The 45,764-nt window shown below is 57.0% G+C and carries 31 protein-coding genes and 1 pseudogene; 14 read left to right on the top strand and 18 right to left on the bottom strand.

Annotated features, from left to right (window positions below; translation table 11 throughout):
* On the bottom strand, positions 1–700 hold a 700-nt coding region (locus ACQRAQ_RS06420; protein ID WP_427794303.1), incomplete at its 3' end, for an IS1/IS1595 family N-terminal zinc-binding domain-containing protein.
* Positions 701–1,014: 314 nt separating this feature from the next.
* On the opposite strand from ACQRAQ_RS06420, the gene ACQRAQ_RS06415 reads away from it, so the two are divergent.
* On the top strand, positions 1,015–3,354 hold the full coding sequence (locus ACQRAQ_RS06415) for a hypothetical protein (protein WP_427794302.1): 2,340 nt from the start codon (positions 1,015–1,017) through the stop codon (positions 3,352–3,354).
* 565 nt (positions 3,355–3,919) lie between these two features.
* Here ACQRAQ_RS06415 and ACQRAQ_RS06410 read toward each other — a convergent pair.
* The 4 genes from ACQRAQ_RS06410 to ACQRAQ_RS06395 are packed head-to-tail and all read right to left on the bottom strand — an operon-like array spanning position 3,920 to position 6,152.
* Positions 3,920–4,540, bottom strand: a complete 621-nt coding sequence (locus ACQRAQ_RS06410) for a lipoate--protein ligase family protein (RefSeq protein ID WP_108726747.1) — start codon at positions 4,538–4,540, stop codon at positions 3,920–3,922.
* Positions 4,540–4,743 (bottom strand): acetyl-CoA carboxylase biotin carboxyl carrier protein subunit, encoded by a 204-nt coding sequence (locus tag ACQRAQ_RS06405; RefSeq protein WP_108726748.1) that lies wholly within the window; start codon positions 4,741–4,743, stop codon positions 4,540–4,542. The genes ACQRAQ_RS06410 and ACQRAQ_RS06405 overlap by 1 nt, the downstream gene beginning before the upstream one ends.
* A gap of 8 nt (positions 4,744–4,751) precedes the next feature.
* Entirely contained in the window at positions 4,752–5,087 is a 336-nt protein-coding gene (locus ACQRAQ_RS06400) for a thioredoxin family protein (RefSeq protein ID WP_368019174.1), read from the bottom strand.
* A gap of 48 nt (positions 5,088–5,135) precedes the next feature.
* Entirely contained in the window at positions 5,136–6,152 is a 1,017-nt protein-coding gene (locus tag ACQRAQ_RS06395; protein WP_427794301.1) for a permease, read from the bottom strand.
* Positions 6,153–6,273: 121 nt separating this feature from the next.
* Here ACQRAQ_RS06395 and ACQRAQ_RS06390 point away from each other — a divergent pair, with 121 nt between their 5' ends.
* Positions 6,274–6,537, top strand: a complete 264-nt coding sequence (locus tag ACQRAQ_RS06390) for an ArsR/SmtB family transcription factor (protein ID WP_427794300.1) — start codon at positions 6,274–6,276, stop codon at positions 6,535–6,537.
* Positions 6,538–7,101: 564 nt separating this feature from the next.
* On the opposite strand, the gene ACQRAQ_RS06385 is transcribed toward ACQRAQ_RS06390, so the two are convergent.
* Complete coding sequence (locus ACQRAQ_RS06385) at positions 7,102–8,322, bottom strand: InlB B-repeat-containing protein (protein WP_427794299.1); 1,221 nt, start codon at positions 8,320–8,322, stop codon at positions 7,102–7,104.
* Positions 8,323–8,659: 337 nt separating this feature from the next.
* Here ACQRAQ_RS06385 and ACQRAQ_RS06380 point away from each other — a divergent pair, with 337 nt between their 5' ends.
* The 3 genes and pseudogenes from ACQRAQ_RS06380 to ACQRAQ_RS06370 form a co-directional block, all read left to right on the top strand.
* The gene (locus ACQRAQ_RS06380) at positions 8,660–9,997 is read left to right on the top strand and encodes an LPXTG cell wall anchor domain-containing protein (protein WP_427794298.1); all 1,338 of its coding nucleotides are present in this window, start codon (positions 8,660–8,662) and stop codon (positions 9,995–9,997) included.
* Positions 9,998–10,100: 103 nt separating this feature from the next.
* Positions 10,101–11,174, top strand: a complete 1,074-nt coding sequence (locus tag ACQRAQ_RS06375) for an SDR family NAD(P)-dependent oxidoreductase (RefSeq protein ID WP_427794297.1) — start codon at positions 10,101–10,103, stop codon at positions 11,172–11,174.
* A 437-nt stretch (positions 11,175–11,611) separates the two neighbouring features.
* Positions 11,612–11,847: pseudogene (locus ACQRAQ_RS06370) on the top strand (IS256 family transposase); the annotation flags it as partial.
* Between the two features lie 894 nt (positions 11,848–12,741).
* Here ACQRAQ_RS06370 and ACQRAQ_RS06365 read toward each other — a convergent pair.
* A complete protein-coding gene (locus ACQRAQ_RS06365; protein ID WP_427794296.1) occupies positions 12,742–12,894 on the bottom strand; it encodes a LuxR C-terminal-related transcriptional regulator in 153 nt (50 codons plus the stop codon).
* 389 nt (positions 12,895–13,283) lie between these two features.
* Between ACQRAQ_RS06365 and ptcA the strand changes: the two genes are divergently transcribed.
* From ptcA to tet(W), 4 genes are all read left to right on the top strand, one after another.
* Positions 13,284–14,354, top strand: coding sequence for a putrescine carbamoyltransferase (gene ptcA, locus ACQRAQ_RS06360; RefSeq protein WP_427794295.1), 1,071 nt, complete (start codon positions 13,284–13,286; stop codon positions 14,352–14,354).
* A 266-nt stretch (positions 14,355–14,620) separates the two neighbouring features.
* The gene (locus ACQRAQ_RS06355; protein ID WP_427794294.1) at positions 14,621–16,051 is read left to right on the top strand and encodes an APC family permease; all 1,431 of its coding nucleotides are present in this window, start codon (positions 14,621–14,623) and stop codon (positions 16,049–16,051) included.
* A 300-nt stretch (positions 16,052–16,351) separates the two neighbouring features.
* Positions 16,352–17,557 (top strand): agmatine deiminase family protein, encoded by a 1,206-nt coding sequence (locus tag ACQRAQ_RS06350; protein ID WP_427794293.1) that lies wholly within the window; start codon positions 16,352–16,354, stop codon positions 17,555–17,557.
* 1,695 nt (positions 17,558–19,252) lie between these two features.
* Positions 19,253–21,172 (top strand): tetracycline resistance ribosomal protection protein Tet(W), encoded by a 1,920-nt coding sequence (tet(W), locus tag ACQRAQ_RS06345; protein WP_427794292.1) that lies wholly within the window; start codon positions 19,253–19,255, stop codon positions 21,170–21,172.
* 736 nt (positions 21,173–21,908) lie between these two features.
* Here the strand turns inward: tet(W) and ACQRAQ_RS06340 are convergent.
* Both ACQRAQ_RS06340 and ACQRAQ_RS06335 read right to left on the bottom strand, forming a co-directional pair.
* Positions 21,909–22,253 (bottom strand): DUF6508 domain-containing protein, encoded by a 345-nt coding sequence (locus ACQRAQ_RS06340; RefSeq protein WP_427794291.1) that lies wholly within the window; start codon positions 22,251–22,253, stop codon positions 21,909–21,911.
* A gap of 9 nt (positions 22,254–22,262) precedes the next feature.
* On the bottom strand, positions 22,263–23,996 hold the full coding sequence (locus ACQRAQ_RS06335; protein ID WP_427794290.1) for a DUF262 domain-containing protein: 1,734 nt from the start codon (positions 23,994–23,996) through the stop codon (positions 22,263–22,265).
* A gap of 290 nt (positions 23,997–24,286) precedes the next feature.
* On the opposite strand from ACQRAQ_RS06335, the gene ACQRAQ_RS06330 reads away from it, so the two are divergent.
* The gene (locus tag ACQRAQ_RS06330; protein ID WP_427794289.1) at positions 24,287–24,817 is read left to right on the top strand and encodes a flavodoxin family protein; all 531 of its coding nucleotides are present in this window, start codon (positions 24,287–24,289) and stop codon (positions 24,815–24,817) included.
* Between the two features lie 107 nt (positions 24,818–24,924).
* Here the strand turns inward: ACQRAQ_RS06330 and ACQRAQ_RS06325 are convergent, their stop codons facing one another.
* The 5 genes from ACQRAQ_RS06325 to ACQRAQ_RS06305 all read right to left on the bottom strand — a co-directional run bounded on the left by ACQRAQ_RS06325 (position 24,925) and on the right by ACQRAQ_RS06305 (position 36,303).
* Positions 24,925–26,019 carry an ATP-binding protein gene (locus ACQRAQ_RS06325; protein WP_427794288.1) on the bottom strand — a complete coding sequence of 365 codons (1,095 nt, stop codon included), beginning with the start codon at positions 26,017–26,019 and terminating at the stop codon, positions 24,925–24,927.
* 218 nt (positions 26,020–26,237) lie between these two features.
* A complete protein-coding gene (locus ACQRAQ_RS06320; RefSeq protein ID WP_427794287.1) occupies positions 26,238–28,478 on the bottom strand; it encodes a DNA gyrase subunit A in 2,241 nt (746 codons plus the stop codon).
* Positions 28,479–28,523: 45 nt separating this feature from the next.
* Positions 28,524–30,521: a DNA gyrase/topoisomerase IV subunit B gene (locus ACQRAQ_RS06315; RefSeq protein ID WP_427794286.1), complete on the bottom strand. Its 1,998-nt coding sequence runs from the start codon at positions 30,519–30,521 to the stop codon at positions 28,524–28,526.
* A gap of 254 nt (positions 30,522–30,775) precedes the next feature.
* Positions 30,776–35,143, bottom strand: coding sequence for a hypothetical protein (locus ACQRAQ_RS06310; RefSeq protein WP_427794285.1), 4,368 nt, complete (start codon positions 35,141–35,143; stop codon positions 30,776–30,778).
* A gap of 155 nt (positions 35,144–35,298) precedes the next feature.
* A complete protein-coding gene (locus ACQRAQ_RS06305) occupies positions 35,299–36,303 on the bottom strand; it encodes a helix-turn-helix transcriptional regulator (RefSeq protein WP_154516919.1) in 1,005 nt (334 codons plus the stop codon).
* A gap of 297 nt (positions 36,304–36,600) precedes the next feature.
* Here ACQRAQ_RS06305 and guaA point away from each other — a divergent pair, with 297 nt between their 5' ends.
* The 3 genes from guaA to ACQRAQ_RS06290 all read left to right on the top strand — a co-directional run bounded on the left by guaA (position 36,601) and on the right by ACQRAQ_RS06290 (position 41,941).
* Positions 36,601–37,581: a glutamine-hydrolyzing GMP synthase gene (guaA, locus tag ACQRAQ_RS06300; RefSeq protein ID WP_427794284.1), complete on the top strand. Its 981-nt coding sequence runs from the start codon at positions 36,601–36,603 to the stop codon at positions 37,579–37,581.
* A gap of 278 nt (positions 37,582–37,859) precedes the next feature.
* Positions 37,860–38,444 (top strand): DUF5714 domain-containing protein, encoded by a 585-nt coding sequence (locus ACQRAQ_RS06295; protein ID WP_427794283.1) that lies wholly within the window; start codon positions 37,860–37,862, stop codon positions 38,442–38,444.
* A 242-nt stretch (positions 38,445–38,686) separates the two neighbouring features.
* Positions 38,687–41,941 carry an ATP-binding cassette domain-containing protein gene (locus tag ACQRAQ_RS06290; protein WP_427794282.1) on the top strand — a complete coding sequence of 1,085 codons (3,255 nt, stop codon included), beginning with the start codon at positions 38,687–38,689 and terminating at the stop codon, positions 41,939–41,941.
* A gap of 491 nt (positions 41,942–42,432) precedes the next feature.
* Here the strand turns inward: ACQRAQ_RS06290 and ACQRAQ_RS06285 are convergent, their stop codons facing one another.
* Positions 42,433–42,960 (bottom strand): hypothetical protein, encoded by a 528-nt coding sequence (locus tag ACQRAQ_RS06285; protein ID WP_427794281.1) that lies wholly within the window; start codon positions 42,958–42,960, stop codon positions 42,433–42,435.
* A 431-nt stretch (positions 42,961–43,391) separates the two neighbouring features.
* Between ACQRAQ_RS06285 and ACQRAQ_RS06280 the strand changes: the two genes are divergently transcribed.
* The gene (locus ACQRAQ_RS06280) at positions 43,392–44,345 is read left to right on the top strand and encodes a tRNA dihydrouridine synthase (protein ID WP_427794280.1); all 954 of its coding nucleotides are present in this window, start codon (positions 43,392–43,394) and stop codon (positions 44,343–44,345) included.
* 144 nt (positions 44,346–44,489) lie between these two features.
* Here the strand turns inward: ACQRAQ_RS06280 and ACQRAQ_RS06275 are convergent, their stop codons facing one another.
* The 3 genes from ACQRAQ_RS06275 to ACQRAQ_RS06265 form a co-directional block, all read right to left on the bottom strand.
* The gene (locus tag ACQRAQ_RS06275; protein WP_154516940.1) at positions 44,490–44,756 is read right to left on the bottom strand and encodes a ribbon-helix-helix protein, CopG family; all 267 of its coding nucleotides are present in this window, start codon (positions 44,754–44,756) and stop codon (positions 44,490–44,492) included.
* Between the two features lie 8 nt (positions 44,757–44,764).
* Positions 44,765–45,031, bottom strand: a complete 267-nt coding sequence (locus ACQRAQ_RS06270; RefSeq protein WP_154516943.1) for a hypothetical protein — start codon at positions 45,029–45,031, stop codon at positions 44,765–44,767.
* A 57-nt stretch (positions 45,032–45,088) separates the two neighbouring features.
* The coding region (locus ACQRAQ_RS06265; RefSeq protein ID WP_427794279.1) for a hypothetical protein at positions 45,089–45,764 on the bottom strand (676 nt) is incomplete at its 5' end.

The following is a 45,764-nucleotide window of genomic DNA, read 5'->3' as shown; positions in this document are numbered from 1 at the left end:
TTATCGCGCCGACCGCGAGCTTGTCGGCGAGCAGCTCCCTGGCTGCCGCCTCGTCGAGGCCGCCCCTCCCCGCGATCTCGTAGAAGATGTCGCCGGCGTCGTTGATGCCGGTGAGCACGCATATCTTCTCGTGCCCGTCGGTTCCCTGCGACCTTGCGCGGGGCTTCCTGGGCACGCCGGACTCCGACCTGGAGCGGTTTCCCTTGAAGCTCTCCCTGAAGAAGCACTCGTCGAGCTCGGCCCCGCCGCCGGCCTCCACGCGGAAGGCGGGCATGCGCTTGGCCATGGCCTCGAGCAGCCTGTGGCGCATGAAGAACGCCGTCTTGAGGCACACGCCGCACTTTTCCGCCGACTCGCGCAGCGGGAGCATGTCCACGTGGCACTCCGCGAACCTCATCCAGGCCGACCTGTCGAGCTTGGTGGTGGAGAAGATGCGCATGGTGGCGTCGGTGAAGGTCCTGGCGCACCCTCGGCAGAGGAACCGCTGACGGCCGCGCCCGTCTCGCCCCCTCTTCACGTAATGCGGGGAGCCGCACCAGGGGCAGGCTCTGTCGGGATCGTCTTCCGCCCCCTCGCTTGCCGCGAGGTCGAACAACTCCGCGTCTATCAGCGCCTTGAGCGATCTCAGGGCCCTGCTCTTCTCGGCAGCCGTCATCTGCGGGAGGAACTGCCTCGTCAGCTGGGTGAGCACGTCTTCCATTGCAACCTCCATCTTTCCTGATGATGGAATTGTCGCAATTGGGGGTCCTGCTGCGTGTACTGTGCATAGGACACTTATCCAAAGCGGTCTAACACAACGGTCCTAATGGACATGGTGCTTGCAAACGTAAATTTAGAATGTCATCTGTAAGATTCCGTTTAGCAACCAAGCAGCAGTGGGAGGGATTCTAAGGAGATCAGCTGGGACAAATTGTCCCAGAGTTCCTCCATATAGCTGAATGTTCCTAAGGCGGTTATTAAAGGTGGGATAATTGATGAGATGTGTAAAGCGCATCGCTAAGAGAAAGACCGCACATGAGCAATTTTGAAATCATCCCGGTATCGAGTGCCGGCACACTCGACATAAGCCCAGCCTCCAATGAACTTTCGATTCTCGATTCCTTCGAAGCCCTGGAATTCGAATTCGACGACGCGGTAGACAAGGCGAGTAGGCTGGACTATGGGATCGCCGCAGGAAGCGGCTTGTTGACCGGGCTGCTCAGCGTGTTTCTCGGCAAGCCTCTATCTATCGAAGAGGCAGCGAAGATCGGTGGTAAGGAAGCCGACAAGATTGTCATAGACGCAGCGAGGGCCTTCGGCTGCGACCTTCCAAACGATAAGGCCATATTCGACAAGGACGGCAGATGCAGCACCGAAGTCCTGGCCAAGGCAATCAAGTTCTTGGAAGACAAATTCCCAATTCCTCAGGACAAGCTTACCCCTGAGTTCGGAGGAGGGCTTCAGCACCACCTTCGAGATTTCTCACACCATCCTACCGTTCTCGGCCTCTTCTTCTCCATCCTCGGCCAATTTACGGGCACGGGCTACGGCACCGACACGGACGGCAACTTCATCAAGCTGTTGTTCCCCGAAAACGCCCTTGTAGGGAAGAACGTCCCCGAGAAGATCGCCATCGGTACGTTCAATTGGCTGTTCCACCTTGTCAGCGACATAGACGGGTCGAACCAAAAGGCCGGCAAGGGAACCGGCATCCCGGGGCCCATTCTGTCCATGCTAAAAGAGCTTTCTTCCACGCCGCTGTTCAAGAACGTTAAGGTCAACTACAAGGAAAGCGAGATCTCGTTCTCGAAATGGGTCTCCAAGCTGTTCAATGGCACCTACTTCAAGGATTCGGAAGGAAAGCCTGTCCGCTTCGACTTCAGGACGGAGATGGGCTTGGCCACGCAATTGCTGGAGCAGTCCCTTTTCGTTCTCGCAAACGAAGTCGTCGTCCGCGTTTTCTACACCGTCTCGAGACTTGCTTCGGAGATAAAAACGAAGCGCATAGCTTCGTTTGCGGAGCTCGACCGATTGGATCCGAAGGGCTTTCTGCCGATCAACAACAGGGCCCTCACGAGGATGTGCACCGTTTCCAGCGGCACGTTCCTAGCAGTCAATTCCGCTGGCAGCGCTATTAAGGCAGGGATAGCTTCCAAGGGAAACAAGGCCGCATTCGCCAAGGCGTTCTTCCTGAACATCAACTATCCCGGCATCGGAAGGTTCGCCGTCGCTTGCTTCTTTGACGCCAAATACATCAAGGAAGACGTCGCAACCGTGTACAAGAAAGCGATGGCCGAACATGAGAGGCAGAAGCAACTAAGGGAACAGGAGCTTCAGAGGCTTTCCGCAAAATATCGATTCTTGACGCTCAACTCTGACCAAACCAGGCTCCTGTACTCCTTCCAGTCGATGATGGTGGCCTTTGACATCCTGAGCACGAAGAAGGCGGATCTGGCGCTAGTGAAAACAAGATGGAAGGACGAATGGGAGGCCACCGTCTGCGAATCCCTGGATGTGGCCAGAGATGAATTCTTCATCCGCAGCGGCAGGCAAGCATTCGATTTAATGGAAGAGATCTCCAACGATGTCGAAGACCGCTCCTGGATTGACCTGCTGGTTCTCGAGCTATCTAGATTTACGCCTTACTACCAGCTAGGTCTCGAAGAGAACAAGCCTTATAAGAAACTCAAGGTCAAGACCGACTACCTTGGCGACGTTTTCTGCAAGGGGCAGAACTACATTGACAGCACCGATGTGAAGGCAATTCAAAAGGCATACACGCATGCGATCGGAACGATAACCGGCAATCGAAAAAGGGTGGCTGCTGCAGCGGTAGCGACGCTTGCGGTCACCGCGGCGACTGCAGGAGGCGCATTGTTCTTCGCTCCTGAAATTGCAGTGCTCATCGCAGGCGATGCGGTTGTCGGGCTCTCAGGTGCAGCATTGACTAGCGCCAGCCTGGCTTTCGTCGGAGGAGGCTCGCTTGCAGTTGGCGGCATGGGCATGGCTGGCGGAACTGCGATTCTAACAGGCGGAGGCGCGTTGCTTGGCCTCGCGGGATCAGGTGTAACCACGGCGGCGAGCGTTGCCGTGCAATCGTCCGAGTCTTTCGTGCAAAGCGAATGTTCCAAGCTTCTAGCGTTCTGCTCTGAAATCGCCGTCAAGAAATACGGACGCTACGACATCGCCTCTCTAGCGCAACAAGGAATGCAGAACTGCGCAGAGGAGCTACGCGCCGAAATCGAGAAGCTGTCGAATAAGGAAAACGGTCAAGACAAAAAGCTTATCTCCCAAATGAAGAAAAGCTTGAAGTGCATGGAGCGTTGCGAAAAGGCTCTCGAGAAACTGCAAGATTCAAGGAAATTGCTGGATTAGCTCGACCGGGACAAATTGTCCCAATGGGGACATTTGAAACTCATAACCGATTAGCACCAAGCCACTTGCGATTATTCCAAACGAACAATGTCCAAATCATTTTGCAAACGTGCAGGTTGGTGACATCATATGTAAGCCACTTGCGCTAATTGTCCTCCGATGATTGACTGGGGAGATTCTATCAAATGTGTAGCCGCACGGTGCAATGTCGCCTGAAGTCTGCTTAAACGAACATAAGACTGGACCCAAGAACTAGGTGCTATTCGCGACCTCACGTGACCCACGAAAAAGCCTCGGGCACTCCGAAAAACCGTGACCTAAATTTGACCGCATGCCCAAACGTCGATTTTTGAGACTGGGTGTAAATAGGATTCACTAGAACAAACTGCGACAAACTGGGACAAACTGGAGAAAGTTTTCAACTATAGAGTGAAAGTAGCCCGTATAGGCTTTGTGCAATAAGAAAACCCCAGTTTAACTGGGGTTTTCTTATTACGATCGCACCCCCTAGGCTTCTCACGGTCAGGGAGCTGACGGAGGCGCACGTGAAAGAGACCGGCGGAAATCACATCGCACCCAAGGAAACGGAGGCGAGGAGCGCTCTCTCGAGTGCTCCCTGGAACTCGTCAGCTGTCATCTGCGGAACCAAATCCTTGATGTTCCTCACGCGGGCGAAAACAGACCTCATGGCGGTGCCGCAGTACTTCCTCTTGCCGGGGGCAAGCAGGCGATCCATCGCGTCCAGGTCAACATCGAACAACACGCTGCCGTGGAACACGACCAGGTCGCCAGCGTCTTGCCATGCGCATCCGCATACCTTGCGACCGGCGACGTAGACGTCGTTGCGGTCGTTTCGGACGGCCGGCACGCCCAGGGCCATCAGGGCCCGCTCGGGAACCTCCATGGCGCGCGGAAGGAAATCACGCGGCACCGCCATCGAGAATGCCACGCACCCCTCGTCGCGGTAGACCGCCCCGCCGCCGCTTTGCCTCCGGACGATGTCGACACCCAGCTCCTTGGCAAGTGCGGCGTCGACTTCCGCTTCAATGTCTTGGTTGAAGCCCACTGAGACGCAGGGGGCGTCCCGGTGGGTGAAAAGGAAGGGCGTGCCCGTGCGAAGAAGCTCCTGCTCGAAGGCGAGGTTCTCGTAAGCGGTGCGGTAGGGGCTCTTCACGACGTTCAGCATCAGCCCACCGTCGCCAGGAGCTGGCCCTCGGACACCATGCCGCCCTTGCAGGCAATGCCAATCTTTCCAGCGCACGGTGCCACGACCTCCATCGTGCCCTTGCCCTGCTCGAGGGAAGCAACTACTTGCCCGGCCTCCACGGTATCGCCGTCTGCGACCTTCCAGAAAAGTATCGCGTTGCCTCGGGTCGATCTGATCTCCATGGTTCCTCCTACCTCAAGTACGCTGCGACTTCCGCCGGCGTGAGCACCATGCCAGCGGACACGACCTTGCCGTCAACGACCAGCGCAGGCAGGCTCATGGCGCCGTAGCCCATGATGCGGTCCATGTCGGTGATGTACTCAAGCTCCGCCTCGAGCCCCAGCTCGGCGATGGCCGCTTGGGCGTTCTCGTTCAGCTCGTGGCAGCAGCCGGACCCCAGCACCTTCACCTGGCGGGCGCCTCCGCAGCCGCAGGGCTCTGCCTTCATCTGCGGAGCGCCATCATTGCACGCGCAGGGAACGGCGGCCTTCTCTTCCTTCTTCTTTCCGAATCCGAACAATCCCATGACAATTTCTCCTTTCGACGCGCCCGCACCGTGCGGGCTCCTAACCGGTTAGAACAGCGGCTGCAGGAAGTTGAACACGTAGCCGCTTATGCACATGCCGACGATGCACAGCCCCACGAACGTCACCATCAGCTTCGGCTTGATGACGCGGGAGAGCATGGTCAGGCTGGGGATGGACAGCGTGGTGACGCTCATCATGAAGGCCAGCACCGTGCCCAGGCCCGTGCCCTTGTAGTACAGGGCCTCGGCGATGGGGATGGCGCCGAATGTGTCGGCGTAGATAGGCGCGCCGACGAGGGTGGCCAGCACCACGGCGAAGGGGTTGCCGTCGCCCAGGACAAGCTCGATCCACTCGGCGGGGATCCAGTTGTGGATGAAGGCGCCGATTCCCACGCCCAGCAGGATGTACGGGAACACCTTCTTGAACGTGCCCCAGGTCTCCTTGCGGGCATAGGCCAGGCGCTCGGGCACCGTCATGGACAGGAGCTCGGCGTCCGCCGGCGCGTCGCCGCGGACGAAGTCGGCCAGGTGCTCCTCCATGCCCATGCGCTGGATGATGGTGCCGCCGGCGATGGCGATGAGCAGGCCAACCACCGTGTAGGCAACGGCAACGCCCGGGCCGAAGATGCTCATGATCAGCACCAGGCTGCCCAGGTCCACCATGGGCGAGCTGATGAGGAAGCTGAAGGTGACGCCCAGGGGCAGGCCCGCGCGGGTGAACCCGATGAACAGCGGGATCGAGCTGCAGCTGCAGAACGGCGTCACCGTTCCCAGCAGTGCTCCCACCACACTTCCCCAGATTCCCTTGAAGCGGCCCATGATCTTGCGGCTGCGCTCGGGCGGGAAGTGGCTCTGGATGTAGCTGATGGCGAAGACGAGCACGCACAGCAGGATGACGATCTTCACCGTGTCATAGATGAAGAAGTGGAGCGTGCCGCCCCACTGGCCCGCTGCGTCAATGCCTAGCGCGCCCAGCAAGGCGGCGATCAGTTCGCTCAGCCACTGCATCTTCAGCACCTGGTCCAAGATGAACGTTCCGATGGACTCCATTGGGACTCCTTTCATATTGATATATCGATATATATCTATGTTATGACGACAATGACATTATAGGATTCACATAGATATATGTCAATATATGAATTTGCGTGATATACTGAAGCTGCCAGACAGACAGGAGGAAACCATGGACAACGAGAGCCTCGCGGCGGCGTTCAAGGCGCTGGGCAACCCCACGCGCCTGCGCATCTACCAGGCCATCAAGGACAAGGACGATATCTGCGCGTGCAAGATTCTTGAGCAGATGGACATCACCCAGCCCACCCTTTCCCACCATGTGAAGCAACTCTGCGCCGCCGGGCTGGTCAGCTGCCGCAAGGACGGCCGCTGGATGCACTACTCCGCCAATCGCGAGACGGCAGCCGTCCTTTCCGATTGGATATCCGGTTAGGCCGTGACCCAGCGTGACCCCAAAGAATGAGCAAAATTGTATGGATATCCGTGACTCAAATTTGACCACATGGATTTTCGGCAATTTTTGAGACTGGGTATAAATTGGGCGAACTAGAACAAACTGCGACAAGCCGGAGCAAACTGGAGAGAGTTTTTAACTATAGGTTTGCAATTGTCGCTGGTGGCTTGCATGTGATGTCGCTTCAGATCACCTGAAAAGGGGAGGATTTGGCCGCTCTACCCTGCCCTTTTTGCTACTGGGACAAAAATGAAACTCAACACCCTTGAGTTTCATTTGAGTTTCTATTATCAGAGCAGTTTTGTCTCACTTTTGTGCCGTTGAGTATCGCCGTGTATCGCCACGTTCGTTTTCCGTATAAAATACGAGACGACATGGAAATGCCCGCACTTTCGATTCATAGAGTGGGAATAGGAGAAAATTGGGAATAGAATTCCCAATTTTAGTAGGAACAGCGTAATTAGGTACACGAATGGGAAGGGGAGTCCCGCGGGACTCCCCTCTGTTTAGATCGAGAATTAGAACGGTAACGTCACGTATGCTTTATGCGTGCTTGCATTTGCGATACGAGGTTAACGCGATGCCGACTGCGATCAGGGCTGCTGCACTGAAGCAGAGGGATGCCAGGAGTGCCATCTGGTTGTCACCGGTCCGGGGGATTGTTGAGTTGGTGGGAGCGGAGTCGGCATTCTTCTTCCACTGGGCGTACAGGGTGGTGTCCTGGTCTGCGTTCTTCTTGGCGTCGAAGGCCTGCTTGCCTTCCTTGTCGTAGGTCCAGCCCTTGAAGGTGTAGCCTTCGGCGGTGGGATTATCGATAAGGGTGATGGGCTTGCCCTTCTCGGTCTGCTTGGTCACACTGTCGCCGTGGCCGTTCATGTCGAAGGTGACATCGACCATTTCGATGATGGGAGTGGAGGGAGCTTCCCAGGCAGCCGTGAAGGTGATGTTTTCTTTAGCGGTGTATTCGCCGATAAAGGGATCGGTGCCTTCGGAGCCCTTCATGATCCAGCCAACGAATGTGTAGTCGCCGTCAGTGCCTAGATTGGGGAGTTCGACGACTTGGCCCTTGTTCACGGTCACGGCTTCAGGTGCGGTCCCGAATTCGGATTCGAAGGAAACGGTGACCTTTTCCTTTTCGGTCCATTTGGCGTAGACGGTCATGTTCGTAGCGGCGGTGCCGTTGAACGAGGTGGTGAGGCTCTCATCGGTGAACCAGCCGCCGAAGTCATAATTCGGGTCTGTGGGCTGGGGCAGGGTGACGGACGTCCCCTTCTTGACCGTAATGGGGTTGATGATCTGGGTTCCGTGGCTGTTCATATTGAAGGTCACGGTGACGGTTTCGTAAAGCTCTGCTTTAGTGAATCGGGTAGTGGGTTTCGAGCCTTCAATGGAAGGTGCTCCGGTTTGGCCGCCATTAGGAATAGGGTCTGTAATTTTGGCGATTAATGTTTGTCCATCATTCGTTGTCAACTCGAGGACAGATGGGGGAATTGGACCTCCGTCGTTATTCGTGATATGGGCCTCCAGGTGATCGTTCAAGCTATCTATTTTTATTTCAAGCGAAAGGTTCTTTTCATTTGCTTCAACGACGCCATATCCCGGCGCTTTGACTTCATTCCAAGTGGCAATGGGGGTTTTGCCTTCAGCCCAGGCGTAATTCTGGGTGCCGGAGAAGGTGAAAGCGCAAACGCCGACTATGGCTGCGAGCGTGAGGACGAAAACCGTCCGGCGCCTGGCCAAGGTCTCTTTAACCTGTATCTTCATCGTATCCTCCAATTCAAGCGTGCGCTCCCTATTGCAACATTGCATTTCATGTTAACAGAGAATTATTTTCGGGCATGTCCCTTGCTCGGCTCGGGCTTGCTCTGGACGGGGATGCTTCGTGGTCTTGATGGGGTGGGTGCCTAATTCGAAGGAGGCAGAATCTGGTTTGGTGGTGCAGAAAAGTAACAAATATGATTTATTAGAGAGGTAATTACATTCAAACGACGCATAGCCAACAAAGATTCGGTTATTCTTTACCAAATCGAAAAAACGCAGCAACACACTGTACGTCGTGTTGCGTTTTACGTTGGTTCAATTCGATGCGATTGGAGCAGACATGAGCTTCATGGATTCCAAATTCTCCAAATGGGGAGAGGTCGAAACTGCAGTTCTCTCCCAATCGCTTGCGAAAAGATTTGCGAGGGTGATGCTGGCGGCAGTGCTGGCAGCATCTTTTCTGCCCGTCGCAGCTTTCGCTGATACGGGAGGCGACTCCGAGCTTAAGGGAATAAAAGGCAAAACAGACCCGATTTTTTGGTATGAAATAACGAGCTATCAAAACTTGACAGAAAGGTCAAGTTATGATTGGAGCTGGGAAAAGGACGGCGAAACTGGAGCTATCACTGTGACGGAAACGGATGATCCATCTCGCGTTACTGTGACGGGAACTGAAATCGGCAGCGTAATTTTGAAGGTTTCGGGAGGTGGTTTGGATGAAGAGACAATTCGAATCGAGATTAGAAAGCGTACCGTAGGTTTGTCTTCCTCGTATGGTGAAAAGATCTATGACGGCACCCCTCTTACTGTCGTAGGAATTAATGAAGATGGGGAGGGTTGGATTGATGCTGACAAAGGCAGAGTTAAATACACGATGACCGGTTCTCAGACGGATGCTGGCGAATCGGATAATACGTTTGACGTAGAGTTTCCTTCAGGTAGTGAGGAATACTTCAAGGAACACTACGCTATTACCATTAGTTATGCCACATTGAACGTCGCACAGCGTCCGGTCACCCTGACCTCCGCGAGTGGTTCCAAGGAGTACGACGGCAAGCCGCTGACCAATCACAAGGTCACCGTTGGGGAGGCTGCCCGGGATACTGGTTGGGTCGATGGCCAAGGTGCCACCTATTCTTTCGCCGGCTCGCAGAAGATCGTCGGCTCCTCCGAGAATGCATTCGAATGCATTCCCAACGAGGGAACCAATCTGGACAACTATCAGATCAACAAGACGTACGGAACCCTGACCGTTACCGACCGTAGCGAGAAGTACCATATCACCCTCACTCCTAACTCCAAGTCCGTGGCCTACGATGGCACCGAGAAGTCCGTATCCGGTTTCGAGACCCTGGAGTTCCATATCAATGGTCAGACCTTCTACGTTTCCGGCGTTGAGGCTTCTGCAACGGGCACCGATGCAGGCGAGTACCCTGTAACGAAAAGCGGTCAGGCGGTCGTGACCGATGCCGAGGGCAACGATGTGACCGACCAGTTCACCGTGAACATCGACGATGCCAAGCTGACCATCGTCGGGGTCGACTCCGATAAGTCTGCATCCAATCTCCCTCACACCGGCGATAGCGCCGCCCTCTATGCAATGGGCATCTGCGGCGTTGCGATCGCTGCCGGTGCTGGGGCGCTCTTCACGTTCAGAAAGCGCAACAACTATAAATAAGCACGGATACCATTGGTGCAGCTCCATTCAAATGAAGCGCTAAGATAATCAGCAAAGGGGCCTCCCCGTCCGGGAAGGCCCCAACTTTGTGCGCGAGCATGGCATGTCAGAGAGCAAGCGTTTTGTTGAGGGGGTAAATTGTTTGCTAGCAGCCTCTGACCATGCTAAATCTGCCTACTATTCAAACAGAAAAACGAGCAGCTCAACATATTTTCCTGCAGAAAAGAATAAGGCAGTGCACGCAACGCGGCCGGCCCCTTCCCTTCCTGCCGAAATCCACACGCCTGCCATCCGCTTTTTCTATGCAAATATTCACAAACACGCAAAAAAGGAATACAAATACCTTATCGATTATTTGAACGAGAAAGGGAACACAATGGGTAGACTCGAAGGCAAAGTTGCTATCGTAACGGGTTCCACCAGCGGTATTGGCATCGGTATCGCAAAGGTATACGCAGCCGAGGGCGCAACGGTTGTTATTAGTGGTCGTCGTGCCGAAAAAGGCCAAGTTGTAGTTGATCAAATTGTTGAAGCAGGCGGCAAGGCAAGCTTCCACTATTTCGACATTACCGAACCAGCAAGCATCGAAGCGCTTATTGCAGACACTGTAGAGCAATACGGCAAGCTCGATATTTTGGTAAACAATGCAGCAAACGTTGCCCTCAAGGACGGTCGTGTTGACGAGCTCACCCTTGAAATGTGGGACGCTATTTTGGAAAGCGACCTGCGCGGCACCTTCTATGCAACGAAGTGCGCTATCCCCTACATGAAAGAAATTGGTGGCGGCGCAATCGTCAACATTGGCTCTATGGCATCATGTGCAGGCGACTTAGGTTCTACCGCTTATGCATGCGCCAAGGCGGGCGTAGACATCTTCACGCAATACGTTGCCTTGCAATACGGCAAAGACAACATCCGCTGCAATTGCATCCGTCCAGGCTTGATTGTTACGCCAGAAAACGAGGCGAAGGTTCCTCAGATGCTCAAAGATATCTTCTTGGGTAGCATCATGGTTAACCGCTACGGTTGCCCAGAAGACATTGCTCATGCAGCCGTATATTTTGGCTCCGATGAAAGTACCTACACCACGGGACAGATCATCAACGTTGACGGCGGCATGAATTCGCACGCTCCAACCGTTGCTCAGTTCCGCCAGATGAATTCCCGCACGTGGTAATTCGTACAGGCGTATAGACCAATACGAAAGCGCGAACGCGAGAATGCGGAAAGCGTGAACGCATGAACGTGCTAGAGTGTGAAAGCGCGAAGGTGCGCATGACTGAATGAGCGAAAGCACACCACGCACGCAAAAGATTTCTTGCAGATAGAATCTACATGGCCACCCTTTGCGGGTGGCCATGTTTTTTGTGCAGGCAATCTGTTGGCTAAGGCTTAGGCTTATAGGACAAAATGTGTGTCCACGTTGGGGGCATCGGCGCAGGTCGATGCCCCTTTTTCAGCCGTTTAAATTCCGTGCCCGCTTTTAACCGCTCGGACAGAATGTGTGTCCGGTTGCCTATCGTTACCGCAGGTAGATAACCTTTTCCGGAACCGTCAAAAACCCTTTCGGAAGAGGTGCCCATGAAGGCCGTCTATTGCCCCTACTGCGGCGGGCGGGCCTTCAGGCGCAGGACGGCCGAGTTCCGGGAGGTCTGGCCCATGCCCGAGTGCGTTGACGAGGTCCACAGGGTCGTCTTCGTCGACGGCATATACCTCGCCAGGGACCTCGTCGTCCTCATCGCGCGGTTGCGGAGGTGTGGCCGCAAACCATGGTCCAGCGCTGCCTTTGGCATGCTTTCTCCCAGGTGAACAGGCACACGACTAGCAGGCCGAGGCTGAGGGCGGGGATGCTTCGTGGTCTTGATGGGGTGGGTGCCTAATTCGCAGGAGGCAGAATCTGGTTTGATAGTGCTGAAAAGTAACAAATATTGTTTTATTAGAGGGGTAATTGCATTCAAACGACGCATAGCCAACAAAGACTCGGTTATTATTCACCATATGGAAATAGAGTTTGTAGGTTCTCAGACCGATTGTGGCACATCGAAAAATGCGATTCGTGTAACGCTCGACCCGTCTATTGCCGAATACTACAACATCGTGAAGAACGAAGGTAAATTGACGGTCGAAAAGCGTCCGGTCACCCTGACCTCCGCGAGTGGTTCCAAGGAGTACGACGGCAAGCCCTTGACCAATCACAAGGTCACCGTTGGGGAGGCTGCCCGGGATACTGGTTGGGTCGATGGCCAAGGTGCCACCTATTCTTTCACCGGCTCGCAGAAGATCGTCGGCTCCTCTGAGAATGCATTCGAATGCATCCCCAACGAGGGAACCAATCTGGACAACTATCAGATCAACAAGACGTATGGAACCCTGACCGTTACCGACCGTAGCGAGAAGTACCAGATTGCCCTCACTCCTAACTCCAAGTCCGTGACCTACGATGGCACCGAGAAGTCCGTATCCGGTTTCGAGGCCCTGGAGTTCCAGATCAATGGTCAGACCTTCTACGTTTCCGGCGTTGAGGCTTCTGCAACGGGCACCGATGCGGGCGAGTACCCTGTCAAGGTTTCCGGCCAAGCCGTCGTCATCGATTCCGATGGCAATGACGTGACCGACCAGTTCACCGTGAACATCGACGATGCCAAGCTGACCATCGTCGAAGGCGACTCCGATAAGTCTGCATCCAATCTCCCTCACACCGGCTGCGGCCGCCCCCTACGGGATCAGCCGTCTTCGGCCGTTCTTCATCCCTTCCAGAACAGCTGGGTGAGTTCTTGGCGGGTGGTGGTGCCGGTTTTCTTCAGAATGTTGTGCACATGGGCCTGCACGGTGCCCAGGGCCGGTTGCGGCGAACTGGCGATGTTCTGGTTGTCCTTGCCCTGCAGCGCCTCTTTCAAGATGACGCGCTCGCGCGCGGTCAGGTGACAGCGCTCGCAGAGGGCGAGGAGCAGCTCGTCTACGTATTCTTGGGCGTCGGGCGCGTCGGTTCCTTAGAACGGAGGCGCAAGGTGTTGACAGCGGCGCACAGGGCGAAGAAACCAGTTCAATATCAATCCGTCTAGGCGTTAGGACTAGCTAGGATTAGTTAGGATTAGCTAGGATTAGCCAGGGTAAGGTGTGCGGTGAGCTAATGTAATCTGGAAATAATCCTGGTTATTTCTTCTCAAAACTACGGGTGCGCCCCATGCTGTGTGGCGCAAGGGAGCGTCTCGCTCATTTTGGGGCGCTTCATGGGGGCGCGGTCCGCAAGGGGCGGTCCGGCCAACGAATTTTGAAGGAGATTTCAATGGTCAAGGATTACATCGACACCAACGACTTCACAAAAGAAGAGCTGCTCGGCATGGTAGATCTGGCCATCGCCATGAAGGGGCTCATCAAGGAGGGCGGCGAGTACCCGCACCTGCTGAAGGACAAGACCCTCGGCATGATCTTCCAGCAGGTGTCCACCCGTACCCGCATCTCCTTCGAGACGGCCATGACCGACCTCGGCGGTCACGCCCAGTTCTTCGGCCCCGGCTCCATCCAGCTGGGTGGCCATGAGTCCATCGAGGACTCCGGCCGCGTTATGGGAAGCCTCGTCGACATCCTCATGGCCCGCGTCGATCGTCATAAGGATGTAGTGAGCTTGGCGAAGTACTCCGCGGCCCCCGTCATCAACGGCATGAGCGAGTACAACCATCCCACCCAGGAGCTCGGCGACCTCATGACCATGATCGAGAACTTGCCCGCCGGTAAGAATATCGAGGACTGCAAGTTTGCCTGGATCGGCGATGCCACCCAGACCTGCGCGTCGCTCATGTTCATCTGCACGAAGATGGGCATGGACTTCGTGCAGTTCGGGCCGAAGGGGCATCAGATTCCCGACGGCTGCCTGCATATAGGCACCGATGAGGAGCGCGCCGAGTTCGGCAAGCATCTCATGGCTATCGGCGAGGAGAACTGCAAGGTCTCCGGCGGCACCATCACCATTTCCGACGACATTTCCTGCATCGAGGGCGCCGACTTCGTGTACACCGATGTGTGGTACGGCCTCTACGACAGTGAAGTCTCCAGCTCCAGCTACATGGATGTGTTCTATCCGAAGTACCAGGTGACCTGGGATATGATGAACGTTGCCGGTCCGAACAGCATGTTCATGCACTGCCTGCCCGCCAACCGTGGCGAGGAAGTCGTCGACGAGGTCATGGACGATCCCGAGCGCTCCCTGTGCTGGGTCGAGGCCGAGAACCGCAAGCACTCCATTCGCGCTATCCTGGCCACTCTGTGCCCCCAGAGCGAGCCCGACGAGCAGAAGGCCGCGGCATACCGCGCCACCATCAATGAGCGCATGGCCGCTCTCGGTAAGCACGGTCTGTAAGACGTACCAGGTCGGGCGAGCTACGGCTCGCCCGCCTTCGCAGGAGATGGGCGACCTCATGGCCATCGGCGAGGAGAACTGCAAAGTCTCCGACGACAACCGAGTGCATCAAGGGCGCCGACTTCATCTACACCGACGTGCGGTATGGCCTGTACGATGCTTTCTGATGGGCGGCAGCAGATGCTTGTCTCTTGCTGCCCATCATCTGCGCCACTGCGCGTAAGCACTGGCGCTCTGTCTGAAAACGACTGAGCAAAGGATTAAATATGAGTGACGGAAAGAAAAAGCTTTCCTTCCTGACGGTCATTTCGACCATCATCTGCGTCGTCTTCGTTTGCGAGGCCGCCGCTCCTGCTGCTGCCATTGGCAACCAGCAGTTCTTCTGGTGGATCTTCCTGATCCTGACCTTCCTGCTCCCTTACGGCATGGTCGTCGCCGAGCTCGGCACCACCTATGACGGCGAGGGCGGCATTTACGACTGGGTACGCGATGGCCTGGGCGACAAGTGGGGCGCCCGCATTTCGTACTACTACTGGGTCAACTACCCGCTGTGGATCGCCTCGCTGGCGACCATGTTCCCCGACATCCTGGGCATGGTCTTTGGCGTCGAGTTCAACCTGATCGCCAAGATGGGCATCGAGCTCGCCTTCGTGTGGATCGTCTACCTCATGGGCCGCTCCAAGGCGGCCGACTCCGAGTGGGTCCTCAACGGCGGCGCCCTGATCAAGGTCGCCGTAGCCGTCATCGTCGGCGCCCTGGGCATCTGGTATGCCATGGAGAACGGTTTCGCGAGCGACATGTCCGCCGCCACCTTCCTGCCCGAGCTCACCAACACCAACGCCCTGGGCTACCTGTCCATCATCATCTTCAACTTCATGGGCTTCGAGGTCATCTGCACCATGACCGATGACATGGCCGATCCCGCTCGCGATATCCCCAAGGCTATCGTCGTCGGCGGCGTGGCTATTGCCGTCATCTACCTGTTCGCCGGCTTCGGCATCGGCGCCGCCATCCCGGCCGACTCCATCGACCCCGACTACGGCATGATCGTCGCGGTCCAGACCATGGTGGGCGATTCCGTGCTCTTCAAGGTCATCTGCATCGCCTTCCTGATCACCCTGTTCGCCAACATGGCCGCCTGGTCCTTCGGCGTCAACTCCGTCGCCCGCTACGCCGCCGAGCACGGCAACATGCCCAAGGTCTTCGCCTCGATGGTCTCCGAGGACGACATGCCCAACGGCGCCAACCTGGTCAACGCCGTCGTCGCCTCCCTGGTCCTCTGCCTGCAGCTCGTTCCCGTCGACGCCATCTCCAACGGCGTCTTCTGGATGCTCTTCGGCACCTCCGTCGTCTTCCTGCTGCTCACCTACATCCCGATGTTCCCGGCGTTCCTCAACCTCCGCAGGAACGACCCGAACCGCGAGCGCATCTTCACGTTCCCGTTCAAGGGCGCGATGATGAAGGTCATGCTGGCCATCCCCTGCATCGAGCTGATCCTGGCCATCGTCGCGACGCTGGTGCCGTTCTCCGCCGCCGAGGTCGGCGAGAAGGTCCCGATGATCGTCATCTTCATCGTGCTCGTGCTCATCGGCGAGGTCGTCCGCGTCGTCAGCGCCAGGGGCCGCGAGACCGAGTACAAGGGCCTCACCCCCGAGCTGGCCGCCCAGCGCCTCGCCGAGGAGGCCGAGGAGAACTAGGGCACCCGGCCCCGGGCACCCCGGCCTCTCCGGGGGCGTGCCCGGGCGACGGGTCCGCCAACCATCCCCCGGGGCGGGCGATAGCTCCGGCAGCCGCCGACCGCCCCGACCCCTCTCCCGTATCCCTCGTGCGTCCCGTCTCCGCGCACCTGGCTACGTCGTCGCCCGCCGGTGCGACCCCGTGAAAACCGGCGCCGGGCGCCCCGACCCCTGCCGGGGGACGGGCGCCCGCCATCTCTTGGTCCTAGGCCGCGGGCAGCCCGCCCGCGGCAGACGATCGTCCGGTTTGGAGGAAATCTTATGCGTACGATCACCGAGTCCGAGTCCACCCCGAGGGCCGACGGCTTCTTCATGCCCGCCGAGTTCGCCCCCCAGGACCGCGTGTGGATGGGCTGGCCCCACCGCACCGACACCTGGGCCCACGGCGCCAAGCCCGCCCAGAGGCAGTATGCCGCCATCGCCCGCGCCATCTCCGAGTTCACCCCGGTCTACATGTGCGCCAACCAGGTCGACTACGCCAACTGCAAGGCCGTCTTCGAGAACGACGAGAACGTCACCGTCGTCGAGATGACCACCGACGACGCCTGGTTCCGCGACACCGGCGCCACCTACGTCATCAACGGCAAGGGCGAGAAGCGCGCCAACCACTGGCACTTCAACGGCTACGGCGGCCTCATCGACGGCCTCTACTTCCCGTGGGACAAGGACGAGCAGATCGCCCTCAAGATGGCCGAGCTCTCCGGCTGCCGCCGCTACCGTCCCGACGACATGATCCTCGAGGGCGGCTCCATCACCGTCGACGGCGAGGGCACCCTCGTCGTCACCGACCAGTGCCTCCTGTCCCCCGGCCGCACCTGCTCCGCGGTGCTCGAGGAGGAGGAGGACCCCGAGTCCATCTGGCCCAAGTACCGCAAGAAGTTCGAGCCCTGGAGCGAGGAGCTTCGCGGGTACATGACCGAGCACCTCAAGGACTACCTCGGCGTCGAGAAGGTCATCTGGGTCAAGGAGGGCATCGACCCCGAGGAGACCAACGGCCACATCGACGACGTCGCCACCTTCATCGCCCCGGGCGTCATGGTCTGCATCTGGACCGACGACCCCGAGTACCCGTTCTACGAGCAGTGCCACGCCGCCTACGAGACCCTCTCCAACGCGGTTGACGCCAAGGGCCGCAAGCTGAAGGTCTACAAGCTCTGCATGCCCGTGAAGCCGCTGTACATGGACCAGGCCTCCTGCGACACCATCGACGCCGACGAGAACGCCGAGCCGCGCGTCCCCGACGAGCCGCTGATCGCCTCCTACATGAACTACCTCGTGACCAACCACGGCGTCATCGTCCCGCAGTACGGCGACGAGAACGACCAGCTGGCCGTCGACACGCTCCAGGAGATCTACGACGAGGTCTGGGGCGAGGGCGTCTACAAGTGCGTGGGCGTCAAGTCCGACCAGGTCGTCTACGGCGGCGGCAACATCCACTGCATCACGCAGCAGGAGCCGTCCGCCTAATGGCCCGGCCTGCCGGGGCGCGGCGCCCCTCTTTCACGGGAGTCCGCCGCACCCCGGAGGCCCGGCCGGCCAGGCGAACGGGGCCGCCTGGCCGGCCGGGCTTTCCCCGGGCGCTCCGCTGCCTCCACACCGGAGCGCCCTTCCCCTTCGATTGGATACCCGCCTGGCCTGGGACCTATCGCGGGTTAGGCCTATTGTTCGCTTGGATATCCCAGGTCAGACGCGTATCCAATTGCCGAAAGTTCCCGGTCGTATACGCGGCCGTCTTGATCGGAGTATCCATGTACCAGCGTATTTAATTACTGCGCTGGAATAGAACACATGTTTGATAAAATAATTTAGCATCAGACAGCGGGCGCAGTTTCAATCGAATCCGTGCCCGCTGCTGTATGTGTGAGCAGTGTGAATAGGGGACGTAGCCCTGTTCACACCTGGACCCATGTCGGCACCGGTCAATGCCCACGATGCTTCTGCTTACGCTTCAGCTTTCGCTGCTCGAAGCGTGCCGCTTGGGGCTCGGGTCGCTTCTGTCCATCAGGGATGCATTCACGAAGGTCCTCATCGCCCGCGCGGGAGTTCGGACGCGCGCAAATCGATCCGGACGCAAGCGAAGCCCCCAGTCAGCTCCATGACTTATGGGAAAGCCGCCCTTTGCAGGCTTCTTACCCTTGTTGTGGCTGTTGTTGTTTACGGTGTTGTTTGCGTTCGCATTGGCAGAGGAGCTGTCGCCGTTGCCCCCCGTTTTCGTCAGTACCGGGCTGGGTGGTTGCCTTTCAGCCTGCATGCAAGGTGAGCTCGGGCCCAGCGCCGTCTTTTTATAAGCGCTTTGGCGAAAACGTCCTGCTTATCAGAAGGATTTAAGTCCCAATTAAGAAAGGAGCGGAAAGAGAGCCATATGCAATAGCAATGATTTTGCTATTGCATCTTTTGCTTGCAGTTGCCTTAATAAACCCTATATTAAAATAGGACGCAATCGTATCGTTTTACCAAATCTGAGCAAGCGCATGCATGTCCCAGCTCAGATTCAAAAGACTTTGAAAGCGAGATGCCATGAGCAAATGCTCATGTACGGTAAAGAAGCAAGCAACCGAAAACAATAGATAGACCGCCAGCACTACACTATTCCGAACCAAAGACCAAAAGATAAGCATTTTGAGAAAATCTAAACTTTTGGATTTTCCTACAATGCCGACTACGGCGGAATCCCTCCCACTCCTTATATATTTCTTTCTGTATACATTGAATTTGTATTTAGTAAAATGCAGACAACACCACGGATCGGCTTTTGGCTGGACAATTCCAACCAAAAGCCGCAGCAGACAGTAGAAACCATTCTGAACGTTAGGAAGCCGGTATGATTGTTACATATAAGGGGAAGAAAAATTTCTTTTAGATACTTGTTTTCCTAAAACTGATGTGATATAATAATTCTATTCCAGAAAAGGAGTAAAAAATATGCGGCAAGGTATTCTTAAATAAAATTTGATAATGGGCGCAAAAATGATTGCCCCTTGCAGGGGCTTAGTTTTTGTACCCAATTTAAGAATACTTTTGCCTTTTTAGTAAATATCGTGACGGACAGCGGCTCATGTAAGCCGTCATACTTCTGTTTGTCCGAAGTCATGATCCCCAGCGGTAAAAGTATTAGCCGCTGGGGATTTTTGCGCCCATTTGGGCCTTGTATGGAGGATAGACATGAACATTATCAATATCGGGATTCTTGCCCATGTAGACGCTGGAAAGACAACCTTGACGGAGAGCCTGCTATATGCCAGCGGAGCCATTTCAGAACCGGGGAGCGTCGAAAAAGGGACAACGAGGACGGACACCATGCTTTTGGAGCGGCAGCGTGGGATTACCATTCAAGCGGCAGTCACTTCCTTCCAGTGGCACAGATGTAAAGTCAACATTGTGGATACGCCCGGCCACATGGATTTTTTGGCGGAGGTGTACCGCTCTTTGGCTGTTTTAGATGGGGCCATCTTGGTGATCTCCGCTAAAGATGGTGTGCAGGCCCAGACCCGTATTCTGTTCCATGCCCTGCGGAAAATGGACATTCCCACCGTTATCTTTATCAATAAGATCGACCAGGCTGGCGTTGATTTGCAGGGCGTGTATCAGTCTGTTCGGGATAAGCTCTCCGCCGATATTATCATCAAGCAGACGGTGTCGCTGTCCCCGGAAATAGTCCTGGAGGAAAATACCGACATAGAAGCATGGGATGCGGTCATCGAAAATAACGATGAATTATTGGAAAAGTATATCGCAGGAGAACCAATCAGCCGGGAAGAACTTGCGCGGGAGGAACAGCGGCGGGTTCAAGACGCCTCCCTGTTCCCGGTCTATCATGGCAGCGCCAAAAAGGGCCTTGGCATTCAACCGTTGATGGATGCGGTGACAGGGCTGTTCCAACCGATTGGGGAACAGGGGAGCGCCGCCCTATGCGGCAGCGTTTTCAAGGTGGAGTATACAGATTGTGACCAGCGGCTCATCTATCTGCGGCTATACAGCGGAACGCTGCGCCTGCGGGATACGGTGGCCCTGGCCGGGAGAGAAAAGCTGAAAATCACAGAGATGCGTATTCCATCCAAAGGGGAGATTGTTCGGACAGACACCGCCCATAAGGGCGAAATTGTCATCCTTCCCAGCGACAGCGTGGGATTAAACGACGTATTGGGGGACGACACCCGGCTTCCTCGTGAAAGGTGGCGTGATGCCCCCCTCCCCATGCTGCGGACGACGATTGCGCCGAAAACGGCAGCGCAAAGAGAACGGCTGCTGGACGCTCTTACGCAACTTGCGGATACTGACCCGCTTTTGCGCTACGAGGTGGATTCCATCACCCACGAGATCATTCTTTCTTTTTTAGGCCGGGTGCAGTTGGAGGTTGTTTCCGCTTTGCTGTCGGAAAAATACAAGATTGAAACAGTGGTAAAGGAACCCACCGTCATTTATATGGAGCGGCCGCTCAAAGCAGCCAGCCACACCATCCATATCGAGGTGCCGCCCAACCCGTTTTGGGCATCTATCGGACTGTCTGTTACACCACTCCCGCTTGGCTCCGGCGTACAATACGAGAGCCGGGTTTCGCTGGGATACTTGAACCAGAGTTTTCAAAACGCTGTCAGGGATGGTATCCGTTACGGGCTGGAGCAGGGCTTGTTCGGCTGGAACGTAACGGACTGTAAGATTTGCTTTGAATACGGGCTTTATTACAGTCCAGTCAGCACGCCGGCGGACTTCCGCTCATTGGCCCCGATTGTATTGGAACAGGCATTGAAGGAATCGGGGACGCAGCTGCTGGAACCTTATCTCTCCTTCACCCTCTATGCGCCCCAGGAATACCTTTCCAGGGCTTATCATGATGCACCGAAATACTGTGCCACCATCGAAACGGCCCAGGTAAAAAAGGATGAAGTTGTCGTTACTGGCGAGATTCCCGCCCGCTGTATACAGGCATACCGTACTGATCTGGCCTTTTACACCAACGGGCGGAGCGTATGCCTTACAGAGCTGAAAGGATATCAGGCCGCTGTCGGTCAGCCGGTCATCCAGCCCCGCCGTCCAAACAGCCGCCTGGACAAGGTGCGCCATATGTTTCAGAAGGTAATGTAAAGATACATAATCGTCAAGACGGCAACAATCAGAAGTTATGGAGGGTAACGGGCGATCATACGGCAACAGTGCTTGGCGCTGCTCTGACCGGAACGGGTGTGCTTGCATTGGCAGCTGCAATCTGCGCGCGCAAAAGAAAGCGCATCTGATAAAACTAGGCGCTCTCATTTCGCTTGCCACAAGAAGTCGGTACCGCGCGGGTGTGGACTGCGGCTCAAACTTAGACGGCTCAATAAATAAATAAGCTGCAAGGGACTGGTCCCGGAACTTTTCCGGGGTCAGTCCCTTCAATTTGACCCGACCCCTCCGACGTTTCAGTTGGTTGCGTAGGCGTCGAGGTCAGTCATCCCTAAAGGGCCCGAAGTCGAATCACGTCCGCTCCGATCCCGTCCTCGATATGGCCGAAGGCCTGTTCGGCTGGCTCACTATCCAGGCGGTTGTCCTTGACGCCTATTCCGAAGGAGGCATGCGAGCGATATCGGCTCGTTATGATTCTCGTAGTCCATCTTGACCACGGGTTCATTTCAAGTAAGCAGCTCAGCTATGGGCTGAGGATAAAGCGCCGCAGTGTGCCCCGCGTTCTCGACTTCCCGCCAGAAACGTGAGCCCTTTGGTCAACGTATCTCAAGATTGAGCGTTGGCTCCGCTTTTGATTTGGTGGCATGACGGAGTGCGACGGCATGGCATTGTCGCATCGCTGTGCTGTCGCAACGCCAGACGTTTTCGTGGCCGCCGTTCAGCCCTCGTCGAGCTCCTTCAGCCGGGAGAGGCAGTGGTCCAGAAACCCGCTCCTGGCTTGCGCGGCAAGGAGTCCGTCGCAGAAGCGGTCGCCACGAACGCACCACGTGATGCATGCGCGTATCAGGTCAATATCCCCATGGTCGATGTCACAGCTGTCTATGCCTTCCGAGGTGTCGATGCTATGGCGTTCAAGCGTCTCGAAGTAGCTGGTGTCCGCGAACCCGTCCAGTTCATAGAAATCGTCGACGAAATCCTCGAGTCCGAGCGTCCCGCCCCCAAGCTCGACATTCATGTTTCTGTCCGCCAGCTTGCCAGCGTACTTGGTTAGTCTTTCGAACATGTTCGCTCCTTAGTTCAAAAGTCCGTTGTCGCCCAGGTAGTCCACGAAGGCATCGATGATCCGTGCCGTGCGAGTCGCGATGTCTATTTCGGTGAAGTCTTCCATGGCTTGTGTCAGGCGCTTGAGTTCCGCGATCTTTGTTCCGGCTTTGCGCTTGCCATTGCCGTCGGTGTATCCCTCATAGTACTTGCGTTTATCGCAGAATCTGTAGTCGGCCGCGCGGATGTTTACACGCTTCTCGAGCAGCGCCTTGTTACCCAGCGCCTCCAGGCTGGATTGGTCGACAAGCGGGTCTATCTCGTTGCGCTTCTTGGCATAGATGTGCTCAATTTCGAGCGTGGTGTCTAGGTCCATGAGCGGTTGATCTGGGTCTGCGTACGCCCACCAAGTGAGCATGGACTTTGTTACAGGCCTGCCGTTGGTGAACACGTAGGTTCGGAATCGCTCAGCAATATTTGCGCGATTGAAGTGGTGGTTAGGAAACTCCACCGGGCGGTGCTCAACGATGTTGATCATCTCAGGATACACTGGCGAACGCAGCGCGTTCACGCCGGGTCGCTCAATGGCGTAGGCGAAAATGAATGCCGTGATCTTGTTTAGAAAGTCGTAGAGTGCCTCGTCATCGAGGACGCCTTTGCTGTCGCTGTTGGCAAGGAACCAGACGCTTAGCAGATAGGTCCACATGCCGTTGGGGGCGTAGTTCAGCACGAAGAGCCTGCGGAGCACGCGCTCGCTGAACCCTTCCTGCGCGTCGACGCGATTCCAGAAGCCGAGCAGCGCCTCGAGATCGTCGAGCGTGGCATCCTCCTTGAGCATGGCGTAACCATCGGCACCGAAGAAGTCGCGCAACGATGCGGTGGTCGTGTCGCGGATGCCTTTCTTTGCGCGGCGGTAGTACATGTAGCGCGTAAAAAGCTCATCGGTTGGTGTGCCGCGCATGGGCCGGAAGATAGCGTTCGCTCCCTCCTCGAGTGCCTTCCAGCGACGGATGAACTCGTCCTTGCGCCCCGTGTCGGAATAATGCTTGTAGAACTGGCTCTTGAAGATGTCGGCATCCGAGAGAGGCAACCCTCGGTCGTTTAGAGTTGAGAAGATGCGTAGCGCGGTGTCCTGCGACTCTGCTTCAATGGGCAACAGTATCACATTGTTGATGACGCGTGTGGCCATGTAGACGGTGTAGGTGGGCCACTCGCTCACCAGTTGCTCAATTTTCCTCTGGAAGAAAGCGAAGTTGCGGGCATAGGCGCTTTTCCAGCCATCGCCTGCGTTGCCCTCTCGTAAAATCTCGAGGAATTCATTCTTGTCGTTGTCCGATGCAACCTCGGAGTCGATTTTGAGGCGTTCCATGTCGGGCTCGTCGAACTCGTCGGTTTTCCATACACAACGGGCGATTGCCTCGCGCATCTTCACAGACTGCTTATCCTTCATGTTGGTGAACTTGTCGTAGAACGCGCGGAGCAGCAACATGATGGTGGTGAGGCGCTGCTGGCCGTCAATGATCTCAAGTTGGCCAGAGAGGTTCTTAAAGGTGACGATGGGTCCTAGAAAGTATTCGTCGTTCTCGCTGTCGAAACGCTCGTAGTCATCGCCTGGAAAAGCGAACGAGAACAGGTCATCCCACAGCGTTGCGCATTCATCCTCGCCCCAGGCGTAGGGCCTCTGGTAGTCGGGGATGAGGAAGTCTGATCGCTTATCGGTGAGAAGATCGCGAATCGATCGCTGGTCGATGTTGAGCTTGGACATGAGCTGTACCTTCCGCGCGGGAACAATCAGGGTGACACGGATTATATCGCCGAAGCCGTCATTCACTCTATTGCTGCGAGCTACTGAATCTGGCAACCTCTGGCCAACCCTTACAGTTTCATGTCGTGATCCATATCGGCGCCGATCAATGCCCGTGATGCTTCTGCTTGTACCTTCTTTGGAGAGCGCGAACGAGAGATGCGATCTACAGACGTCTGAATAGCTCCATCCGTTTTGGTTAAAACGAAATAATATGCCGCGCGCCTGCGGCATGAAGGAGGGAGATTTCTATGAATATCGTTGTATTGAGTGGTAGCCCGCGCAAGGGTGCCAATACCGACACCATGGTCGAGGCGTTTGCCGAGACCGCGCGTGAGGGCGGCCATACGGTCGAGATCGTCCGCGTTGCCAGCAAGAAAATCGCCGGTTGCCTGGGGTGTCAGTATTGCTTCGCCCACGAGGGCAATTGCGTGCAGAAGGATGACATGGCCAACGTGATCGAGTCGCTGCAAGACGCCGACATGGTCGTCTTCGCTTCGCCAATCTACTGGTTCGATATCACCGCGCAGGAGAAGGCCACCATCGATCGCTTGTACGCCTTCGGTGCTACGGGCTTCCCGTTCACCAAGACGGCCCTTTTGCTCGATAGCCACAGCGAGGGCGTCTATGATGCGGCGATCGCTATGTACAAGTCAGCCTGCGCGTACTGCAAGTGGGAGGACCAGGGCATTGTCACCATCAGCGGTATGACCGAGCGCGACAGCATGGCATCGTCGCCCAAGTTGGAAGAGGTGCGAGAGTTCGCCCGCAAGCTCGCCTAAGGACAAGAAGAACGCATGGCAATCAGTGTTGGTGGAAAGCCTACTTCCCTTATCATGAGGATTACTGATTGCCATGCGTTGATGTCCTTATGGACAATCTCCGCGTGCTAGGAGACTTTCTCGCTCAGGAACTCCCTGAATGCGGGGATGTCAAAGCCAACGAGACCACGCCCACGTTCCCCGATGACGCCGTCCTCGAGAAGGCGGCGTTTGTATTGGCTTGCGTAGTTGCTGGCGACGCCCATGCGTTTGGCTATCTCCGAGACCCTGCTGGGGCCAGAATCGGGCAGCATCGCGAGCAAAAACTCAATGTCTTTATCGGAAAGCTCTCGATAGGTCGTTTCGAGAATTCGATCGCGCAGCTCCATACGGGCAAGCAGAGAACCCTGCTGTACATCAGGTACGCTGATTCTGGGCGAGTTCTCCGAAACATCCCATGTGCGATATCCGACGAGCTGCATCATGTAGGGGAATCCGTCGACGGCCTTCACAGCATCCTCGAGCGCTTCTGGTGTGATTGAACGTCCTCCGGCCTCAACAGTTTTGCGAAACGCGTTTGCAATTTCAACGTCAGTGATTCGTCCTAACTGATGATATTGGGAACGCCTGAGGAACGAGACGGAATCGTTACGCAGCAACGCCGATACTTTGTAGGGCAGTCCTGCCATGAGTAGGGCAACTTTTTTACCTTCGCGTACAAAGTGCTGGTAAACAGAGGCAAATTGAAGCATTTCTTCGAGATCGACGGTGACTTCATCGATGGTGATGAGAAGTCCGATGTCATGTTTTTCGAGTTGCTTAAAGATACCATTCATGCGTGTGCGCCAGTTGCCCTGGGCCTCTTGAGCATATGTCCAATCGATGCCCACTGGACCAATTTGAACGCCGTTTATGCGCGCGTGAGGCTGTGAGAGATAGCTATCTGCGGCTTCTTTGGTTCGCTCGATAATATCTTCGAGCATGCCCGGCATGGCGGAGACATTTGCTGCAATCCAGCCGTGTTCAAGCGCCGTTTCTGAAAGGAGCGAGAGAAGCGCCGTCTTGCCCGTTCCCCTTGCTCCCGTAATAATAGTCGATAGGTTGGGATCTCCCGGGCCGTTGATAAAGCCACGGTTGATGTCGCGCAGGATATGCTCGCGACCCGCTAGAAAGGGAGGGACGCTTCCAAATGTTGGGGTAAAGGGGTTCTTGCTGTACTCCATGGTAGCTCCTTTGCAAGTTTTGCTAATTTTTGCAAGTTTTGCTAACTTTTGCAAGTTTTGCTAATGGCTTAACATGCCTTGTGCCGTGGGGTTGCAGGAGTGAAAAACGGGGATTCTTATTATTGCGACTACGTTGCAGCGAGCGGGGCCCGGAGCGCGGCATTTACTGCGCTCCGGGCCCCACTGTTTTGAGAGTTTATGGCGGCTCTGCCGTCGTCCTAGTCAAACAGACTCGGCATGTCGTTTTCCTTCATGAGGGCACCGGCAGAGGGGAGACTCTGCGCGGTGAACTTCTCGGCCGAGACGCCGGCGCCAAGGATTTCCTCCGTCGTGCCGACGGTGGTGACCGAGCGACCCTTCTTGGCGGTAAAGGCCTGGACGCCCTGCGTGTTGGTGGTCGTCTTGGTCTTGAGCAGCGACGTGTTGAAGTTCATCAAGCGGTAGTCGCTCGAGACCAGCGCGATGTCGCGGTCCTCCTTGAGTACCTGAGCATACAGCAGTTTGCTGCCGCCGTAGATGGCGTTCTTGAGGCGCTTGCGGTTGGTCTTGGTAACGTATCCAGAAAGCGCGACGCGCACCACGCGGCCGTTCTCAAAGACGAACAGCACGTCGGCCTTGTAGTCCTCGGGGTCGATGACCCAGATCACGCTCTCGTCGGGTTCCATCTCAAGATCGGTGGGCAGGTACGAGCCCAGCTGGGCCGACTTGGTGTCCTCAAACGCTGCGACCTTGCACTTGTACACCTGGCTCTTGTTGGTAAAGACCAGCAGCTCGTGGGTGTTGGAGGACGGGAACTCGATAAAGGGTTTGTCGCCGTCTTTGTACTTGAGCGTGGCCGCCTTCTTGAGCACGCGGTCGGTCATCTTTTTGAGGTAGCCCTCGCGCGAGAGCATGATGGTAACCGGATATTCCTCGACCTCGGGCTCCAGGCTTACCTCGATAACCTCATGGGGCTCAATCCTGCCCGTGCGGCGCGGCATCACGTACTTTTTGTTGACCGCGGCCAGCTCGTCGCTGATGACCTTCTTGATGTTGTCCTCGCTGGAGAGGATCTCCTCAAGCTCGGCAATCTCACCCTCGAGCTTAGCGATGTCCTTGGTGCGGTTGAGGATGTACTCCTCGTTGATGTTGCGGAGCTTAAGCTCGGCAACAAACTCGGCCTGGGTCTCGTCGATGTCGAAACCCTTCATAAGGTTGGGCACGACCTCGGCCTCGAGCTTGGTGCCACGGATGATGGCGATCGCCTTGTCGATGTCGAGCAGAATCGCCTCAAGACCGTGCAGCAGGTGCAGGCGCTCGGACTTTTTGCCCAAGTCAAAGTTAATGCGACGACGCGTGGACTCAATACGCCACTTGACCCACTCGTGCAGGATCTGGCGTACGCCCATAACGCGGGGGTAACCATCGACCAACACGTTAAAGTTGCATGAGAACGAATCCTGCAGCGTAGTCGAGCGATAGAGCTTGGCCATGAGCTTATCGGGGTCGACACCGCGCTTAAGGTCGATGGCGATGCGCAGGCCCGAGAGGTCGGTCTCGTCGCGGATGTCAGCGATCTCCTTGACCTTGCCCTCTTTGGAGAGCTTGACGATGCGATCGATGATGACATCGGTCTTGGTGGTGTAGGGGATCTCGTAGACCTCGATAATGCGCTCTTCGGGAATCCAGCGCCAGCGGGAGCGGATCTGGAAGCTGCCAAGGCCGGTCTCGATAATCTTTTCCATCTCCTCGCGGCGGTAGATAATCTCACCGCCGGTCGAGAAGTCGGGCATGGGCATGTACTCGAGCAGATCGCAGTTGGGATCCTGCAGGTAGTGCATGGTGGCGGTGCAGACCTCGTTGAGGTTGAAGCCGCAGATGTCAGACGCCATGGCGACGCCGATGCCCTTGTTGGCCGAGACGAGGATGTTGGGGAACGTGGTAGGCAGCAGGCGCGGCTCCTTCATGGCGCCGTCGTAGCTGTCGACAAAGTCGACCGGGTCCTTGTCGATGTCCTTGAAGATCTCGGCACTGATGGGGGAGAGCTTGGCCTCGGTGTAACGCGAGGCGGCGTAGCTCAGGTCGCCCGAATAGTACTTGCCAAAGTTGCCCTTCGACTCCACGAAGGGGGCGAGCAGCGCCTCGTTGCCGGTGGCCAAGCGCACCATCGTTTCGTAGATCGCGGCGTCGCCGTGCGGGTTGAGCTTCATGGTCTGGCCCACGATGTTGGCGCTCTTCTGGCGCTCACCTTTGAGCAAGCCCATCTTGTACATGGTGTAGAGCAGCTTGCGGTGCGAGGGCTTAAAACCGTCGATCTCGGGGAACGCACGCGAAACGTTGACGCTCATGGCGTAGGGCATGTAGTTGACCTCGAGCGTCTGCGTGATCGGCTGATTGGTGACCTCGGAGTGCAGGCCGATGACGTTCTCGGCGTTGACCTGCTTTTTCTTTGGCTGGTTCTTCGTCTTCTTCTTTGCCACGATTTCCTCTTGAACTTCTTATGGGCCGTCGTTATCGATTTGCTGCTACTGCAGGTCCAGCTGGTCCAGGTATTCCTTGCCGTGCTCCGAGATATGGCGCTTGCGGCCCGCCTCGTCGCTGCCCAGCAGAAGGTTGAACATGGTCTCCATCTTGGTGACGTCTTCGGACTCCACCTTGATCAGACGACGCGTCTCGGGGTTCATGGTGGTGAGCCACATCATGTCCGGGTCGTTCTCACCAAGACCCTTGGAGCGGTTGATGGAGCACTTCTGGTCGCCGATCTCCTTAAGAATGCCGTTCTTCTCGAGCTCGGTGTAGGCAAAGTAGGTCTTTTCTTTGCAGTTGATCTCGTAGAGCGGCGACTCGGCGATATACACGTAGCCTTCGTCGATAAGCGTGGGCACCAGGCGATAGAGCATGGTGAGCACGAGCGTACGGATGTGATAACCGTCGACGTCGGCGTCCGTACAGATGATGACCTTGTTCCAGTTGAGGTTGTCCAGGTCAAAGGCACCCAGGTTCTTGATGCGCTTGTCCTTGATCTCCACGCCGCAGCCCAGCACGCGCATGAGGTCCATGATGATGTCGGACTTAAAGATGCGCGGATAGTCCTCCTTTAGGCAGTTGAGGATTTTGCCTCGGACGGGCATAACGCCCTGGAACTCGGCATCGCGCGAGGTGCGAATGGCGCCTGCTGCCGAGTCGCCCTCTACGATGTAGATCTCGCGACGGCTCTTGTCCTTGGAGCGGCAGTCGATGAATTTCTGCACGCGGTTGGCCATGTCGGTCTTCTGCTGCAGGTTGGTCTTGATGCTCTGGCGCGTCTTCTCGGCATTCTCGCGCGAGCGCTTGTTGATGAGCACCTGCTCCATGATCTTGTTGGCGGCGTCTTTGTTCTCGATCAAGTAGGTCGAGAGGCGCTCCTTAAAGAATACCGTCATGGCCTGCTGGATAAAGCGGTTGTTGATGGCCTTCTTAGTCTGGTTTTCGTAGGACGTCTGGGTGGAGAAGCAGTTGGTCACCAGCACCAGACAGTCCTGGACGTCCTGCCACTTAATGCCGCTCTCGTTTTTGTTGTACTTGCCCTGTTGCTTAATGTAGGCATCGATGGCGCTGGTGAGGGCGCTACGGGCCGCCTTTTCGGGTGAGCCGCCGTTCTCGAGCCAGGAGGAGTTGTGGTAGTACTCCTGCATCGTGAAAGTGCGCGTGAAGCACATGCAAGCAGTGATTTTTACGTTGTAATCGGGCAGATCCTCGCGATCGCGACCGCGACGGTCGGCCTCGATAAAAAAGGGCTCGGTGAGGTAGTCGGTACCGACCTTCTCGAGCACGTAGTCCTCGATGCCCTTGGGATAGCAGAAGTCCTCTTCGGAAAACTCGCCGTCGTCGCCCTCGATGCGCAGCCGGAAGGTCACGTTGGCGTTGACCACGGCCTGGCGGCGCATGGTCTCGCGATACCAATCGTGGGGGATGCTGATGGAGGTAAAGACCTCAAGATCGGGGCGCCACTTGATAGTGGTACCGGTGCGGTCCTCGTCGCTGGGCTCAACCTCGAGTGCTTTCTTTTTGGCGCCGACGACCTTGCCCTTCTTAAAGTGCAGGGAGTACTTGTTGCCGTCGCGCCAAACCGTGACGTCCATGTATTCGGAGGCGTACTGGGTTGCGCACGAGCCCAGGCCGTTGGTGCCGAGCGAGAAGTCGTAGTCGCCGCCCTGGTTGTTGTTGTACTTACCGCCGGCGTAAAGCTCGCAAAAGACGAGTTCCCAGTTAAAGCGCTTCTCGGAGGGGTTCCAGTCAAGCGGGCAGCCGCGGCCGTTGTCCTCTACCTGAATGGAGCCATCGCGAAAGGCGGTAAGGGTGATGAGCTTGCCGTAGCCCTGGCGCGCCTCGTCAACGGCGTTGGACAGGATCTCGAAGGCGGCATGCGCGCAGCCGTCGAGCCCGTCCGAGCCAAAGATGACGGCAGGGCGCAGGCGTACGCGCTCCTCGTCCTTGAGCTGACGAATACTGTCGTTACCATAGTTTGCGGTGTTTTTTGCCATGCTCGCTCTCTCGATGCTCCTTTGCTGCGTTTTAGTCATATAGATAGTCAAGGTAGCATAGCCCAGCCCTTGGGCGATTCCAACCAACACGAAATCCATCGAACAATCGTTCGGAGTTCGATAAGGTTTCGTTTACTCGCACAAAACCGAGTCGGTTTTGTGCGAGTAAGTTTGAATTGCGAACCGAAGTTGTAATGTCCGCATAGCGATGACGAATGAGCCGAGTCGGCGTCTCTCATAAAAGTAACTAGGAGCTAGCGGGGCCTATCCGAATTGACCTCATTGGAGGTGTCGGTTTCGAGCGCCGTGCGGCGGGCGCTGTAGGCGACGAGGCCGGCGCCTGCCGCGGCGAGTGCTGCAGCGGCTGCCGTAAGGGGAGCGCATGTATCGCCCGCGCCCGCAAGCGCGCCCGCTTTTCCGGGGCGCTTGCTATTGTTGTGGTCCTTGCCGCTGCTGGAGCTGCTTCCGCCGGAGCCGCCGCCCTTGTCAGTACCGCCGCCACTCGAGCCGCCACCGTCGTCCGCCGTCATCGGTGCATCGTGAAGCCCCGTCGTATCCGCGCTGTCGCATACGCCGACCTGAACTTCTGAGCGTTCGCATGCCGCGTCGGGCACATGGAGCTCGTGCAGTACGGCACCCAGCGCCGAGTTTGCACCCGGTCGAATTTCCTCGAGCGTTACGGGATCGAGCGCCACCAGATTATGCGCCTTCGCATACAGCGTTACGCGTTTGCCCACTTCGTCGCTCCAGCTCTCGGGGATGGCGAAGCTCATGCGGAACTGTGCCGTGCAACCCGGTGCCAGCACGGCGTTGCCGTTGTCGGCTACCAGCGGGTGCGTTGCAAAACGTGCGCCCAGCGTCTCGAGCGCGTACTTCACGTGTGCCATGTCTTTGGCCGAAGCATCCTCGGCAAGCTCTGGATCGTAGATCGAAACCATGCGTGCGTTCAGTCCGAATCCGATGGATGCGCTGGAGAACGGCTGGCTGGAGCCCTCTCGGTACAGATCGATCGTGCCGGCGGTCAGCAAGGTGTTGCCGTCGTTTCGCACCGTGACCACGAAGGATTCTCCTGCTGCTCCGGGTACCACCGCGCCCGAGGTAGCGACCGCGCCCGTCGGAGTGGCACACGCCACCAAGGGCACTGCGATGCCGTGCAGCTCTGCCTCGCTCTTCTCCGCGCTCACAATGTGCGTGGCGAGTGCGGAGAGCATGCCTCCCGACGTCAAAAATGTCGTTATCTGATCGACGGGATGGTCCAGCTCGCACATCACGAACGGCTCCGTGAACAGATCGCCTGCCAAGGTGCTGGCGAAGATGCGGAAGTGCTTGCCCATCACTGCTACCGGGTTGCCTTCTTCGTCGTAGGTTTGTCCCACCTTGCCATCGGTGTTCTCTACATAGAGCACGCACCTGCCGTTGTTGCTTACGCTAAACGATGCCGGGCCACAGCCTGCGGCACCCACGGGCTGCGTTGCAAATGCCGATGCGCCTCGCGTCCAAGTAATATGCTGCAGTTGCTCGTTGACGGTTGCCAAAAAGCCCGAATGTTGTGGCCATGGCACCGCATGAGGTACCGTGGCGTCTGGTGACATAACGTCCCAGCACGCAATGGACTGGCCGATTACGGCGTACGATGCGCAGCCGCAACCGTCTGCGGTCTCGTACGCAACGGACACCACCATTTTGCCGTTGATATTCTCGGGCTTGCCCAGCTCGATACTCGACGGTGCTTGCGGAAAGCGGAGGACCTGACGGAACGTGAGACTGTCGCCCAAATCATCCGACCACAAGGTAAAGCATTCCAGCGCAACCTCGGCCTCGCTGCCGAGCGCCTTTTCTGCGGTGGTTCCGCGGCGGTGGAGGTAGGCACCCGACAGGCGCCCGTCGACGAGCGTCTTGCCCACCGTGATACGCGGGCACTGCAGACAATGGTAGCCATCCTCCTGAAGGCGGCCGCGCGAGATGCTGCGCCACGACGTATACGACACCACGCGAACTTCGCTATTACTTATGCGCAGGCGCACGACGGAAAGTATGCCGGCTGTGCTTGCCGTATCGAAAAGGGTGTTGTCACCTGCGGGGCGCTCGCCCGAGATCAGCAGCACGTAGGCGTCCTGGTTTCCTCTTCCGTCCGTATATTCCACCACGTCGAAGTCGTAATCGAATATGCCGTCGCGCTCCACGTCGCCCTCGCCAAACCCAAGGGGAAAGTCCACGGGAGTGGGAGCGGACCACGTGCCGTTTGCCTTTGTGTGCACCACCAGGCGCGAGCGGCCATTGTCGCCGTAGCGCACCGAGGCGATACGGAACAGACATTCTACGCCGGCAATCATTGCCAGCTTCATGTGGGCTTCGCTGAGCACGCCAGTAAACAGCACGTTGTCGCTCGAGGGCTTGATGCCGCCACGCTCGTCCTCCGATACACCAGCAGAATTGGCGTTGGGGTCCGCAGCGGCGTCCTTCGCCTGCCCGATATAGGTGTACTCATACATCGGCGCGGCGTTTTCGTCGTTCTCTATCAGTGTATGGACGAAATGCTCGATTTGTCCCGTGTCGTCGCTTTCTGCATCCGCCTCGAGCTCAATGCGCGTGACCGCTTGATCCCAATCGCGCACGACAGGCGCGACGTTTACGGCAGTGGCCTTAACCTCGGCGCGTGCGAGCAGCTCGGCGTTGGTGACGATGGTGGCCGATGCGATAAATTGCGGCACGCCGCCTGCCTCGGCGTTGCCGGCCGTGCCGAAGCAGGCATCCAACGTGTAAGGCGTATCTCCACCCAATGCGAGCTCAGAGCGCTGGAGCACATACTGGTTGCCATTGTTCACCGACATATTCCACGAATCGAGGAGTGTGGGCCACGACCCCGACCAAGCCTTGGTGGTCCACTTGAACATTACGAACTGGAGTATCACATCGACATCGACGTCTGCACCTACGCGCAGTCGCGGAAGCTGGTGTCCATCTGCCTTCTCGTACCCAATGAACAGCGTGAGGGATGCGGCGCCGCGCACGGCAGACGAAGCGACGCCTGCAACACCGGCGCCAAAGGTGACGGCAAGCCCGATCTGGATGGTGAACGAGCCCGAGGTGTTTGAATAGTCGAGCGAAATGTTTTTAAAAAACGCCGCGCCGCTGCCGTGCGTGTGGGCACCCACGGCGAACGCCAGCTTCGCCAGCACCCAGGGGTTGACGTTTAGGAAAAACGGCACCGGTCCTAGGGTAAACTGCTCGGTCCAATTGAGGTCGGTTCTTACCTGGAAGAGGGCCTTAATACTGCCAAATGCGGGGTCGTTGTTGTCACCCCAGGTTTTGCCCACCCAGTCGTAGGCGAGCGATCCGTACAGCTGTGTGGCGATATCCATCGTAAAACGCGGCGTGCAGTGGTGACGAAGCAGCTTAGTGTTCCTTGGATCGGTGCCCGAACCGGCACTCATACTTTTGTACTGATTCCACTTCCCCTCCATCTCGTCGAGGTAGCGGTTTGCCTGCTTGGCGCCCGACTCGCGCGGTGACTTCTTCCAGTACTCCGGATCCGGATTGCCCGAATCGTTCATGTAGCCGACCGGTTTGTATCCTCCGCCAAACAGCACGTATCCGGCAAAAGAGAAATCGAACAAAATGGGGAACGAGGGCATCCAGCACGTGAACTTATTTCCGCCGATGCCGGGAAACGCCGCCGGGAAATCAAACGGAGTAATCTCTTGGTCCATGGTGGTGGGGACGATAGTGGTCGAGCCCGATTCTGCCTTTGCGGCCGGCGCGGTGACAACGGCCATGGGGGAGGAGAGTGTATAGGTCTTGCCCTGATAGTCGAGGACAAAGCGCAGCTTGCATCCTTCCTCCAGAAGGCCCGAAGCTGCATCGAGGAACGTGTCTTCGAGTGTGAACGTTGCCAGATTATCCGAACCCGATGCACTGGCCTTGACTTGGCCAATTTGCGTGACGGTTTCGGATGAGCTGCTCGTGGCGGGCATTACCTTGTTGATGCACAGCGTTGCCTGTCCACCCTGTGGCAGATGTGCCTGCACGGTAAAGGCGTGCGTGTCGGGTTGGTCGTTTCCGGCGTCGTCCTTCGGCAGTGCCATGAACGTGGCGTCGGCGTACTGGATGTCCCACTCGTCGAACGTAAGCTGGCGAAAGTACGGCTCACCGTCGGAAAGCGGACGTGTGGGCGCGGTAATGGCGGTGCCGCCCTGGATGCGCGTGAGGGGGATCTCGACATCACGGTAGCCCGCCATGCTGATGGAGATGCCACCGTTAAAGTCGTACGCGTCGAGAAGCGTTGCCTGGTCCACGTAGCCTTCCGAAAGCGGCGCGACCTCAAAGATGGCCGTGCCCTCGTCGTCGGTAGTGGCGGAGATCTGCTTGCCCGCGGCATAACGCGACGCGAGCGTGACCTGGGCTCCCTTGATGGGCATATTCTTGTTGGCGACGTCGACCACGACCACACCAAACATGGTGCGCGAGAGAACGAGCACCTTGAAGGGGTCTTCTTCGTCGGCATAGGCCTCGGTGGGGGCGAATGGCAGTATGAAGGCGTTTGCGCTGCTCGGCACGCGAGGCAGCATGATGCCTGCCAGCGAGGATGCTCCGGCGATAAGTAGCGAACGACGATCAAGCATTTTGGGCTCCCATCCCGCAAATAACGGAGGAAATAATCCTATTTTGCGAGAAGGTGCCCCGTGGCGGTAGTGCCGTTCAAGGGTCAAAATGTCCAAATTGATCGAGCGAAGCGCCGGGTTCCGGAACGCGTTCGATGCGCTTGGCAGCCCGGTCGCTAACGCAACATATGCGCGACCAGCTCGGCGCGAGTTCCGATACCAAGCTTGGCATACACTCCTGATAGGCGGTTTTTAACAGTGCCCGGCGATACTTCCATGTGGCGTGCGATTTCGGCGTTGGTCCATCCGCGGCAGGCGAGCATGGCCATGGTGAACTCCGTGGTCGTTAAATCGTCGGCCACGTCCTCGCCCGAATCGGGGTTGTGGATGCGCCGCCAGCCGTAGCTGAATCGATACGTAATCTCGATGATGCGTGCGAAATCGTCAGGGTATTGCGCTTTTAGGCATGCCTCGATGAGCCCCTGTAAAAGGCCGTGGTGCGCGCCAATGAGCTCGATAAGGCCGTCGGGGCGCGCAATGTCCCAAGCGGCTCCGAAATGTGCCTTTGCGGCGTCGATGTCCTTGAGGCTCATGCATGCCATGGAAGCCGCCAGGTGCAGGAACAGTTCCGAGATGGGATAGCTTCCCTGTTTCATGATCAGGGCATTTTCCACCATGCCCAGGCTGCGGCCGTATTCGCCGCGCAGATACAAGGCGTGCGCCATCACGTAGCTGGCGAACAGGCGCAGGCCTTCGGGCAAATGCGCCGCAAGCGGATAAAACTCTTCGGCGGAATACGGGGAAGGCAAGTGCAGCAGGACGCTCGCGGCCGAGGCGAACAGGATGTGCATGGCGTGGACGGCAGGCGATTCCTCGTCGGCCGGCGTATCGAGGATGCCAGTAAGGCACCGGCGGGCATCGGCGATACGGTTGAGCGACAGACTGGCGTATCCGCAGATAAAGCATGCGGAATAGCGCAGTGCGGGGTCGGTGGCGTCAAGATAGGGGCGCGCCGTCTTGGCAGCGAGGGTGGCCTGTCCGCGAAAGTACAGCGCTTCTGCCGTGGCAATGGCGCGCGAATCGGGGTCGGAAATGCCTGCAACCGCAGCGTCAATCTGCCCCGGCACAAAGGCGGTGCACATCAACGGCATGGGAACGCAAGGGTAGCCATCGCAGTCCATCTTCCATCTCCCAACAGCTGGCAACAATAGCAGCAATTGTACTCCTGTTACTCGGGACTGGAATTTGCGGGTATGGCATACGATTACGCAGAACGTATAAAGGAAGAGTCTATTGGCGATGCTGCCAAGGTGGCTACCGAAGCCTAGCTGAGCTCGACAATAGGAAAAATTGCCACCCCTGCAAAAAGCTTTGTCGCAGCGATGGGAAACACATCTTGTTCTGCATATAATGAGGTCATATGACGGTGCGTTTGCATACGTGTGACGCATTCCCATCGAACCGAAAAGGAGCTTTGCATGGATTCCAACAAGCGTCCCGACGACATGGTGCGTATCACCACTTCCGAACTTGCCCAGGTGTTCATCGATGAGCAAGTCGCTGCAATCCGCGAGCAGATCGGCGACAAGAAGGTCCTGCTGGCCCTTTCCGGTGGTGTCGACAGTTCGGTTGTCGCGGCCCTGCTCATCAAGGCCATCGGCAAGCAGCTTATCTGCGTGCACGTGAACCACGGCCTGATGCGTAAGGGCGAGAGCGAGCAAGTCGTCGACGTCTTCAAGAACCAGATGGACGCCAACCTGGTCTATGTGGACGCGACCGATCGCTTCTTGGATAAGCTCGTGGACGTCGAGGAGCCCGAGGCCAAGCGCAAAATCATCGGCGCCGAGTTCATTCGCGTGTTCGAGGAGGAGGCCCGCAAGGTTGGCGACGAGGTCAGCTTCCTCGCCCAGGGAACCATCTACCCCGACATCCTGGAGTCCCAGGATGGCGTGAAGGCCCACCACAACGTGGGTGGCCTGCCCGAGGACCTGCAGTTTGAGCTTTGCGAGCCCGTCAAGCTGCTGTACAAGGACGAGGTCCGCGTCGTGGGCCGCGAGCTCGGTCTGCCCGAGAACATGGTCGAGCGTCAGCCGTTCCCCGGTCCCGGCCTGGGCGTTCGCTGCCTTGGTGCCATCACCCGCGACCGTCTTGAGGCGCTGCGCGAAGCCGACGCCATCGTGCGCGAGGAGATCGACAAGGCAGGTCTGACCATCTGGCAGTACTTCGCCGTGGTGCCCGACTTCCGTGCCACCGGCGTGCGCGAGGGCAAGCGCGCCTACGACTGGCCCTGCATCATCCGCTGCATCAACACCGTCGACGTGATGACCGCCGAGGTACCTGAGCTCGACTGGGCACTGCTCAAGCGTATTACCGCTCGCGTCACAGCCGAGGTTCCCGGCATCTGCCGTGTGTGCTACGACCTTACGCCCAAGCCCGTCGGCACCGTTGAGTGGGAGTAAGCTTTTTGGGCTGCTTTGATCATAGTTCCATGAATGGGGAGGCCTCGCGCGATTGCGCGGGCCTTCTTTTTCGAAAAGGGCTGCCGTCGTGGTGTTGCCACTGTCCATCGTGCTTGTCATCGCCTCTGGTGTTGCTCCTGAGCAGGGCTGGTTTGCGACGAGAACTAGCAGGGCTTGTTGGCGGCACGAGCGAAGCAGGTTGTTTCGCATTGAGCGCGCCGGGCAGAAGAAGGCCATAATGGAGTGTGCGCACAATTTGTTTTAGAGGAGGATGCCGCATGGCAAAAGACGAACAAACAGGCTGGATTGTTGAGATGCTCATGGCCAGTGTGTCGGTGGCGCCCGCGGCTCTTTTGGAAGAGGTTATGGCAGATGAGCGCTGCGTGGCTTTTGGCCCCATCCACCATTTTATTGTGGGCGCGGTGCTGCTTGCGTGCTGGCGCAACGCCGAAGCATCTGGGGAGCGAGATGCGATGCTCAAAGACGATCTTGCCGATTTGATGTCTCGTTCGGATTGCGTGCCGGGGGCGACGTGTGCCCGCTGGGGCATGTGCGGGGCAGCTGCGTCTGCGGGCATGGCATATGCAATCGTGCGCGGCAATGCGCCGCTGCGCAGTGAAGGCTGGCAGGAGGGGCAGCTTATGGTTTCGGAGCTGCTTGCCGCCATCGCGCGCTCGGGAAGCCCACGGTGCTGCAAGCGAGATGCGCGCGTGGCGATTCGTGAGGCCGTTTCGTTTTTTAACGCGCTCGGCGGACCACAGCTTAAAGCATGGGAGAAGACGCCGGCCTGCGATAGCTATGCGGCCAATACAGTGTGCATGGGCGAAAAGTGTCCGTATCATCCGCCCTTTATCATCCAATAGGGAATCGGGTGCCCCAATAAGGGTTGGGCAGATGTGACAAAGTGACAGTTCCTTTGTCACATTATCGACGGTATGCGCGGGATGGCGCGCCACGCGGCATGCCGTCCTGCTCGTTTTTTGGCGCGCTTTGTTACATTCCTCACTGGCGCCGGTAAAAAATGGGGATAGAGTAGGACAAACGCGTCGAATACGAACGGCGGGGGAGAGCGGGCAAGGTGCCTGCGCAGGAGAGGTTGCCGTCCATGCTGGAGCTCAAAGGAATTTGCAAAAGGTACGTTACGCAGTCGTTTACGCAGGTGGCGCTCGACAGCGTGAGCCTGTCTTTTCGGGATAACGAGTTCGTGGCCATTCTGGGGCCCTCGGGTTCGGGTAAGACCACGATGCTCAACGTTATCGGCGGACTCGACCACTTTGACTCGGGTGACCTGCTGATCGACGGTATTTCGACCAAGGACTTCCACGATCGCGATTGGGATGCCTATCGCAACAACCGCATCGGCTTTGTGTTCCAAAGCTATAACCTCATTCCGCATCAGACCATTTTGGAAAACGTGGAGCTGGCGCTTGCGCTCACGGGCGTGGGGCACGCCGAGCGCCGCCAGCGTGCGCGCAAGGCGCTCGAGGCCGTTGGTCTGGGCGAGCACGTGAACAAGCGCCCGAGTCAGCTTTCGGGTGGACAGATGCAGCGCGTGGCCATCGCCCGCGCCCTGATTAATGATCCCGAGATTGTGCTGGCAGACGAGCCGACTGGTGCCTTGGATTCCACAACGTCCGTGCAGGTCATGGACTTGCTCAAGGACGTCGCGCGCGACCGTCTGGTTATCATGGTCACGCATAATCCCGATCTGGCGTACGAGTACGCCACGCGCATCGTCAACCTGGCGGACGGCAAGATTACCGACGATTCTGATCCTTTCGATGTCGCTGACGCCACGCGCCGCGAGGCCAAGCCTACGCGCAAAACCTCGATGAGCTTTGTGACGGCGCTGGGGCTTTCTGCCCGAAACCTTATGACCAAGAAGGGCCGTACGGCCATGACGGCCTTTGCGGGCTCGATTGGCATTATTGGCATCGCGGCGATTTTGGCGCTGTCCAATGGCGTAAACGGCTACATCAAAAAGGTCGAGGAGGATACGCTTTCGAGCTACCCGCTTACCATTTCCAAGCAGGATTACGACCTGTCGTCCATGATGGGCGAACAGGGGGCCACGGATGACGATACGTCCAAGAACGAGGGTTCGTCCGACAACGGCACCGACGGCAAGGCTCAGGGAACCAAAAAGATCCCCGTGGTCACGGCCGTAAAGGATATGTTTGCAAGTGTTAAGTCCAACGATATGACGAGCTTTAAGGCATGGCTCGATGCCGGCGGCGACGGTATCGACAAAGAGGTCAACGCCATCCAGTACGGTTACGGCGTGACGCCGGTTATCTATCGTGCCGGCAAGGGCGATGAGAAGCCTGTCCGGCTGGTGCCCAACGCTATGACCGAGGCCATGAGCGGTGGTGCGAGCTCGGCGGCAACGGTGAGCATGGAATCTATGGGGACCTCGGTCTTTAACGAGATGATCGACGACCAGAGTCTGCTCGACAGCCAGTACGATGTCGTCGCCGGCCATTGGCCTACGTCCGCTCACGAAGCCGTAATGGTGCTTTCGAGCCGTGGAACGGTGGGCGACTATACGCTTTACAGCATCGGTGCGCTGGATATCGATGAGCTCAACGACCTGGTGAACAGTGCCATGGCCGCCGACGGTAAGATTGAGACGCCTGAGAGCGGCGCCGACTTTACTTACGACGATGCGCTGTCCACGACGTTTAAGGTGTTGTCGCCGGCCGATGCTTATCGCAAAAACGAAGAGACCGGCATGTGGACTGACATGTCCGGCGACGCCGACTTTATGACGGCCAAGGTTGCCGACGGTATTGACGTGCACATTGTGGGCGTGGTGCGACCTAACGAGACGGCCAATGCGAGCGCGTTGTCTCCGGGCATTGCCTATACGCATGCGTTGACTCGCCAGCTTATGGAGCGCGCCGCCGATTCGCAGATCGTGCAAGAGCAACTTGCCCACCCCGAGACGGATGTCTTTACGGGCAAAACTTTCGACGAACTGCAAGGCGAGGCCAAGCAAGGCGTGGATCTGGGCAGTATGTTCAGTGTGGACGAGGCGGCGCTCAAGAGCGCGTTCTCGTTCGATGCGTCTGCACTCTCGGGTGCTGCCGGTGGCATGGATCTTTCGGGCATCGATTTGTCGGGCCTGGATATTGACCTTTCGGGCGTTGGCAAAGACATCGACTTAAGCGACATCATGGCCAAAGCGCCGACCCCCGATTTCTCGGGCATCTTTGACGGTCTGGAGCTCACGCCCGAGCAAATGCAACAGGTGGGAACGCTTGCCAACCAACTATTTGAGGGCTTTTTGCAGTCTGATCAGTTTAGGGCGCTGTCACCCGAAGATCTCAAAGACGCGTCAAAGCTTGCTGCCGCATTCTCGGCGTATCTCGAGAACGATGTTGTGGCGCAGCAGTGCCTGGCACAGCTCAAGGCGCTCGGCGGCGATGTCCTGGTCGAGCGCCTGCAACAGGCGATGACCGACTATGTCCAAAATCAGTTGGCTCCGTATCTGCAGCAGGCTATGGATCAGGTGATGAAGGCGATCAGCGAGCAGGTGGCAACGACCGTGTCGACCCAGCTTAAGGCCGGTGCGGCAGGGCTCATGGACCAGATGGTGACGCAGATGTCTTCGAGTTTTGCCAACCTGGCGAGCGCCATGCGCGTGGATGCGAGCGCCTTTGCTCGTGCCATCCACTTCAACATGGACGCCGAGGACCTGAGCTCGCTCATGATGAGCTATGCCAAGGCGTCGAAGCTCACCTACGACAACAATCTGACCACGTTGGGCTACGCGGATGAAGCGGATCCCATCTCGGTCAAGATTTTCCCGCGTGACTTTGAGGCCAAGGAGCGCGTACTCGACCATATCGATGCGTACAACAAGCAGGTCAAAGCCGCCGGCCACGACGAGCAGGCAATCTCGTACACCGACTACATGGGCATCATCATGGGCTCGGTGACTGATATCGTGAATACCATCAGCTTGGTGCTCATCGCGTTCGTGAGCATCAGCCTGGTCGTGAGCTCCATCATGATCGGCATCATCACCTACATCAGCGTGCTGGAGCGCAAAAAGGAGATTGGCATCCTGCGCGCGATCGGCGCGTCGAAGCGCAACGTGGCCAACGTATTCAATGCCGAGACCTTTATCGAGGGCCTCATTGCCGGTGTCTTTGCCATTGTCGTTGTGGTGGCCGTGAGTTTTCCGGTTAATGCCTGGGCGCTTGCTGCCAAACAGGTACCCAATCTGATGAGCTTGCCCGTGCAGGATGCGCTGGCGCTCATTGCAATTTCGGTGCTGCTGACGGTCGTTGCCGGCCTGCTGCCGGCCCGCAGCGCATCCAAGAAAGACCCCGTGGAAGCCCTGCGCTCCGAATAATGTGACAAAGGGACTGTCCCTTTGTCACATTGAGTGACATGTAATTCGAGGTCTAATACTTTTCCCGAGAAGTGAACGAGTCAAAATGGACCCCCGAAGCATCGACACTTATTGAAGGCGGTTTCCTGCGGTTTTGCCAGCCAAATCCTGCGGGTTTGGCGTCTAAAAATGTCGATGCTTCGGGGGTCCAAATATAGCCGTTCACTTCTCGGGAAAAGTATTAGACCTTGAGATATAGACGGCGTTTGCGAGCGTCAATTAGAGCGTAAGTTGCTAGTCCTCCTTTGCGGAGAGCATGAGGCTAATTTCCGGATGGGTGTACTTGTCGAACTCTTCTTTGGGCTCGGTGTCAAAGGCGTAGTACGACTTGATAGATTCGTCCTCCGTATTGATGCTGATTTCTTCATATAGGGATCCGGCTAAAAATGCCTATTTAAATTCATCCGACAGGCTGCATGGCGTGAGGAGGCCCGGTGTGGCAACGGAAATGCCTAACCCGTTGAGCGGGGGGCGCATAGTGTCGCGATATCCTGCTCGCTGCAGGCGAGGTTGTATGCAAGGCTTGCCTCGGGGTCGATCTGGATGGTGTAATCGACGTCCGTGAGCATGCCATCTGCATCGAAAAAAAGGTAGGCATAGGCTGCTTGAGCGCCGAGGTCATTATCACGCAGATAGCCGATAATGCGGTAGCCGTAGTCGTGATACGACTCGTATGGGTCGTCTGCCGCGACGCGTTTGCACACGGGCTCCAAGGCATCTTGCGCGGCGAGCACGCCGGCGACCTCCGCGGAGCGGTCTTTGTTGGTTTGGGCTACCGCAAGCCTGCTCTGCAGCTCCTTCCACTGTTTGCCCTGCATTCCAATGCGCGGCGCAAGAGCGCAATAGCAAAAGATGACGAGTTCGATTGCGGTGAGTGCAATGGCGGTATATATGCCCGCGGGTTGGAATTCCTTTTGGTGGAACGCGATATCGTTGATCATTTGGAGCGGCAACATCAACAGGCATGCTACGAACGACATGACGAGTGCGGTCGCTGCGATTTTGGGGTATGTGCAGTACCGCTGGATGCGTTTCTTTTCTTGTTCGGTGAGCGGCTGCATGGGGCCTCGACTCTCATCGTTTTTCGAGGGCGATGCGCACACGCTCTTGAGTATAGATGAGTGGAGGGTGTCTGTTGTTCAGACATGGCGGTCAGCAGCGTGCTGTTGGTGATTGCTTGATCGCGAACGTCCTCTTTTGGACAAGGAAAAAGTGGCGAGTGAGGGAGCTGCTGTGGGGCGGCCCTCCTTGCTGTTTGTGGGCGCCATTCACCTTCGTTGCACAGGGATGGTCGGAGGGCTGGTTGACATCAAGTAACCGTCTCCGCCTTGTGGGCCGCCTCAAGGACAAGGCATAATGCATGTGACAAAGGGGCGGTTCCTTTGCCGCATTGATTTGAGAGTAGATGTTGATGATTCTATCGTTGGCCCCCATGGAGGGGATTACCGGGCATGTGCTCCGTCGCGTGCATGCGGAGTGCTTCGGTGCGCTCGACTGCTATTACACGCCGTTTTTGCCGCCGCCGCGGGTGGGCAACCGCTTTGGCGGCAAGGCGTTTAAGGAAATCGATCCGGCTAACAACCAAGGGCTTAACGTGGTGCCTCAGCTGATGTCTAAGAACGCGGACGAGTTTGTGTGGGCGGCACAGGTGCTCGCCGACATGGGCTACCGCGAGGTTAATCTCAACCTTGGCTGCCCCTCGGGTACGGTTGTTGCCAAGGGTAAAGGATCGGGCTTCTTGTGCAACCTCGATGAGCTCGAGGTGTTCTTGCTTGATGTGTGCGAGCAATCGCCCTTGCCGGTGTCGGTAAAAACCAGGCTGGGGCTGGAGAGCGACGACGAATACGAGCGCGTGCTTGACCTGTACTGTCGCATGCCGTTGGCAGAACTGATCGTGCATCCGCGCGTACAGAAGGATCGCTATACGGGCTCGCCGCGCAAAGGGTTTTATGGCGAGACGTTGGAGCGGGCACCGTTTCCGGTGGCATACAACGGCGATATTTTTGATCTTGAGGACATGGATGCGCTGGTGGAGGCCTATCCCGGTACACGCCATGTGATGCTGGGGCGTGGCTTGCTTGCGAACCCCGCGCTGGCTCGCATGGTCAAGGGTGGCCCTGCTGCCACGGCAGCCGAACTGCAGCGCTTCCACGACACGCTGTTTGCGGCATATGCAGAAGAGATTGGCGGCAACGCGGTCTTTCGCATGAAGGAGTGGTGGTTCTACGCTAAATGCGCCTTCGCCGATCCTGCTACCGTTCACAAGCTCGTACGCAAGACTAAAAAGGTCGACGAATACCGCGCCGCCGTCGATCGCGTCTTTCGCGAGCAGCCACTTGCGCCCATAGCCCGCTTCCACGGTTAGCTAGTCATTGGGGACGTTCTTTAACGGCTAGTCATTTAAGAACGTCCCCAATGACGATGTTGCAAAAGCTGTACGTCAGCATCCAAAGATATCGAAAAATGTCGACTTTGGATGCTGGCGTACATGTTTGGATTCGGTGGGGGACTAGGCAATCATTGCGTCAAGGGTAATGAGTTCTCTGAGTCGCTCTGTGCGTGTTTGCCCATGGCGCTTTGCCTTCTCGTCAAACGCTTCAAGAACCGATTCACCCACACGTGCCGATAAAACAACGCTTGGCTCATCAGAGATCGACGGCCTTCCCAGCTTGATGGTGCGACCCTTCGGCCACTCATCTTTTTCGTATGCCTCCGCGGCTTTCTCCAACTCTCCGGGGGCAAATCCGATCATCTTTTCGAGTTGCTTAGCGTCCATAGCGCCTCCTATCGATCGATCCCGATTTCCCTGAGCACCTTGCGCGTAGGAGGGACAAGGGCGTGGTAAATGATATAGCCATCTCGATTGGAGCAATATCGAGCGATGAGCTCCATGAGACGGCTTCTTCCATCAAGTCCAACGAGAACGTAATCGATACCTCCGTTTTCAAGATCACGCCTGAACCATGCAAAAGCGGAGTTCCAGGCGCAGGTGATATCCGTCTCCGTCAGCCCGTGTTTGAGGGCGTGGGGGTGGATTGCGATGAGCTCCATAAGGGCCTCTCTTTTTGTATACAGTTTTGTAAACAAAAATGCAAGCAGTTAATAGGCTTAAGCGACTTGTTTTGATTGGACTTTTCGATGTAAAGCCGACATCGGAGGCTCCACTACTCCTTCGCTTTTTAGTTCGGTATGTGAACGTCCGTTGAACTCCCAGAGGGGAGCGTTTTCATAGATTATCGAGAGGAGCTTGGAGACTTCGGCTGTTTTCTTGCGTTCGTAAAACTCGGGCCGTACGACAATCAATAAGAAAGCTGCGTCTTCGGTAATTTGCTGTGCTGTCGGCATACCGTTGAGTCCAACGGAACGCAAAAGCTTTGTCATGATGAAATCGAACTCATCTTCTCTTGCATGGAGATCGGATGCCTTAATCTCAGGGTCTCTCAGGACGTACTGCTTGAGTCGTTCGACAGATCGACTGCACTTTATATGCCCGCAGATGACTTCGTCATAACTGAGCCTTTTGATTGGGAGACGTTCGTGACCGGCGAAGATGGCTGCCACTCTGATGCCAACGCGCCGTTCGCGCAGCGCGCGCATCTCACCGGTGTATTCGCTGCGTCGTTCATATTTTCGATAGGAGTATCCGTAGTCATCGTAGTAATAAGGGGCTTCATCGACAGCGTCATCGAGCTCAGGCGCTATGAGATAGAGTTTTCCATCTCTGGATATGACGCAGGGATTGTCGATTTGCCCCGATTCGTTCCTGATTTGCCAAATAGTTTCA

The organism is Collinsella sp. SGI.178 (assembly GCF_050313495.1).
Lineage (GTDB): Bacteria > Actinomycetota > Coriobacteriia > Coriobacteriales > Coriobacteriaceae > Collinsella.
The sequence above is the reverse complement of the archived record's forward strand: the minus strand, read 5'-3'. Positions and strand labels throughout refer to the sequence as shown.

Excerpts from the sequence above, each read along its gene's own strand:
- ACQRAQ_RS06415 (WP_427794302.1), top strand. The coding sequence starts at position 1,015 with ATGAGCAATTTTGAAATCATCCCGGTATCGAGTGCCGGCACACTCGAC.
- ACQRAQ_RS06410 (WP_108726747.1), bottom strand. The coding sequence starts at position 4,540 with ATGCTGAACGTCGTGAAGAGCCCCTACCGCACCGCTTACGAGAACCTC.
- ACQRAQ_RS06405 (WP_108726748.1), bottom strand. The coding sequence starts at position 4,743 with ATGGAGATCAGATCGACCCGAGGCAACGCGATACTTTTCTGGAAGGTC.
- ACQRAQ_RS06400 (WP_368019174.1), bottom strand. The coding sequence starts at position 5,087 with ATGGGATTGTTCGGATTCGGAAAGAAGAAGGAAGAGAAGGCCGCCGTT.
- ACQRAQ_RS06395 (WP_427794301.1), bottom strand. The coding sequence starts at position 6,152 with ATGAAAGGAGTCCCAATGGAGTCCATCGGAACGTTCATCTTGGACCAG.
- ACQRAQ_RS06390 (WP_427794300.1), top strand. The coding sequence starts at position 6,274 with ATGGACAACGAGAGCCTCGCGGCGGCGTTCAAGGCGCTGGGCAACCCC.
- ACQRAQ_RS06385 (WP_427794299.1), bottom strand. The coding sequence starts at position 8,322 with ATGAAGATACAGGTTAAAGAGACCTTGGCCAGGCGCCGGACGGTTTTC.
- ACQRAQ_RS06380 (WP_427794298.1), top strand. The coding sequence starts at position 8,660 with ATGAGCTTCATGGATTCCAAATTCTCCAAATGGGGAGAGGTCGAAACT.
- ACQRAQ_RS06375 (WP_427794297.1), top strand. The coding sequence starts at position 10,101 with ATGTCAGAGAGCAAGCGTTTTGTTGAGGGGGTAAATTGTTTGCTAGCA.
- ptcA (WP_427794295.1), top strand. The coding sequence starts at position 13,284 with ATGGTCAAGGATTACATCGACACCAACGACTTCACAAAAGAAGAGCTG.
- ACQRAQ_RS06355 (WP_427794294.1), top strand. The coding sequence starts at position 14,621 with ATGAGTGACGGAAAGAAAAAGCTTTCCTTCCTGACGGTCATTTCGACC.
- ACQRAQ_RS06350 (WP_427794293.1), top strand. The coding sequence starts at position 16,352 with ATGCGTACGATCACCGAGTCCGAGTCCACCCCGAGGGCCGACGGCTTC.
- ACQRAQ_RS06340 (WP_427794291.1), bottom strand. The coding sequence starts at position 22,253 with ATGTTCGAAAGACTAACCAAGTACGCTGGCAAGCTGGCGGACAGAAAC.
- ACQRAQ_RS06335 (WP_427794290.1), bottom strand. The coding sequence starts at position 23,996 with ATGTCCAAGCTCAACATCGACCAGCGATCGATTCGCGATCTTCTCACC.
- ACQRAQ_RS06330 (WP_427794289.1), top strand. The coding sequence starts at position 24,287 with ATGAATATCGTTGTATTGAGTGGTAGCCCGCGCAAGGGTGCCAATACC.
- ACQRAQ_RS06325 (WP_427794288.1), bottom strand. The coding sequence starts at position 26,019 with ATGGAGTACAGCAAGAACCCCTTTACCCCAACATTTGGAAGCGTCCCT.
- ACQRAQ_RS06315 (WP_427794286.1), bottom strand. The coding sequence starts at position 30,521 with ATGGCAAAAAACACCGCAAACTATGGTAACGACAGTATTCGTCAGCTC.
- ACQRAQ_RS06310 (WP_427794285.1), bottom strand. The coding sequence starts at position 35,143 with ATGCTTGATCGTCGTTCGCTACTTATCGCCGGAGCATCCTCGCTGGCA.
- ACQRAQ_RS06305 (WP_154516919.1), bottom strand. The coding sequence starts at position 36,303 with ATGGACTGCGATGGCTACCCTTGCGTTCCCATGCCGTTGATGTGCACC.
- guaA (WP_427794284.1), top strand. The coding sequence starts at position 36,601 with ATGGATTCCAACAAGCGTCCCGACGACATGGTGCGTATCACCACTTCC.
- ACQRAQ_RS06295 (WP_427794283.1), top strand. The coding sequence starts at position 37,860 with ATGGCAAAAGACGAACAAACAGGCTGGATTGTTGAGATGCTCATGGCC.
- ACQRAQ_RS06290 (WP_427794282.1), top strand. The coding sequence starts at position 38,687 with ATGCTGGAGCTCAAAGGAATTTGCAAAAGGTACGTTACGCAGTCGTTT.
- ACQRAQ_RS06285 (WP_427794281.1), bottom strand. The coding sequence starts at position 42,960 with ATGTCGTTCGTAGCATGCCTGTTGATGTTGCCGCTCCAAATGATCAAC.
- ACQRAQ_RS06280 (WP_427794280.1), top strand. The coding sequence starts at position 43,392 with ATGATTCTATCGTTGGCCCCCATGGAGGGGATTACCGGGCATGTGCTC.
- ACQRAQ_RS06275 (WP_154516940.1), bottom strand. The coding sequence starts at position 44,756 with ATGGACGCTAAGCAACTCGAAAAGATGATCGGATTTGCCCCCGGAGAG.
- ACQRAQ_RS06270 (WP_154516943.1), bottom strand. The coding sequence starts at position 45,031 with ATGGAGCTCATCGCAATCCACCCCCACGCCCTCAAACACGGGCTGACG.